At 50.1% G+C, this 55,000-nt stretch carries 67 protein-coding genes, 2 rRNA genes and 2 other annotated features (2 of these 71 cut by a window edge); all 69 genes read left to right on the forward strand.

The features are described 5' to 3' along the window. Window positions 1-2,578, forward strand: a 23S ribosomal RNA gene (locus tag KB235_RS02160); it begins 335 nt to the left of the window's first position. A 54-nt stretch (window positions 2,579-2,632) separates the two neighbouring features. Beyond that, window positions 2,633-2,748: ribosomal RNA gene (gene rrf / locus KB235_RS02165) — 5S ribosomal RNA — on the forward strand. A 136-nt stretch (window positions 2,749-2,884) separates the two neighbouring features. Continuing rightward, window positions 2,885-3,352 carry a CtsR family transcriptional regulator gene (locus tag KB235_RS02170; protein WP_034806331.1) on the forward strand — a complete coding sequence of 156 codons (468 nt, stop codon included), beginning with the start codon at window positions 2,885-2,887 and terminating at the stop codon, window positions 3,350-3,352. A gap of 15 nt (window positions 3,353-3,367) precedes the next feature. After that, window positions 3,368-3,802, forward strand: coding sequence for a UvrB/UvrC motif-containing protein (locus KB235_RS02175; RefSeq protein ID WP_034806332.1), 435 nt, complete (start codon window positions 3,368-3,370; stop codon window positions 3,800-3,802). Then, window positions 3,802-4,845 carry a protein arginine kinase gene (locus KB235_RS02180; RefSeq protein ID WP_211780260.1) on the forward strand — a complete coding sequence of 348 codons (1,044 nt, stop codon included), beginning with the start codon at window positions 3,802-3,804 and terminating at the stop codon, window positions 4,843-4,845. Before KB235_RS02175 ends, KB235_RS02180 begins: the two co-directional genes overlap by 1 nt. Window positions 4,846-4,870: 25 nt before the next feature. Then, window positions 4,871-7,306 (forward strand): ATP-dependent Clp protease ATP-binding subunit, encoded by a 2,436-nt coding sequence (locus KB235_RS02185; RefSeq protein ID WP_211780261.1) that lies wholly within the window; start codon window positions 4,871-4,873, stop codon window positions 7,304-7,306. A 54-nt stretch (window positions 7,307-7,360) separates the two neighbouring features. Next, on the forward strand, window positions 7,361-8,737 hold the full coding sequence (gene radA, locus KB235_RS02190; RefSeq protein WP_211780262.1) for a DNA repair protein RadA: 1,377 nt from the start codon (window positions 7,361-7,363) through the stop codon (window positions 8,735-8,737). 114 nt (window positions 8,738-8,851) lie between these two features. Beyond that, entirely contained in the window at window positions 8,852-9,916 is a 1,065-nt protein-coding gene (locus KB235_RS02195) for a PIN/TRAM domain-containing protein (protein WP_034806342.1), read from the forward strand. 58 nt (window positions 9,917-9,974) lie between these two features. Further along, complete coding sequence (gene ispD / locus KB235_RS02200; protein WP_034817110.1) at window positions 9,975-10,652, forward strand: 2-C-methyl-D-erythritol 4-phosphate cytidylyltransferase; 678 nt, start codon at window positions 9,975-9,977, stop codon at window positions 10,650-10,652. Beyond that, the gene (ispF, locus tag KB235_RS02205) at window positions 10,649-11,122 is read left to right on the forward strand and encodes a 2-C-methyl-D-erythritol 2,4-cyclodiphosphate synthase (RefSeq protein ID WP_034817112.1); all 474 of its coding nucleotides are present in this window, start codon (window positions 10,649-10,651) and stop codon (window positions 11,120-11,122) included. Before ispD ends, ispF begins: the two co-directional genes overlap by 4 nt. A gap of 48 nt (window positions 11,123-11,170) precedes the next feature. Beyond that, on the forward strand, window positions 11,171-12,625 hold the full coding sequence (gene gltX / locus KB235_RS02210; RefSeq protein WP_211780263.1) for a glutamate--tRNA ligase: 1,455 nt from the start codon (window positions 11,171-11,173) through the stop codon (window positions 12,623-12,625). Then, window positions 12,622-12,825: a binding site (T-box leader), on the forward strand. Its footprint overlaps the gene before it by 4 nt. 49 nt (window positions 12,826-12,874) lie before the next feature. Then, window positions 12,875-13,564, forward strand: a complete 690-nt coding sequence (gene cysE, locus KB235_RS02215) for a serine O-acetyltransferase (protein ID WP_034817116.1) — start codon at window positions 12,875-12,877, stop codon at window positions 13,562-13,564. Beyond that, complete coding sequence (gene cysS, locus KB235_RS02220) at window positions 13,533-14,930, forward strand: cysteine--tRNA ligase (RefSeq protein WP_211780264.1); 1,398 nt, start codon at window positions 13,533-13,535, stop codon at window positions 14,928-14,930. Before cysE ends, cysS begins: the two co-directional genes overlap by 32 nt. Beyond that, the gene (locus KB235_RS02225; RefSeq protein ID WP_034806359.1) at window positions 14,927-15,334 is read left to right on the forward strand and encodes a Mini-ribonuclease 3; all 408 of its coding nucleotides are present in this window, start codon (window positions 14,927-14,929) and stop codon (window positions 15,332-15,334) included. The genes cysS and KB235_RS02225 overlap by 4 nt, the downstream gene beginning before the upstream one ends. A 103-nt stretch (window positions 15,335-15,437) precedes the next feature. After that, complete coding sequence (gene rlmB, locus KB235_RS02230; RefSeq protein ID WP_034806379.1) at window positions 15,438-16,187, forward strand: 23S rRNA (guanosine(2251)-2'-O)-methyltransferase RlmB; 750 nt, start codon at window positions 15,438-15,440, stop codon at window positions 16,185-16,187. Then, window positions 16,184-16,711 carry an NYN domain-containing protein gene (locus KB235_RS02235; protein ID WP_211780265.1) on the forward strand — a complete coding sequence of 176 codons (528 nt, stop codon included), beginning with the start codon at window positions 16,184-16,186 and terminating at the stop codon, window positions 16,709-16,711. Before rlmB ends, KB235_RS02235 begins: the two co-directional genes overlap by 4 nt. A gap of 222 nt (window positions 16,712-16,933) precedes the next feature. Then, entirely contained in the window at window positions 16,934-17,575 is a 642-nt protein-coding gene (gene sigH / locus KB235_RS02240; protein ID WP_034806365.1) for an RNA polymerase sporulation sigma factor SigH, read from the forward strand. A gap of 129 nt (window positions 17,576-17,704) precedes the next feature. Continuing rightward, window positions 17,705-17,851 carry a 50S ribosomal protein L33 gene (rpmG, locus tag KB235_RS02245; RefSeq protein WP_081825824.1) on the forward strand — a complete coding sequence of 49 codons (147 nt, stop codon included), beginning with the start codon at window positions 17,705-17,707 and terminating at the stop codon, window positions 17,849-17,851. A 34-nt stretch (window positions 17,852-17,885) separates the two neighbouring features. Continuing rightward, the gene (secE, locus tag KB235_RS02250) at window positions 17,886-18,056 is read left to right on the forward strand and encodes a preprotein translocase subunit SecE (protein WP_012727692.1); all 171 of its coding nucleotides are present in this window, start codon (window positions 17,886-17,888) and stop codon (window positions 18,054-18,056) included. 17 nt (window positions 18,057-18,073) lie between these two features. Beyond that, on the forward strand, window positions 18,074-18,625 hold the full coding sequence (nusG, locus tag KB235_RS02255; RefSeq protein ID WP_024372172.1) for a transcription termination/antitermination protein NusG: 552 nt from the start codon (window positions 18,074-18,076) through the stop codon (window positions 18,623-18,625). Window positions 18,626-18,772: 147 nt separating this feature from the next. Then, on the forward strand, window positions 18,773-19,198 hold the full coding sequence (rplK, locus tag KB235_RS02260) for a 50S ribosomal protein L11 (RefSeq protein WP_021066593.1): 426 nt from the start codon (window positions 18,773-18,775) through the stop codon (window positions 19,196-19,198). Window positions 19,199-19,296: 98 nt separating this feature from the next. Next, entirely contained in the window at window positions 19,297-19,983 is a 687-nt protein-coding gene (rplA, locus tag KB235_RS02265; RefSeq protein ID WP_034817123.1) for a 50S ribosomal protein L1, read from the forward strand. Between the two features lie 59 nt (window positions 19,984-20,042). Beyond that, window positions 20,043-20,196, forward strand: a sequence feature (ribosomal protein L10 leader region). 44 nt (window positions 20,197-20,240) lie between these two features. After that, entirely contained in the window at window positions 20,241-20,747 is a 507-nt protein-coding gene (rplJ, locus tag KB235_RS02270; protein WP_211780266.1) for a 50S ribosomal protein L10, read from the forward strand. A gap of 56 nt (window positions 20,748-20,803) precedes the next feature. Next, a complete protein-coding gene (gene rplL, locus KB235_RS02275; RefSeq protein WP_024372175.1) occupies window positions 20,804-21,169 on the forward strand; it encodes a 50S ribosomal protein L7/L12 in 366 nt (121 codons plus the stop codon). 85 nt (window positions 21,170-21,254) lie between these two features. Next, entirely contained in the window at window positions 21,255-21,851 is a 597-nt protein-coding gene (locus KB235_RS02280) for a class I SAM-dependent methyltransferase (protein WP_211780267.1), read from the forward strand. A 193-nt stretch (window positions 21,852-22,044) separates the two neighbouring features. Then, a complete protein-coding gene (rpoB, locus tag KB235_RS02285) occupies window positions 22,045-25,593 on the forward strand; it encodes a DNA-directed RNA polymerase subunit beta (protein ID WP_211780890.1) in 3,549 nt (1,182 codons plus the stop codon). Between the two features lie 22 nt (window positions 25,594-25,615). Then, window positions 25,616-29,215, forward strand: a complete 3,600-nt coding sequence (rpoC, locus tag KB235_RS02290) for a DNA-directed RNA polymerase subunit beta' (protein WP_211780268.1) — start codon at window positions 25,616-25,618, stop codon at window positions 29,213-29,215. 288 nt (window positions 29,216-29,503) lie between these two features. Next, on the forward strand, window positions 29,504-29,926 hold the full coding sequence (gene rpsL, locus KB235_RS02295) for a 30S ribosomal protein S12 (RefSeq protein ID WP_012727683.1): 423 nt from the start codon (window positions 29,504-29,506) through the stop codon (window positions 29,924-29,926). A 52-nt stretch (window positions 29,927-29,978) separates the two neighbouring features. After that, window positions 29,979-30,446, forward strand: coding sequence for a 30S ribosomal protein S7 (rpsG, locus tag KB235_RS02300; RefSeq protein WP_021066600.1), 468 nt, complete (start codon window positions 29,979-29,981; stop codon window positions 30,444-30,446). A 116-nt stretch (window positions 30,447-30,562) separates the two neighbouring features. Continuing rightward, window positions 30,563-32,641 carry an elongation factor G gene (fusA, locus tag KB235_RS02305; protein WP_211780269.1) on the forward strand — a complete coding sequence of 693 codons (2,079 nt, stop codon included), beginning with the start codon at window positions 30,563-30,565 and terminating at the stop codon, window positions 32,639-32,641. A 113-nt stretch (window positions 32,642-32,754) separates the two neighbouring features. Then, entirely contained in the window at window positions 32,755-33,942 is a 1,188-nt protein-coding gene (gene tuf / locus KB235_RS02310; RefSeq protein WP_034817130.1) for an elongation factor Tu, read from the forward strand. 96 nt (window positions 33,943-34,038) lie between these two features. Next, window positions 34,039-34,548 (forward strand): hypothetical protein, encoded by a 510-nt coding sequence (locus KB235_RS02315; protein WP_211780270.1) that lies wholly within the window; start codon window positions 34,039-34,041, stop codon window positions 34,546-34,548. Between the two features lie 378 nt (window positions 34,549-34,926). Next, entirely contained in the window at window positions 34,927-35,235 is a 309-nt protein-coding gene (gene rpsJ / locus KB235_RS02320; protein WP_016508894.1) for a 30S ribosomal protein S10, read from the forward strand. A gap of 61 nt (window positions 35,236-35,296) precedes the next feature. Then, on the forward strand, window positions 35,297-35,923 hold the full coding sequence (gene rplC / locus KB235_RS02325) for a 50S ribosomal protein L3 (protein ID WP_211780271.1): 627 nt from the start codon (window positions 35,297-35,299) through the stop codon (window positions 35,921-35,923). Window positions 35,924-35,951: 28 nt separating this feature from the next. Next, window positions 35,952-36,575 (forward strand): 50S ribosomal protein L4, encoded by a 624-nt coding sequence (gene rplD / locus KB235_RS02330; RefSeq protein WP_034804023.1) that lies wholly within the window; start codon window positions 35,952-35,954, stop codon window positions 36,573-36,575. Continuing rightward, a complete protein-coding gene (gene rplW / locus KB235_RS02335; protein WP_021066607.1) occupies window positions 36,575-36,856 on the forward strand; it encodes a 50S ribosomal protein L23 in 282 nt (93 codons plus the stop codon). The genes rplD and rplW overlap by 1 nt, the downstream gene beginning before the upstream one ends. A gap of 34 nt (window positions 36,857-36,890) precedes the next feature. Next, on the forward strand, window positions 36,891-37,721 hold the full coding sequence (gene rplB / locus KB235_RS02340; protein ID WP_034817133.1) for a 50S ribosomal protein L2: 831 nt from the start codon (window positions 36,891-36,893) through the stop codon (window positions 37,719-37,721). A 66-nt stretch (window positions 37,722-37,787) separates the two neighbouring features. After that, on the forward strand, window positions 37,788-38,063 hold the full coding sequence (gene rpsS, locus KB235_RS02345; protein WP_012727673.1) for a 30S ribosomal protein S19: 276 nt from the start codon (window positions 37,788-37,790) through the stop codon (window positions 38,061-38,063). Window positions 38,064-38,083: 20 nt separating this feature from the next. Further along, window positions 38,084-38,416 carry a 50S ribosomal protein L22 gene (rplV, locus tag KB235_RS02350; RefSeq protein WP_024372186.1) on the forward strand — a complete coding sequence of 111 codons (333 nt, stop codon included), beginning with the start codon at window positions 38,084-38,086 and terminating at the stop codon, window positions 38,414-38,416. 13 nt (window positions 38,417-38,429) lie between these two features. Further along, window positions 38,430-39,089 (forward strand): 30S ribosomal protein S3, encoded by a 660-nt coding sequence (gene rpsC, locus KB235_RS02355; protein WP_211780272.1) that lies wholly within the window; start codon window positions 38,430-38,432, stop codon window positions 39,087-39,089. A gap of 32 nt (window positions 39,090-39,121) precedes the next feature. Then, window positions 39,122-39,559, forward strand: coding sequence for a 50S ribosomal protein L16 (gene rplP, locus KB235_RS02360; protein ID WP_012727670.1), 438 nt, complete (start codon window positions 39,122-39,124; stop codon window positions 39,557-39,559). Continuing rightward, a complete protein-coding gene (gene rpmC / locus KB235_RS02365) occupies window positions 39,546-39,749 on the forward strand; it encodes a 50S ribosomal protein L29 (RefSeq protein WP_012727669.1) in 204 nt (67 codons plus the stop codon). The genes rplP and rpmC overlap by 14 nt, the downstream gene beginning before the upstream one ends. A 33-nt stretch (window positions 39,750-39,782) precedes the next feature. Continuing rightward, window positions 39,783-40,043, forward strand: coding sequence for a 30S ribosomal protein S17 (gene rpsQ, locus KB235_RS02370; RefSeq protein ID WP_211780273.1), 261 nt, complete (start codon window positions 39,783-39,785; stop codon window positions 40,041-40,043). Window positions 40,044-40,086: 43 nt separating this feature from the next. Continuing rightward, a complete protein-coding gene (rplN, locus tag KB235_RS02375; RefSeq protein WP_012727667.1) occupies window positions 40,087-40,455 on the forward strand; it encodes a 50S ribosomal protein L14 in 369 nt (122 codons plus the stop codon). Between the two features lie 36 nt (window positions 40,456-40,491). Further along, window positions 40,492-40,800: a 50S ribosomal protein L24 gene (gene rplX / locus KB235_RS02380; protein ID WP_021066612.1), complete on the forward strand. Its 309-nt coding sequence runs from the start codon at window positions 40,492-40,494 to the stop codon at window positions 40,798-40,800. A 32-nt stretch (window positions 40,801-40,832) separates the two neighbouring features. Continuing rightward, entirely contained in the window at window positions 40,833-41,372 is a 540-nt protein-coding gene (gene rplE / locus KB235_RS02385; RefSeq protein WP_024372189.1) for a 50S ribosomal protein L5, read from the forward strand. Between the two features lie 20 nt (window positions 41,373-41,392). Beyond that, on the forward strand, window positions 41,393-41,662 hold the full coding sequence (gene rpsN, locus KB235_RS02390; RefSeq protein ID WP_034804036.1) for a 30S ribosomal protein S14: 270 nt from the start codon (window positions 41,393-41,395) through the stop codon (window positions 41,660-41,662). Window positions 41,663-41,692: 30 nt separating this feature from the next. Continuing rightward, window positions 41,693-42,091: a 30S ribosomal protein S8 gene (rpsH, locus tag KB235_RS02395; RefSeq protein WP_034804038.1), complete on the forward strand. Its 399-nt coding sequence runs from the start codon at window positions 41,693-41,695 to the stop codon at window positions 42,089-42,091. 33 nt (window positions 42,092-42,124) lie between these two features. Beyond that, window positions 42,125-42,664: a 50S ribosomal protein L6 gene (rplF, locus tag KB235_RS02400; RefSeq protein ID WP_024372191.1), complete on the forward strand. Its 540-nt coding sequence runs from the start codon at window positions 42,125-42,127 to the stop codon at window positions 42,662-42,664. 34 nt (window positions 42,665-42,698) lie between these two features. Further along, window positions 42,699-43,061: a 50S ribosomal protein L18 gene (rplR, locus tag KB235_RS02405; RefSeq protein ID WP_034804040.1), complete on the forward strand. Its 363-nt coding sequence runs from the start codon at window positions 42,699-42,701 to the stop codon at window positions 43,059-43,061. Window positions 43,062-43,081: 20 nt separating this feature from the next. Continuing rightward, a complete protein-coding gene (rpsE, locus tag KB235_RS02410; RefSeq protein ID WP_034817136.1) occupies window positions 43,082-43,582 on the forward strand; it encodes a 30S ribosomal protein S5 in 501 nt (166 codons plus the stop codon). A gap of 15 nt (window positions 43,583-43,597) precedes the next feature. Then, complete coding sequence (gene rpmD, locus KB235_RS02415; protein ID WP_024372193.1) at window positions 43,598-43,783, forward strand: 50S ribosomal protein L30; 186 nt, start codon at window positions 43,598-43,600, stop codon at window positions 43,781-43,783. A 33-nt stretch (window positions 43,784-43,816) separates the two neighbouring features. Further along, entirely contained in the window at window positions 43,817-44,257 is a 441-nt protein-coding gene (rplO, locus tag KB235_RS02420; protein ID WP_021066618.1) for a 50S ribosomal protein L15, read from the forward strand. Next, window positions 44,257-45,546, forward strand: coding sequence for a preprotein translocase subunit SecY (gene secY, locus KB235_RS02425; RefSeq protein WP_211780274.1), 1,290 nt, complete (start codon window positions 44,257-44,259; stop codon window positions 45,544-45,546). Before rplO ends, secY begins: the two co-directional genes overlap by 1 nt. A gap of 78 nt (window positions 45,547-45,624) precedes the next feature. Continuing rightward, on the forward strand, window positions 45,625-46,275 hold the full coding sequence (locus KB235_RS02430; RefSeq protein WP_034804049.1) for an adenylate kinase: 651 nt from the start codon (window positions 45,625-45,627) through the stop codon (window positions 46,273-46,275). After that, window positions 46,272-47,030, forward strand: coding sequence for a type I methionyl aminopeptidase (gene map / locus KB235_RS02435; RefSeq protein ID WP_034804052.1), 759 nt, complete (start codon window positions 46,272-46,274; stop codon window positions 47,028-47,030). The genes KB235_RS02430 and map overlap by 4 nt, the downstream gene beginning before the upstream one ends. Before the next feature lie 105 nt (window positions 47,031-47,135). Then, window positions 47,136-47,354, forward strand: coding sequence for a translation initiation factor IF-1 (gene infA, locus KB235_RS02440; RefSeq protein ID WP_021066622.1), 219 nt, complete (start codon window positions 47,136-47,138; stop codon window positions 47,352-47,354). Between the two features lie 30 nt (window positions 47,355-47,384). Further along, the gene (rpmJ, locus tag KB235_RS02445; protein ID WP_003156543.1) at window positions 47,385-47,498 is read left to right on the forward strand and encodes a 50S ribosomal protein L36; all 114 of its coding nucleotides are present in this window, start codon (window positions 47,385-47,387) and stop codon (window positions 47,496-47,498) included. Window positions 47,499-47,517: 19 nt separating this feature from the next. Then, entirely contained in the window at window positions 47,518-47,883 is a 366-nt protein-coding gene (gene rpsM, locus KB235_RS02450) for a 30S ribosomal protein S13 (RefSeq protein ID WP_024372197.1), read from the forward strand. A 16-nt stretch (window positions 47,884-47,899) separates the two neighbouring features. Then, window positions 47,900-48,295, forward strand: coding sequence for a 30S ribosomal protein S11 (rpsK, locus tag KB235_RS02455; RefSeq protein ID WP_034804056.1), 396 nt, complete (start codon window positions 47,900-47,902; stop codon window positions 48,293-48,295). Between the two features lie 92 nt (window positions 48,296-48,387). Then, complete coding sequence (locus KB235_RS02460; protein WP_021066625.1) at window positions 48,388-49,332, forward strand: DNA-directed RNA polymerase subunit alpha; 945 nt, start codon at window positions 48,388-48,390, stop codon at window positions 49,330-49,332. A gap of 24 nt (window positions 49,333-49,356) precedes the next feature. Continuing rightward, window positions 49,357-49,710, forward strand: a complete 354-nt coding sequence (gene rplQ, locus KB235_RS02465) for a 50S ribosomal protein L17 (RefSeq protein ID WP_012727650.1) — start codon at window positions 49,357-49,359, stop codon at window positions 49,708-49,710. 68 nt (window positions 49,711-49,778) lie between these two features. Further along, entirely contained in the window at window positions 49,779-50,615 is an 837-nt protein-coding gene (locus KB235_RS02470; protein WP_034804059.1) for an energy-coupling factor transporter ATPase, read from the forward strand. Next, on the forward strand, window positions 50,591-51,466 hold the full coding sequence (locus KB235_RS02475; protein WP_211780275.1) for an energy-coupling factor transporter ATPase: 876 nt from the start codon (window positions 50,591-50,593) through the stop codon (window positions 51,464-51,466). The genes KB235_RS02470 and KB235_RS02475 overlap by 25 nt, the downstream gene beginning before the upstream one ends. Further along, a complete protein-coding gene (locus tag KB235_RS02480; RefSeq protein ID WP_211780276.1) occupies window positions 51,467-52,258 on the forward strand; it encodes an energy-coupling factor transporter transmembrane component T family protein in 792 nt (263 codons plus the stop codon). Beyond that, window positions 52,255-52,995 carry a tRNA pseudouridine(38-40) synthase TruA gene (truA, locus tag KB235_RS02485; RefSeq protein ID WP_211780277.1) on the forward strand — a complete coding sequence of 247 codons (741 nt, stop codon included), beginning with the start codon at window positions 52,255-52,257 and terminating at the stop codon, window positions 52,993-52,995. The genes KB235_RS02480 and truA overlap by 4 nt, the downstream gene beginning before the upstream one ends. 154 nt (window positions 52,996-53,149) lie before the next feature. Beyond that, a complete protein-coding gene (gene rplM, locus KB235_RS02490) occupies window positions 53,150-53,587 on the forward strand; it encodes a 50S ribosomal protein L13 (RefSeq protein ID WP_024372202.1) in 438 nt (145 codons plus the stop codon). A gap of 25 nt (window positions 53,588-53,612) precedes the next feature. After that, entirely contained in the window at window positions 53,613-54,005 is a 393-nt protein-coding gene (gene rpsI / locus KB235_RS02495; RefSeq protein ID WP_034807525.1) for a 30S ribosomal protein S9, read from the forward strand. Window positions 54,006-54,144: 139 nt separating this feature from the next. Further along, a protein-coding gene (locus KB235_RS02500; RefSeq protein ID WP_034807523.1) for an Mrp/NBP35 family ATP-binding protein crosses the window boundary here: on the forward strand, window positions 54,145-55,000 show its 5' portion. 176 nt of this gene lie beyond the right edge of the window; the window shows 856 of its 1,032 coding nt (coding positions 1-856); it begins with the start codon at window positions 54,145-54,147; its stop codon lies off the right edge, out of view.

Genomic DNA, 55,000 nt, shown 5'->3' on the forward strand with positions numbered 1-55,000 from the left:
AGGTGAACGACCTGGAAAGGTCGGCCAGAGAAGGTGACGGCCCTGTAGCCGAAATCTTATCCCCTCCAGAGTGGATCCTGAGTACGGCGGGACACGTGAAACCCCGTCGGAATCCGGGAGGACCATCTCCCAAGGCTAAATACTTCCTAGTGACCGATAGTGAACCAGTACCGTGAGGGAAAGGTGAAAAGCACCCCGGAAGGGGAGTGAAACAGATCCTGAAACCGTATGCCTACAAGTAGTCAGAGCCCGTTAACGGGTGATGGCGTGCCTTTTGTAGAATGAACCGGCGAGTTACGATGGCGGGCGAGGTTAAGCCGAAAAGGCGGAGCCGCAGCGAAAGCGAGTCTGAACAGGGCGCATCAGTCCGTCGTCGTAGACCCGAAACCAGGTGATCTACCCATGTCCAGGATGAAGGTCAGGTAACACTGACTGGAGGTCCGAACCCACGCACGTTGAAAAGTGCGGGGATGAGGTGTGGGTAGCGGTGAAATGCCAATCGAACCTGGAGATAGCTGGTTCTCTCCGAAATAGCTTTAGGGCTAGCCTCGAGGTGAAGAGTTCTGGAGGTAGAGCACTGATTGGACTAGGGGCCCCCACAGGGTTACCGAATTCAGTCAAACTCCGAATGCCAGTGACTTGTACTCGGGAGTCAGACTGCGAGTGATAAGATCCGTAGTCGAGAGGGAAACAGCCCAGACCATCAGCTAAGGTCCCCAAGTGTATGTTAAGTGGAAAAGGATGTGGCGTTGCACAGACAACTAGGATGTTGGCTTAGAAGCAGCCACCATTCAAAGAGTGCGTAATAGCTCACTAGTCGAGTGACGCCGCGCCGAAAATGTAACGGGGCTAAACATACCACCGAAGCTATGGATCCCGTAAGGGATGGTAGGAGAGCGTTCCAAGCAGCAGTGAAGCGGTATCGTGAGGAGCCGTGGAGCGCTTGGAAGTGAGAATGCCGGTGTGAGTAGCGAAAAGAGGGGTGAGAATCCCCTCCGTCGAAAGCCCAAGGTTTCCTGAGGAAGGCTCGTCCGCTCAGGGTTAGTCTGGACCTAAGCCGAGGCCGAAAGGCGTAGGCGATGGACAACAGGTTGATATTCCTGTACCGCCGTACCACCGTTCGAACGATGGGGGGACGCAGAAGGATAAGGTAACCGTGCGACTGGAAGTGCACGGACAAGCAGCGAGGCCGTCGGGTTGGCAAATCCGCCCGGCACACAAGGTCGAGCTGTGACGTGGAGCCCGTAGGGCGAAGTACCGGATTTCACGCTGCCAAGAAAAGCCTCTAGTGAGGAGGTCGGCGCCAGTACCGTAAACCGACACAGGTAGGCGAGATGAGAATTCTAAGACGCGCGGGATAACTCTCGTTAAGGAACTCGGCAAAATGGTCCCGTAACTTCGGGAGAAGGGACGCTTATGGCAACATAAGCCGCAGTGAATAGGCCCAAACGACTGTTTAGCAAAAACACAGGTCTCTGCTAAATCGCAAGATGAAGTATAGGGGCTGACGCCTGCCCGGTGCTGGAAGGTTAAGGGGATGTGTCATCGCAAGAGAAGCACTGAACCGAAGCCCCAGTAAACGGCGGCCGTAACTATAACGGTCCTAAGGTAGCGAAATTCCTTGTCGGGTAAGTTCCGACCCGCACGAAAGGCGTAACGATTTGGGCACTGTCTCAACGAGAGACCCGGTGAAATCATAGTACCTGTGAAGATGCAGGTTACCCGCGACAGGACGGAAAGACCCCATGGAGCTTTACTACAGCCTGATATTGAGGCTTTGTACGCGATGTACAGGATAGGTGGGAGTTTGTGAAGCCGGAGCGCCAGCTTCGGTGGAGACACCCTTGGGATACCACCCTTTGCGTATAGAGTCTCTAACTCGCAGCCGTGATCCGGCTGGAGGACCGTGTCAGGTGGGTAGTTTGACTGGGGCGGTCGCCTCCTAAACAGTAACGGAGGCGCCCAAAGGTTCCCTCAGAATGGTTGGAAATCATTCGAAGAGTGCAAAGGCAGAAGGGAGCTTGACTGCGAGACCTACAAGTCGAGCAGGGACGAAAGTCGGGCTTAGTGATCCGGTGGTTCCGCATGGAAGGGCCATCGCTCAACGGATAAAAGCTACCCTGGGGATAACAGGCTGATCTCCCCCAAGAGTCCACATCGACGGGGAGGTTTGGCACCTCGATGTCGGCTCATCGCATCCTGGGGCTGGAGTAGGTCCCAAGGGTTGGGCTGTTCGCCCATTAAAGCGGTACGCGAGCTGGGTTCAGAACGTCGTGAGACAGTTCGGTCCCTATCCGTCGTGGGCGCAGGAAATTTGAGGAGAGCTGTCCTTAGTACGAGAGGACCGGGATGGACGCACCGCTGGTGTACCAGTTGTTCCGCCAGGAGCATCGCTGGGTAGCTACGTGCGGACGGGATAAGTGCTGAAAGCATCTAAGCATGAAGCCCCCTCCGAGATGAGATTTCCCTTTGAGCAATCAAGAAAGACCCCTCAGAGACGATGAGGTAGATAGGTCATGGGTGGAAGCGTGGTGACACGTGGAGCTGAATGATACTAATCGGTCGAGGCTTTGATCTAGTCTATGGTTTGTATTGATGAACTTCAGTTTTCAGGGAACAAGCCTTGAAATTGTCTGGTGGCGATAGCGAAGCGGCCACACCCGTTCCCATGCCGAACACGGAAGTTAAGCGCTTCAGCGCCGAAAGTAGTTGGGGGTCTCCCCCTGTGAGGATAGGACGTTGCCAGGCAACATGAGACGATCAAGCATCTGCTTGGTCGTCTTTTTTGTGCGACGATGCGCTGCATCGTCGCTTTTCGTTTGCCTTTTTTTGAATCAATGATAAAATATAGTCAAAAGTCAAAGATGGTCAGAGGGTGGTGGAGATGAGAAACATATCTGATGTAATCGAACAGTATTTGAAGCAAGTACTCAAAGAAAGTCAGGCCAATGCAATTGAAATTAAACGACAAGATATTGCGAAACGTTTCGAGTGTGTCCCGTCTCAAATCAACTATGTCATCAACACACGATTTACCGTCGAAAAAGGCTATCTTGTTGAAAGCAAACGAGGGGGAGGCGGATATATTCGCATTCGCCGCGTCATCTTACATGAGAAGCAAGATTTATTAGCTAGTCTCATCGACTTCTTGCATGATCAACCTAATTTGAATGAACAAGTCGTCGAAAACATATTAATTCGTCTATTTGAAGAAGGATTGTTAAGTGAACGGGAAGTTCGACTTCTTTTTCACGTATTGTCTGATGAATCACTCGGTCTCCACGCAACCGATCGTCACTTGATTCGCCGACAACAATTATTAGCGCTTATGAAATTGTTAAGTTATCGCTGACGGAGGCGGGATAACATGCTATGCGAACGATGTAAACGGCGACCTGCCGTCAATGAAATGGTCATTAATGAGAACGGGGTATCTGTCACACGTAAACTGTGTCGGAATTGCGCGTTTGAAGTCATGACAGGTTACGTCCCGGTCGTGAAGCGGTGTCCGACGTGTCAAATGACGCAACATGCGTTACAACAAACGAGAAAAGCCGGCTGTACAATGTGTTACACCGTGTTTCGAGATGATTTATTAAAAATAACGCGTCAATATCAACAAGGGCATGATCATCACGTCGGTTCAATTCCGAACTTGTTACGTACGCCTGACGAACGAATTGAAGAACGACTCGTCAAGCTGGCAGGGGAGTTGGAGCAAGCTGTCGAACAAGAAGATTATGAACGTGCAGCCCGTATCAAAAAAGAAATGATTCAATTGAAAGGACAAGGTGAGGCGTGATGGAGACATTCCTCGAACAACCGCTCGGTCCGAAAATGCGTGAACGAGCGAAACTTGACGACCTTGTCATCTCAACGCGAATCCGACTGGCTCGCAATTTGAAGGACACGGTCTTCTCCCCAATACTTTCAGAAGAAGGACAACGATATTTATGTGAACGTGTCGAATCTTCTCTTGGTGGTTTGCAAGGATTTAAGTATATTCATATGGGTTCCTATGATTACGTGACCCGCCAAGCGCTTGTCGAGAAGCATCTAATCAGTCCAACCATTGCTACAAAAGATGAAAGTGCCGTCTTTTTAAGTGAAGATGAGACGATTAGTGTGTTAATCAACGAGGAAGATCATTTACGAATTCAAACGTTACTTCCAGGGTTTCAGGTGGCAGAGGCGTTCGAACTCGCTAAACGCGTCGATGCTTTGTGTGAAGAATCACTTCCTTACGCCTTCGATGAAACATTAGGGTACTTGACGACGTGCCCGAGCAACATCGGGACAGGTCTTCGCGCCTCGGTCATGCTTCACTTACCAGGCTTGGTATTGACAGGTCGAATTACTCCTATACTAAAAGAACTTCGCAAACTAGGTTACACAATTCGTGGCCGGTACGGGGAAGGTAGTGACGCAGCGGGACGTTTATTCCAGTTGTCGAATCAACGTACACTTGGGAGCCATGAATCCCAACTCTTATCGGACTTTATGGAAATAACGGAACAACTCATTCAGGCCGAACGCCAAGCACGTGAGGATTTGCTCAAAAACAAGGAAGACGAGTTAGAAGATCAGTTTTATCGCTCTTATGGGGTGTTGCGTTATGCGAAGTTACTGTCTTCGACAGAAGCAATTGAGCGTCTGTCTGACTTACATTTAGCGAGCGATCTTGGCCTATTGTCAGATTGGAGCCCGCCACAGTTTCATGAACTGATTGTAAGGTTGCAATCAGGTTTCCTACAAAAACATTTCGGGAAAACATTATCTACGAAAGAACGAGATCGGGAACGAGCGACGCTCGTTCGTCGCATGCTAGATCACGGTTTAGTTTGATTTAACTCTCAAGGAGGTTTTGTCCATGATGTTTGGTCGATTCACAGAACGAGCTCAGCGCGTATTAGCTTTGGCACAAGAAGAAGCGGTACGGCTTGGCCATCACAATATTGGTACGGAACACATTTTACTCGGATTGATTCGAGAAGGGGAAGGCATCGCTGCAAAAGCGCTCTTCGCCCTCGGCATGACGTCTGAAAAGATTCAACAAGAAGTGGAAGCGCTCATTGGACGTGGTTCAGAGAACGGGTCAACGATTCATTACACGCCGCGTGCGAAAAAAGTGATTGAACTTTCGATGGACGAGGCCCGTAAACTCGGTCACTCATACGTTGGGACAGAGCACATCTTGCTCGGCTTGATTCGAGAAGGCGAGGGTGTGGCGGCGCGCGTCATGAACAACCTCGGCATCAGTTTGACAAAAGCACGTCAACAAGTGCTTCAATTGCTCGGTAACACAGAATCGTCAGCTAACGCCTCACAACCTGGAACGAGCGCTGCGACACCGACACTCGACGGATTAGCTCGCGACTTGACGCAGCAAGCTCGTGAGTCACGTCTTGATCCGGTGATCGGGCGCGCTGGTGAGATTCAACGGGTCATCGAAGTCTTATCACGCCGGACGAAAAACAACCCGGTTCTCATCGGTGAGCCAGGTGTCGGGAAGACGGCTGTCGTCGAAGGATTAGCTCAACAAATCATCAATAATGAAGTGCCAGAGACGCTTCGTAACAAACGAGTGATGGTCCTTGATATGGGAACACTCGTCGCGGGTACAAAATATCGCGGTGAATTTGAAGACCGCTTGAAAAAAGTCATGGACGAGATTCGTCAAGCCGGGAACGTCATCCTCTTCATTGACGAATTGCATACGTTAATCGGCGCTGGTGGGGCGGAAGGGGCAATCGATGCCTCGAACATCTTGAAACCATCACTCGCCCGTGGTGAGCTTCAATGTATCGGTGCGACGACGTTAGATGAGTATCGGAAGTATATCGAAAAAGATGCCGCGCTCGAGCGTCGCTTCCAACCGATTCAAGTGAATGAACCGACGACCGAAGAAGCAGAGCAAATCCTACTCGGTTTGCGCGATCGCTATGAAGCGCATCACCGCGTGACCATCACGGATGAAGCGGTCCATGAAGCTGTTGTCCTTTCAGACCGCTATATTTCAGACCGTTTCCTTCCAGATAAAGCGATTGACCTCGTCGATGAGGCCGCGTCAAAAGTCCGCCTCCGTTCGTTCACGGCGCCACCGAACTTAAAAGAACTCGAAGCGCGCCTTGAAACGATTCGGAAAGAAAAAGATTCGGCCGTTCAGAGCCAAGAGTTCGAGAAAGCAGCCTCGCTTCGAGATACGGAACAAAAAGTTCGAGAAGAACTCGAACAGTTGAAGTCCGAATGGCAGAACAAACAAGGCAATGAGAAACTTGAAGTGACGAAAGAAGATATCGCCCAAGTCGTCGCCAACTGGACCGGCGTTCCGGTCACAAAAATCGCAGAGGAAGAGACAGATCGTCTCTTAAAACTCGAGTCGATTTTGCATAACCGTGTCATCGGTCAAGATGAAGCCGTCAAATCGATTTCGCGGGCAATCCGCCGGGCCCGTGCCGGGTTGAAAGACCCGAAACGTCCAATCGGATCGTTCGTCTTCCTTGGGCCGACCGGTGTCGGTAAGACCGAACTTGCCCGTGCCGTTGCCGAAGCGCTCTTCGGCGATGAGGACGCGATTATCCGCATCGACATGTCCGAGTACATGGAGAAACATGCGACGAGCCGACTCGTCGGTTCGCCTCCAGGGTATGTTGGGTATGAAGAAGGTGGACAATTGACAGAAAAAGTTCGCCGGAAGCCATACTCGGTCATCTTGCTTGATGAGATTGAGAAAGCGCACCCGGAAGTGTTCAACATCTTGCTCCAAGTGCTCGACGACGGCCGCTTGACAGACTCGAAAGGCCGCACGGTCGACTTCCGCAACACCGTCATCATCATGACATCAAACGTCGGGGCCGCCGCGCTCAAACGGAACAAATATGTCGGATTCACGGTTGAAGACGATGTGAAACGTGAATATACAGAGATGAAGGACAAAGTCATGGAAGAGCTCAAAAAAGCGTTCCGTCCTGAGTTCTTGAACCGAATCGATGAGATCACGGTATTCCACTCGCTTCAAAAAGAGCATATCCAACAAATCGTCAAGCTCATGGCCGAGACACTCACGAAACGTCTTGGCGAACAAGGCATCGACTTCACGTTGACGGAGTCGGCGCTTGAGAAGATCGCTGAAGTTGGATACGACCCAGAGTACGGGGCTCGACCGCTCCGCCGGGCGCTCCAACGCGAGGTGGAGGACCGACTCTCAGAAGCGATGCTCAGTGGAGACATCACCAAAGGTAGTAAAGTCGCGCTCGACGTGCAGGACGGAGAGTTTATCGTCCGAAGCGAAGGCGTCGTTCAATAATGCGAAGCTCCCTCTCTCGTGTGAGGGGGCTTTTTTAAACAGAAAGGATTCGGTATGGCTAAATTAAAAACGAAATACGTATGTCAATCGTGTGGCTATGAGTCCGCCAAATGGATGGGACGTTGCCCGGGATGTAATGAATGGAACACGCTCGTCGAAGAGTTCGTCGAAGAGAAGAAAGCGAAGCGCGGGGCCGCGTTCGTTCACAGTTCCTCACGCCAGTTGAAACCGGAACGTCTCGCGGACGTCGTCTCGCAGGAAGAGACGCGAGTCCATACGAACAGTCAAGAGTTTGACCGCGTCCTCGGTGGGGGGATTGTCCCTGGATCGCTCGTCCTTGTCGGGGGTGACCCGGGTATCGGCAAGTCGACGATTTTACTTCAAGTCAGTGCGCATCTTGCCCATAGCGGACGGAAAGTACTCTACATTTCAGGTGAGGAATCGCTCAAGCAGACGAAGCTTCGTGCGGAGCGACTCGGCCTGCCGACACAGGATTTATATGTGCTCGCCGAGACCGATATGTTGATGATTGAACGGGTCATCGATGAAGAGAAGCCGGGATTTGTCATCATCGATTCGATTCAAACGGTATATATGGATGAGATTCAATCGGCGCCGGGCAGTGTCGCTCAAGTGCGGGAATGTACCGCAGCGCTTATGAAAATCGCCAAAACGCGAGGCGTGGCCGTCTTTATCGTCGGACACGTCACGAAGCAAGGTTCGATCGCCGGACCACGCTTGCTCGAGCATATGGTCGATGCGGTGTTGTATTTCGAGGGCGAGCGCCATCATACGTTCCGGATTTTACGGGCGGTCAAGAACCGTTTCGGCTCGACGAATGAGATTGGCATCTTTGAGATGAAAGAGAGCGGGCTCGAGGAAGTGCTCAACCCGTCCGAGATTTTCTTAGAAGAACGGACGGCCGGTGTATCCGGCTCGACGGTCGTCGCTTCAATGGAAGGGACGCGAACGGTGCTCGTCGAGCTTCAAGCGCTCATTTCGCCGACGTCATTCGGGAATCCGAGACGCATGGCGACGGGAATCGACCAAAACCGCGTCGCGCTGCTCATGGCCGTGCTCGAGAAACGTTCCGGTCTCTTGCTCCAGACGCAAGATGCGTATTTGAAGGCGGCTGGTGGCGTGAAGCTTGACGAGCCGGCCATCGATTTGGCAATCTGTGTCTCCATCGCCTCAAGTTTCCGCGACCGTCCGACACGCCCGACCGACGTCTGTATCGGGGAAGTCGGATTGACCGGTGAAGTACGCCGGGTGTCACGAATCGAACAACGCGTCGCCGAGGCGGCTAAGCTCGGCTTCACGCGTGCGCTCATTCCGAAAAACAACCTTGGCGGCTGGACGGCACCAGCCGGAATCGACGTCGTCGGGGTCAGTACTGTCGATGAGGCGCTACAACTCACCATTCCGTTCTGACGGGCGCCTCCGACAGGTTTTTAACGCTTTGTAACGAACGCTTTCAAACGAACCGTGTTACAATAAAAGTGCTGTTTTCATGAAATTTAAATTCAAACGAAGGAGGTGGAATGAGTGAAGATTGCAGTGCGAATCGGATTTATTTTAATCGGTCTCGTCGTCGGATGGTTCGGGATTATCGAGTTGATGATTTTACTAAGTGACCTCGGTGTGAACGTGCCGGCATGGTTGACGATTCCATACGTAGCTAGTTTGATTGGTGGACTTATCTTCTTCATTCTCAGTTTATTCTTGACCGACATGGTCGTTAAATTCATCCGTTTTGTCGAAGAACGGCTCGTCCGATTGCCGGTCGGGGATATTTTGTTCGGCTCGATTGGATTGATTATCGGGTTGTTAATCGCCTTTTTGATTAGCGTCTCGCTCGAAGTGACGAACATTTTCTTGCTCAGTAAAATCGTCCCGATTTTCGTGACCGCTTTGTTCGGATACTTCGGATTTGCCGTCGGGTACCGAAAGCGCAACGAGTGGATCAAACTGTTCGTGAAAAGTGAACGCGAAAAGCAGCCGGCTGAGCCGGTACGCCGTTCGAACGATAAGATTTTGGATACGAGTGTCATCATCGACGGTCGTATCGCCGACATCGCGAAGACAGGCTTTATTGAAGGAACGCTCATCGTTCCCCAGTTCGTCATCGGCGAACTCCAATATATCGCGGACTCTTCAGATACGTTGAAACGGAATCGCGGTCGACGCGGACTCGATATCTTAAAAGAGCTTCAAGACAACGACCGCATCGAAGTCGAGATTTATGATGGAGACTTTGAAGATGTAGCGGAAGTCGATATCAAGCTGATTAAACTCGCTGAAGTGAAGAACGGGATCGTCGTGACGAACGACTACAACTTGAACAAAGTATGTGAAGTTCGAAACGTCCCGGTGTTAAACATTAACGATTTAGCTAACTCGGTGAAACAGATTGTCATTCCAGGTGAAGAGATGGTCGTTACGGTCATCAAAGAAGGAAAAGAACAAAATCAAGGAGTCGCCTACCTCGAAGACGGGACGATGGTCGTTGTCGAAGGGGGACGTAAGCTCATTTCGAAGACGTTACCGGTCGTCGTGACGAGTGTGCTCCAGACCTCGGCAGGTCGAATGATTTTTGCTCGTCCTGAATAACTGTGAAAAAGAGACGCGCTTCGCGCTCTCTTTTTTCACGAAGTGAGGGGAATTAGTGATGCGATATGCAGTCGTCATCCCAGCGGCCGGTCAAGGCAAGCGTATGGGGGCGAACGAGAATAAATTGATGTTACAGCTCCAAGGAAAGCCGATTATCGTGTGGACGGTCGAGGCGTTCGCCCGTGACACATGGTGTGACGCCATCATCTTGGCGATTCGTCCGGAGGAAGAGCCGTGGTTTCGCTCGATGCTTAACCATATTCCGACCCCCATCACGTATGTGACCGGCGGGAAAGAACGGCAAGAAAGTGTCCGTGCCGGCCTGCATGCCGTGACGCGAGACGGTGTCGTCTTGATTCATGACGGAGCGCGTCCGTTCATTCGAGTCGAACAATTGCGGCAAGTGGCTCAAGCAGGACAAACGGGCGGTGCGATTTTAGCTGTTCCCGTGAAAGACACGGTGAAGCAAGTGGATGCTGGACAAATTACCCGCACGGTTCCGCGTGAGACGCTTTGGCTCGCCCAGACCCCGCAGGCGTTTCCGATTGAGCGGATTCGGCGCATTCACGACGAAGCGGCGGCGCAAACGTTTACGGGTACCGACGATGCGAGTCTGTTCGAATGGGCAGGTCATGAGGTCGCGGTCATCCCGGGTGACTATCACAACATAAAAATCACGACACCCGAAGATTTATTGTTCGGGGAAGCGATTTTGACGAAGGAGGATTATCGATGAGAATAGGACAAGGATTTGATGTGCATGCATTTGCGGAAGGTCGCCCGCTCATTTTAGGGGGAATCGAGATTCCGCACGACCGTGGTCTACTCGGTCATTCCGATGCGGACGTGTTGCTCCACACGATTGCCGATGCGGCCCTCGGTGCGATCGCAGCGGGAGATATCGGCAAGCATTTTCCGGACACGGACCCAGCTTTTAAAGATGCCGATTCGAAAGTGTTGCTTCAACACGTCTGGCAACTCGTGAAAGCAGAAGGGTACGTCCTTGGAAACGTCGATGCGACGGTCATGGCACAGCGGCCAAAACTTCGTCCATATATCGATGACATGCGAGCGGTCATTGCTGAGTTGCTTGAGGCTGACATCAGCCAAGTGAACGTAAAGGCGACGACGACGGAACAGCTCGGCTTCACGGGACGAGAAGAAGGAATTGCTGCCCAGGCGGTCATCCTGCTCAACCGTGCTTGACAAAAGTGGTATACTATTTGGGCAGAAGAGAAGAAAGGTGGAAATAGTATGAGTGAAGTGCGTGTACGCTATGCGCCAAGTCCGACGGGTCACCTTCATATCGGGAACGCCCGGACCGCGCTATTCAATTATTTATATGCTCGCCACGCCGGCGGGAAGATGATCCTCCGAATCGAGGATACCGATCAAAAACGGAACGTTGAGAACGGTGTCGAAAGTCAGATGAAGTATCTTGAATGGCTTGGAATCGATTGGGACGAAGGTCCAGGCCGCGGTGGTGACTACGGCCCTTACTTCCAAATGGAGCGACTCGACCTCTACAACAAACATGTGAACGAGTTGATGGAGAAAGGACTCGCCTATAAGTGCTATATGACGTCGGAAGAACTCGAGGCAGAGCGCGAAGCACAAATCGCGCGCGGCGAAGCGCCGCGTTATTCGGGTGCCCATCGCAACTTGAGCGCTGAGGAGCGGGCCGCATTCGAAGCGGAAGGTCGCAAGCCGTCGATTCGCATCCGTGTGCCTGAGGGCGTCACGTACAAATGGCATGATGTCGTCAAAGGTGACGTCTCGTTTGAAGCGAAAGACTTCGGTGATTGGGTCATCGTCAAACAAGACGGGATTCCGACGTACAACTTTGCGGTCGTCATCGATGACTACTTGATGAAGATCAGTCACGTGTTACGGGGCGACGACCACATCGCCAACACACCGAAACAGATGATGGTCTATGACGCGCTCGGATGGGAGTACCCGACGTTCGGGCATATGACGCTCATTTTCAATGAGAACCATAAGAAACTCTCGAAGCGTGATGAGTCAATCATTCAGTTCATCGAGCAATATGCCGATCTCGGATACATCCCGGAAGCGCTCTTCAACTTCATCTCGCTTCTCGGCTGGTCGCCGGTCGGTGAAGAAGAGATCTTCACGAAACAACAGTTCATCGACATGTTCGACGCGGGTCGACTCTCGAAGAGCCCGGCCGTGTTTGATCAACAGAAGCTCGCGTGGATCAACAGTGTCTACATGAAACAGGCTTCGCTTGACGAAGTGGTGGCACTCAGTTTACCATTCTTACAAGAAGCGGGCCGTTTACCAGAAGCGCTCTCGATGGAAGAAGCGGATTGGGCGACAGCGCTCATCGCGCTCTATAAAGAACAGATGACGCACGGCGCTGAGATCGTCGCGTTGACGGACTTGTTCTTTAAAGACGAAGTCGAGTATGACGAAGAGGCGAACGCGGTGCTTGCCGGTGAGGCGGTACCGAGCGTCTTGGCTGAATTCAAGGCGCAACTCGAACAGATCGAAGATTTCACACCGGAAGCGATTAAAGCCGCGACGAAAGCGACACAAAAAGCGACCGGTCAAAAAGGAAAGAACTTGTTCATGCCGATCCGTGTCGCGACGACAGGGCAGACGCACGGACCAGAGCTTCCAAATGCAATCGCATTGATTGGAAAAGAGCGTGTCTTGGCACGTCTCTCAACTTTATTAGCTTAAAGGCAATGATGAGGAAAGTAAGCGGATTGACACTTAACAGAGACTAGAACCATGGCTGGAAGTTCTAGAAGCGTCCCCCGTCGAAGTGCACCTCGGAGCCGTTCCGGCGATACGTAGTCGGGACCGCGACTCGGCGTTAACGAGACTTGAGAGGGGAAGTTTCCCAAACAGAGTGGAACCGCGCTTACGGCGTCTCTGTGCCTTGGCACAGGGGCGTCTTTGTTTTTGATATGGAAAAGGAGAACAATTATGGGATTTTGGAAAAGTGTACGGGCCGATATTCAAAACGTGCTCGAGCTTGACCCGGCCGCGCGGTCGAAAGCGGAGGTCGTTTTAACGTATCCGGGACTGCATGCGCTCTGGGCGCACCGTATCGCACACGGCCTATGGAAACGGAACGTGAAGCTCGTCGCGAAATTGATTGCGCAGACGAGCCGTTGGTTGACTGGGGTAGAAATTCACCCGGGCGCCGTCATCGGCGAACGTCTGTTTATCGACCATGGTTTTGGCATCGTCATTGGCGAGACGGCCATCATCGGTAACGATGTCACGATTTATCAAGGCGTGACGCTCGGCGGAACGGGAAAAGAGAAAGGAAAGCGTCACCCGACGATCGGGAATGACGTGTTGATTTCGGCAGGTGCGAAAGTGCTCGGCAATATCACGATTGGCGATTGCGTCAAAATCGGAGCGAGTTCCGTCGTCTTAAAAGACGTGCCGTCGGACTCGACGGTCGTCGGAATTCCGGGTCGTGTCGTCATCCGAAACGGTGAGCGGGTCAAACAACACGACCTCGATCATCGCTTCCCGGACCCAGACCGAGAATGCCAAGAGCGACTCGAGAACGCGGTCGAACAATTAGAGAAAAAGTTAGCTTCTTTAGAGAAACGGATGGAGGAGAAGACACATGATTCAGTTTTACAACAGCCTCACGAATAAAAAGGAACCGTTCGTCCCAATCGTACCAGGGAAAGTGTCGATGTACGTGTGCGGGCCGACCGTCTATAACTATATCCACGTCGGGAACGCCCGACCAGCGATCGCATTCGACACGGTCCGTCGCTATTTGACGTATCGCGGCTATGATGTGAAGTACGTTTTGAACTTCACGGACGTCGACGATAAAATCATCCGGGCCGCGAACGAGCTCGGTGAAGACGTCTCGACGCTGACGAACCGCTACATCGAAGCGTATTTGGCCGATACGGGGGCGCTCAACGTCCAACCGGCCGATGTGCATCCGCGCGTCACTGACACGATGGAAGACATCATCGAGTTTATCCGGAACTTAGAGACGGAAGGGTATGCGTACGCGTCCGAAGGTGACGTCTATTTCCGCACCCGTAAATTTGACGAGTACGGCAAGCTCAGTCAGCAGTCGATTGAAGACTTGCGGGCCGGCTCGCGCGTCGACGTCGGCGAGAAGAAAGAAGATCCGCTCGACTTCGTCTTATGGAAAGCGGCGAAATCGGGAGAACCGGCTTGGGAGAGTCCATGGGGACAAGGGCGTCCGGGCTGGCACATCGAGTGCTCGGCGATGGCGAAAAAGCATCTCGGCAAGACGATTGATATCCATGCGGGCGGTCACGATTTGAAGTTCCCGCACCATGAGAACGAAATCGCCCAGTCCGAGGCGTGCAACCATACGAAGTTCGCCAACTATTGGCTCCACAACGGCTTCATCAATATCGAGAACGAGAAGATGTCCAAATCGCTCGGGAATTTCTTGCTCGTCCATGAGGCGCTCAAAGAAGTCGATGCGATGGTGCTCCGCTTCTTCATGCTGTCGGTCCACTATCGTCATCCGATCAACTACAGCCGCGAATTGATTGAGCAAGCAGCGAACGGCTGGGACCGCATCAAAGAGGCGTACCATAACGTCGAGCACCGGTTGTCAGTCACGGTCGGCTTAGAAGAGCCGAGTGAGGCGATGGAGCGTAAGCTTGCTGGCATCAAGTCGACATTTATTGAGGCGATGGATGATGACATCAATACGGCCAACGCCGTCACCGTGCTGTTCGACTTGGCGAGAGAAGCGAACATCTATGCGAAAGCGAACCACGTATCGAAAGAGACGCTTGAGCACGTCATCGACTTGTTCGACGAGTTGACCGGTGTCCTTGGTTTGACGTTGTCAGAAGAGAAGGAACTGTTAGATGCCGAGATTGATCAATTGATTCAAGAGCGCGACGCGGCCCGTGCCGAACGAAACTTCGCGCGTGCCGACGAGATTCGTGACCTACTGAAACAACAACAGATTCAACTTGAAGATACGGCGCAAGGCGTCCGGTGGAAGCGTCTATGAGTGTGAACCCGGCCCAACTGAACGCACTCGCGCTCGCATATATGGGCGACGTCGTCTATGAGATGGCGGTGCGGAAACGATTGCTCGAGCGGGGCTTGACGCGACCGAACGATTTACACCGTGGGGCCATCCGTTACGTCAATGCATCGTCGCAAGCAGGCGTCGTCACCCACTGGCTCGAGACGAACGTGCTCTCGGAAGAAGAACAGGCGGTCGTGCGGCGTGGGCGAAACGCCAAGTCCGGTTCGATTCCGAAGCGGACGGACGTCCATACGTATCGTTACTCGACCGCGTTCGAGGCACTGATTGGTTACATCTACCTTACAGAAAGAAGGGATCGTCTTGAAGAACTCATCGAACAAGCGTTCATTTGGCTCGAAACCGAGCAACCCGAAACGACATGAAGGAGGCAAGTCGCGCGATAAACGTTCATTCGATCGTCCACGTAGTGACGACCGCCCGAAACGACAAAAGTTAGAACGACCGGATTATCAAGAAGTCGACGTGATGGAAGAAGGGATCGACTTCCTATACGGGCGTAACCCGGTCATGGAAGCGCTCCGGAGCGGGCGCGACATGAACAAAGTCTTCATCATGGAAGGCCAACAAAAAGGGCCACTCGCCCAAATCATTGCGATGGCGAACGAAGCGTCGGTACAAGTGTCATTCGTCCCGAAAACGAAACTCGAGAAAATGGCCGGCAGTGAACACCACCAAGGTGTCGTCGCGGCCGTCGCGGCATACGAGTATAAGTCGATTGAAGACATGTTCGCGCTAGCCGAGTCGAAAGGGGAGACACCGCTCTTCATCTTGCTCGATGAGCTTGAAGACCCGCACAACCTTGGCTCGATTTTACGGACGGCGGACGCTGTCGGCGCCCACGGGATTATCATCCCGAAACGTCGTTCGGTCGGGTTGACGCAAACGGTCGCGAAAGCATCAACGGGCGCAATCGAGTACATCCCGGTCGCGCGCGTCACGAATTTGACGCGAACGCTCGAAGAGTTGAAAGAGAAAGGGTTGTGGGTCGTCGGCACGGATGCGAGCGAGAGCCAAGACTATCGCCGCCTCGATGGCAACATGCCGCTCGTCGTCGTCATCGGTAGTGAAGGCAAGGGGATGAGCCGACTCGTACGGGAGACGTGTGACTTCCTCGTCCATATGCCGATGGTTGGTCATGTGACGTCGCTCAACGCCTCGGTCGCAGCTGCGCTTCTCTTGTATGAAGTGCATCGCACCCGCCATCCGCTGTCATGAGTGTGAAAAAGCGGGAACTTCTACTCGTTGACGGCTATAACATTATCGGAGCGTGGCCACATCTTCGGAAGTTACGCGAAATCGACTTCGACAAAGCGAGAAACGACCTCATTGAAGCGATGGCCGAGTATCAAGCCGTCACCGGTCGGGAAGTGACAATCGTCTTCGACGCCCATATGCGCTATGGTCGCGAGTCGAAAGCGACACAGAGCCGGGTCACGGTCGTTTATACGAAAGAGAACGAGACGGCAGATGAATGGATTGAGCGTCGGGCGCATGAACTCGTCGATAACCGTCTCGTCACCCTGTTCGTGGCGACGAACGACTTCACGGAGCAATGGGTCATCTTCGGTCAAGGGGCGCTCCGCGTTCCGGCGACCGAACTGTTGAAGGACTGGAAGCACGCCCAGCTGTTAATCGAACAAGAGCGATCGGCGCTCAAACAAGACCGGTCGAACCGAAAAACGATCGACCTCTCGCCGGAAGTGCGAGCCCGATTGGAAGAAATGCGTCGTCGCAAATGAGGCGGTGACGCACGTCACGGACGAGTTCATGAAATGGACTCGTCTTTGTTTTTAGTTTGACATTTTTTTGAAAGGAAATGTTGTATACTAATAGATGTATGCGTTACACGAATTGTAATTGACGGAATTTTTAGAATTTTGTTTGACGGTCGTTTTACCTGCTGTCTATAATGAGGTCACAAACTTACATAGTTCATCATCAATTGCCGGGGGGTATGAAACATGAACGGATGGCCATATGAACAGTTTGAAAACATGTCGGACGAAGAGCTCGTCTTGCTCGCGCGCAACGAAGGGGATAGCGATGCGTTAGAATTTCTGATTGAGCGCTATCGTTATTTCGTGCGAGCGAAAGCACGGTCGTACTTCTTGATTGGAGCCGATCACGAGGACATCGTCCAAGAAGGGATGATCGGGCTTTATAAAGGGGTTCGGGATTACCGCGACGAGCGGCTCGCCTCATTCAAAAGCTTTGCCGAGATGTGTATCACGCGTCAAATGATTACGGCGATTAAGACGGCCACGCGCCAAAAACACATCCCGCTCAACTCGTACGTGTCACTCGATAAGCCGATCTTTGACGATGAGTCAGACCGCACGTTGCTTGACGTCATCTTGCCCCCGCACCCGACCGACCCACAAGAACTGCTTGTCACGCGGGAAGACCAGTTGTTCATGGAAGAAAAGATGGATGAGCTGCTTAGCGACTTGGAACGAAAAGTGCTTCGGCTTTATTTGGATGGCCGCTCGTACCAAGAGATCTCGGACGACCTCGATCGTCACGTCAAATCGATTGATAACGCCTTGCAGCGTGTGAAGAAGAAGTTTGAACGTCACGTCGATGTGAAGACTTTGACGAGTTAACCGATATTGACCCCACGCCTCCTATGTGATACTTTTAAGGCAGCGCCTTGTCCGTAGACGCCATTTTACAGGAGGCGTTTTTTTTTCGCTCTTTTTTAGTAGGAGAGCCGTCGAAAGGGGCGCTTATGAATGGCAAAGAAAGTAAGTCTCGCCTGTGCAACTTGCGGATCACGCGTTTACTCGACGACGAAACGTGATGACGTGGCGACACGCCTTGAACTGAACAAGTTCTGCCGTCGTTGCAATGCGCATACGGTGCACCGAGAATCAAAGTAACGTCAATTGGCATTCAATGTAGGAGGAAGCTACCATGAACTTTTTGCGTGATGTATGGAAAGAGCTAAAGAAAACGAGTTGGCCGACTCGTAAAGAGCTCACGAAATATACCATCACAGTCATCGCGACCGTCGTCGTGATTGGCTTGTTCGTGTTTGGCGTGGATACTGGTGTCAGCTATCTCGTCAACTTATTGATTAACTAAGGAAAGAGGTGAAAGCCGTGGAGAAACAATGGTTTGTTGTCCAGACGTATTCTGGCTTTGAGAACAACGTCAAAGAAAACCTAGAGCGTCGAATCGGTTCGATGAACATGGAAGATAAAATTTTCCGCGTCCTCGTTCCGACTGAAACAACGCAAGAAGAAGTCACGCTTAAAAGTGGCGAGAAGAAGATTAAAGAACGTGAAGTGAAAAACTTCCCGGGCTACGTGTTCGTCGAGATGATCATGACGGACGATTCATGGTACGTCGTTCGGAACACACCGAACGTGACAGGCTTCCTCGGTTCGACGGGTGGCGGCGCCAAGCCGATCCCGCTTCAACCGGACGAAGTGACGAACGTGCTTTCACAGATGGGCCTCATCGAGAAGAAAGACCGTTACAACTACGAGCTCGGCGATCTCGTCCGTGTCAAAGAAGGCGCGTTCGAGAACTTTGAAGGGACGATTGATGAAATCGAAGCTGACAAAGAGAAGCTCAAAGTCGTCGTCGACATGTTCGGCCGCGAAACGAAAATCGAGCTTGATTTCGAACAAGTTCAGAAAATTAACTAAACCCACTTGCCATCTTCGGAAACGGATGGTACAATCGGAAATGTTTGATGTTGTGCTTTATTTCGGTACAAACTCGACCTAATAGATTGAGTGGGAGGGCGCACAACGTCCAAGAAACCACATTTTAGACTTAAGGAGGTGTGTCTCGTGGCGAAAAAAGTTACTAAACTCGTTAAACTTCAAATCCCAGCTGGTAAAGCTAACCCAGCACCACCAGTAGGACCAGCACTTGGTCAAGCAGGTGTTAACATCATGGGGTTCTGTAAAGAGTTCAACGCTCGTACACAAGACCAAGCCGGATTGATTATTCCTGTAGTCATTACGGTATACGAAGATCGTTCGTTTACATTCATTACGAAAACTCCACCAGCTGCAGTTCTTTTGAAGAAAGCTGCTGGTATCGAGAGCGGTTCTGGTGAACCGAACCGTAAGAAAGTAGCAACGGTTAAGCGTGATAAAGTTCGCGAAATCGCTGAACTTAAAATGCCTGACCTTAACGCGTCGTCTGTAGAAACAGCGATGCTTATGGTTGAAGGTACTGCGCGCAGTATGGGTATTGTAATCGAAGACTAATTGATTAGTCTCTGGGATTGACGGTGAATATTGTACTCACCCTCAATCCCTTCATTATGTGGGAGGAAATTCCGCTAACCACAAGGAGGAAAAGAATCATGGGTAAAAAACACCAAGAAGCAGCGAAGCTTGTTGATCGCACGAAGTCTTACGACCTCGCTGAAGCGGTCGAACTCGTTCAAAAAACTGCTACTGCTAAGTTCGATGAAACAATCGAAGTGGCTGTACGTCTCGGCGTAGATCCAAAGAAAGCAGACCAACAAATCCGCGGTGCCGTTGTACTTCCACACGGTACTGGTAAAACACAAAAAGTTCTCGTCTTCGCAAAAGGCGAAAAAGCTAAAGAAGCTGAAGCAGCTGGCGCTGACTATGTCGGTGACTCTGAGTTCATCACGAAAATCCAACAAGGATGGTTCGACTTCGATGTAATCGTTGCGACACCTGACATGATGGGCGAAGTTGGTAAACTCGGTCGCGTTCTCGGACCAAAAGGCCTCATGCCTAACCCGAAAACAGGCACAGTTACGTTTGATGTCGAGAAAGCAATCGCTGACATCAAAGCTGGTAAAGTAGAGTACCGTGTTGATAAAGCCGGTAACATCCACGTACCAGTTGGTAAGAAATCGTTTGAAGCAACAAAACTCTCTGAGAACATCGAGACAATCATCGAGACACTCATGAAAGTGAAGCCTGCTACTGCAAAAGGAACTTACCTCAAAAACATCGCGCTTTCGTCAACAATGGGTCCTGGAATCCGTGTTGCGACTGCCGACTTCATCAAGTAATCTACTTGAAATAAACTGTTGACAACGTGTGATACCGCTGTTAAAGTAAGACACGTTCAACCGAATATGTTGGATTACCGCAGACAGAAGGTGGACATCGGTCCGTAAACCCTTCCGAGGTGTCTTTGCTCGAACTTGAGCCTGTTGTCACAGGTTTACTTTCAAACAATTACGCCCTCGTATGTCTTCATACGAGGGATTTCTTTTGAAGAGCAGCCTCTCGTCCGGTACAAGAAATGACTAGGAGGTGCAAACACATGGCAAGCGAAAAAATCGTAGCTCAGAAATCGGCACTCGTCGATGAAATCTCTGAGAAAATGCAAGCGAGCGTTGGAACAATCGTTGTTGACTACCGTGGACTTACAGTTGAAGAAGTGACTACACTCCGTAAATCACTCCGTGACGCTGGAATCGAGTTCAAAGTATACAAAAACGGACTTCTTCGCCGCGCGGCTACTCAGTCTGGTTTTGACGGTCTTGACGAAGTCTTCACAGGTCCTACAGCAGTCGCGTTCTCGAACGAAGACGTTGTCGCTCCAGCGAAGATCTTGAACGACTTCTCGAAAGAGCACAAAGCGCTCGAACTCAAAGGCGGAATCATCGAAGGCAAAGTAACTTCACTTGAAGAAGTGAAAGCTCTTGCAGAACTTCCATCACGCGAAGGTCTTCTCTCGATGCTTCTCAGCGTACTTCAAGCTCCAATCCGTGGACTCGCAGTCGCAACAAACGCAATCGCAGAACAAAAAGAAGAGCAATCTGCTTAATTTTTGTCGCGTAGCGTAACCAAACATTTTCACAACATCAAAGGAGGAAAACCATAATGGCTTTCAACAAAGAGCAATTCATCGAAGACCTCAAATCAATGACGGTTCTCGAACTTAACGAACTCGTAAAAACAATCGAAGAAGAATTCGGCGTATCAGCAGCAGCTCCAGTAGCAGTTGCAGGTGCAGGCGCAGCAGCAGCTGAAGAGCAAACTGAATTCGACGTAATCCTCACAAACGCTGGCGCTGGTAAAATCAACGTCATCAAAGCGGTACGTGAACTTACTGGCCTCGGTCTTAAAGAAGCGAAAGCACTCGTTGACGGAACTCCAGCTCCAGTCAAAGAAGGCGTTTCGAAAGAAGACGCAGACGCAGTTAAAGCTAAGCTTGAAGAAGCTGGCGCAACTGTCGAAGTTAAGTAATCTAACTTTTACTTCACAACCTATAGAAGCTCGCCGTGGCGAGCTTCTTTTATTTCCTTGAAGATTGGGTTAGGAGGTTCAACGCATGGGAGATCATTACTATACGAACGATCCGAGTTCGAAAAGTGACCCTGAGACGTGGTCGTATGAGTTGCGAGGGAAGACGTATCGCTTCACCTCGGACCGCGGCGTGTTCTCGAAAGGATCGGTCGATTTTGGGTCACGTCTCTTAATCGAGTCATTTGAAGTGCCTGTCGTTTCGGGCCGTATTTTAGATGTCGGCTGTGGTTACGGTCCAATGGGGATCTCGCTTGCCGACGCCTCTGGGCGTGAAGCACTCCTCGTTGACGTGAACGAGCGGGCGCTTGCTTTGTCTGAACAAAACGCCACCCAAAACGGAGTGACGATTGAGACGCGACTCAGTCACGCTTACGATGCGGTCGGAGAGGAACGGTTCGCCGCAATTGTGACCAATCCTCCGATTCGCGCCGGTAAACAAGTCGTGCATACGATCCTTCGGGACGCGTATGACCATCTTGTGAGTGGTGGTGCACTCTATGTCGTCATTCAAAAGAAACAAGGAGCACCTTCTGCGAAGAAGTTGCTTGAAGACGTGTTTGGTCACGTCGAGACGCTTGCGAAAGAAAAAGGCTATTTCATTTTCCGTGCAATTCGGTCTTGACAAACGGCGAAGTCTTGTTGACTCGCTATAACGTATATGCTAACATTATAAAATGCCATTGGAATGGAATTCGCTTGAAACTGCCGCGTTTGCCGCTTTTTAGACGCGGAAAACGAGCGACATTCAATGACAATGTTCGATTATTACGCCCGAAAAATTCGCTAAAGAATTGGGGGTCTGCGAGGTGAATCAGTTGACTGGTCAACTTGTTCAGTACGGTCGTCACCGTCAGAGAAGAAGCTTTGCCCGTATCAGTGAGGTATTAGAGCTTCCGAATTTGATTGAAATTCAAACTGCTTCGTATGAGTGGTTCTTGCGTGAAGGATTGAAAGAGATGTTTACGGACATTTCGCCAATCTCTGACTTCACAGGAAACCTCGTACTCGAGTTCATCGATTACTCGCTCAGCGAGCCGAAGTACTCGATCGATGAGTCGAAGGAGCGAGACGTTACTTACTCTGCGCCACTTCGCGTAAAAGTACGTCTGCAAAACAAAGAAACAGGTGAATTGAAAGAGCAAGAAGTGTTCATGGGTGATTTCCCGCTCATGACAGAATCAGGAACGTTTATCATTAACGGCGCCGAGCGCGTCATCGTTTCTCAGCTTGTTCGTTCACCGAGCGTTTACTACAACTCGAAACTCGATAAAAATGGTAAGCGTGGTTTCGGTGCGACAGTCATCCCGAACCGTGGTGCATGGCTCGAACTCGAAACAGATGCCAAAGATATCGTGTATGTCCGTATCGACCGTACCCGTAAAATCCCGGTAACGGTGTTGTTGCGTGCGCTCGGATTCGGCACGGACCAAGAAATTATCGACCTTTTAGGCGACGACGAATATCTTCGTAACACCCTTGAAAAAGATAACACCGAGTCGACAGAGAAAGCGTTGATTGAGATTTATGAGCGTCTCCGCCCTGGTGAGCCACCAACGGTTGAGAACGCGAAATCACTTCTCGTCTCACGTTTCTTCGACCCGAAACGCTATGACCTCGCAAACGTTGGTCGCTATAAGATGAACAAAAAGCTTCATCTAAAGAATCGCTTGTTCGGACAGAAGTTGGCGGAAACGCTCGTTGACCCGGAAACAGGCGAAGTGATCGCGGAAGCTGGCACGGTACTTGACCGTCGTAACTTAGATCGTGTTCTTCCACACTTGGAGAACGGTCTTGGCTACATGGACGCAGAGCCGACTGGCGGCGTCGCGGAAGGTGAACCGTTCGGTCTTCAGTCGATTAAAGTCATCTCACCGGATGACCCAGACGGAGAGCGTATTTTGAACATTATCGGTAACGGCAATATCGACCGTAGCGTGAAACATATCACACCGGCCGATATCATCGCATCGATCAACTACTTCTTCAACTTACTTCACGAAGTCGGAACAACAGATGACATCGACCACTTAGGAAACCGTCGTCTTCGTTCAGTCGGAGAGCTTCTCCAAAACCAATTCCGCATCGGTCTTTCGCGGATGGAACGTGTCGTAAAAGAACGGATGTCGATTCAAGACCAAAACGCGATCACACCTCAGGCGCTCATCAACATCCGCCCGGTGATTGCATCACTGAAAGAGTTCTTCGGTAGCTCGCAGTTGTCACAGTTCATGGACCAAACGAACCCGCTCGCAGAATTGACGCACAAGCGTCGTCTGTCTGCACTTGGACCGGGTGGTTTGACGCGTGAGCGTGCCGGCTTCGAAGTTCGAGACGTTCACTATTCGCACTACGGTCGGATGTGTCCAATCGAAACACCAGAAGGACCAAACATCGGACTCATCAACTCACTTTCGTCTTATGCGAAAGTAAACGAGTACGGGTTCATCGAAGCGCCGTACCGTCGTGTTGACCCGGAAACTGGTCTCGTCACAGACGAGATTCAATATATGACGGCGGACGAAGAAGATCTCTACGTCGTCGCCCAGGCGAACATGCCGCTCACGGAAGACGGTCACTTTGCCGACGCACAAGTCCTTTGCCGCTTCCGCGGACAAAACTTGTCAGTTGAGCCGAGCCGAGTCGATTACATGGACGTTTCACCGAAACAGGTTGTTTCTGCCGCAACGGCATGTATCCCGTTCCTTGAGAACGATGACTCGAACCGTGCCCTCATGGGAGCGAACATGCAACGTCAAGCTGTACCACTTCTCCAACCAGATTCACCGATTATCGGGACTGGAATGGAGTACGTGTCAGCGAAAGACTCTGGAGCCGCGATTATCGCCAAGTTCCCAGGTGTCGTCGAGCGTGTCACAGCACGTGAAATCTTGGTCCGTCGCACGTCTGACGTGAACGGGTCTGAAGTTTCAGGTGACCTCGACCGCTACAAACTTCAAAAATATGTCCGCTCGAACCAAGGGACATGCTACAACCAGAAGCCAATCATCGCTGCTGGCGACCGTGTCGAAAAAGGAGAAATCCTTGCTGACGGTCCGTCGATGGATATGGGTGAGCTCGCGCTCGGCCGTAACGTCGTCGTCGCCTTCATGACATGGGACGGTTACAACTATGAGGATGCGATCATCATGAGTGAGCGTCTCGTGAAAGATGATGTGTACACGTCGATTCATATCGAAGAGTACGAATCAGAGTCACGCGATACGAAACTCGGACCTGAGGAAATCACACGTGATATTCCAAACGTCGGTGATGACGCACTTCGCAATTTGGACGATCGTGGGATCATCCGCATCGGTGCGGAAGTCAAGGATGGCGACATCCTCGTCGGTAAAGTAACGCCTAAAGGTGTGACGGAATTGACGGCGGAAGAGCGTCTCTTGCATGCGATCTTCGGTGAGAAGGCACGTGAAGTCCGTGATACGTCACTCCGTGTACCAAACGGTGGCGACGGCATCATCTTGGACGTCAAAGTGTTCGATCGTGAAAACGGTGACGAACTCTCACCAGGCGTGAACCAAATGGTTCGTGTCTACATCGTTCAAAAGCGTAAGATTCACGAAGGGGATAAAATGGCGGGACGTCACGGTAACAAAGGTGTTATCTCGCGCATTCTCCCAGAAGAAGATATGCCATACATGCCAGACGGCACACCAATTGACATCATGCTTAACCCACTTGGTGTTCCATCACGTATGAACATCGGTCAGGTACTCGAACTCCACCTTGGGATGGCGGCGAAGAAGCTCGGCATCAAAGTGGCGACACCTGTATTCGATGGTGCGCGTGAGGAAGACGTATGGGCAACGATTGAAGAAGCTGGAATGGACAAGGATGCCAAGACTCGTCTCTACGACGGTCGTACTGGTGAACCGTTCGATAACCGCGTCTCGGTCGGTGTCATGTACATGATCAAACTCGCGCACATGGTTGATGATAAACTTCACGCTCGTTCGACTGGACCATACTCACTCGTCACGCAACAACCGCTCGGTGGTAAAGCACAGTTCGGTGGACAGCGCTTCGGTGAGATGGAAGTTTGGGCACTTGAAGCGTACGGCGCAGCCTACACGCTCCAAGAAATCTTGACAATCAAGTCGGATGACACGGTCGGTCGTGTGAAAGCATACGAAGCGATCGTGAAAGGCGAGAGCGTTCCGAAAGCGGGCGTTCCTGAATCGTTCCGCGTCTTGATTAAAGAGCTTCAAGCACTCGGTATGGAAGTCAAGATGATGTCTGCGGACGATGAAGAAGTCGAAATGAAAGATGAAGATGACGACAACATCCCGAACGCAACATCGGCGTTAGAACAAGTCGTTCAACCGACTGTTACGGAAGAGGAATAAGGCGAAAAGGGAGGTCGGCCCCTTGGTAGATGTTAATCGATTTGAATATATGAAAATCGGCTTGGCTTCACCGGAGAAGATCCGTTCGTGGTCTTACGGGGAAGTCAAAAAGCCGGAAACAATCAACTATCGTACACTTAAACCAGAGAAGGACGGATTGTTCTGTGAACGAATCTTCGGTCCGACGAAAGACTGGGAATGTTACTGCGGGAAGTACAAACGAATCCGTTATAAAGGAGTCATTTGTGACCGCTGTGGCGTTGAAGTGACGAAAGCGAAAGTGCGTCGCGAGCGTATGGGCCATATCGAGCTCGCGGCACCGGTTTCGCACATCTGGTACTTCAAAGGAATTCCAAGCCGGATGGGCCTTGTGCTCGACATGTCACCACGTGCGCTCGAAGAAGTGATTTACTTCGCGTCGTACGTCGTGACCGAGCCAGGTGACACGCCGCTCGAGAAGAAGCAACTCCTCTCGGAAAAAGAATTCCGTCTCTACCGCGAGAAATACGGTAGCGACTTCAAAGCAGACATGGGTGCGGAAGCGATTCGGACACTCCTTCAAGACGTTCAACTCGAGAAGGAAGTCGGAGAACTCCGCGAAGAATTGAAGACGGTTCAAGGACAGCGTCGTACACGTGCGATCAAACGCCTTGAAGTACTCGATGCATTCTTCACATCAGGGAACAATCCAGACTGGATGATCCTTGAAGTACTCCCTGTCATCCCACCAGAGCTTCGCCCGATGGTGCAGCTCGACGGTGGACGCTTCGCGACATCGGACTTGAACGATTTATATCGTCGCGTCATCAACCGCAACAACCGTCTCAAGCGTTTGCTCGATCTCGGCGCGCCGAACATCATCGTGCAAAACGAGAAGCGTATGCTTCAAGAAGCGGTTGACGCTTTGATTGACAACGGTCGTCGTGGACGTCCGGTCACAGGTCCTGGTAACCGTCCGCTCAAATCACTTTCACACATGTTGAAAGGGAAACAAGGTCGTTTCCGTCAAAACCTTCTCGGTAAACGGGTCGACTACTCAGGACGTTCGGTTATCGTCGTTGGACCAAACTTGAAGATGTACCAGTGTGGTCTCCCGAAAGAGATGGCACTCGAACTCTTCAAACCGTTCGTGATGAAAGAACTCGTCGGTCGCGGCATCGCGTCGAACATCAAGAACGCCAAACGCAAGATTGAGAAGATGCAACCTGAAATCTGGGGCGTCCTTGAAGAAGTCATCCGTGAGCATCCGGTTCTCTTGAACCGTGCCCCGACACTTCACCGTCTCGGAATCCAGGCGTTTGAACCGATTCTCGTAGAAGGTCGCGCGATTCGCCTTCACCCGCTCGTATGTACGGCTTACAACGCCGACTTCGATGGTGACCAAATGGCGGTTCACGTTCCACTTTCTGCAGAAGCGCAAGCGGAAGCTCGTCTTCTCATGCTCGCAGCACAAAACATTTTGAACCCGAAAGATGGAAAACCAGTCGTTACACCATCGCAGGATATGGTCCTCGGTAACTACTACATCTCGCTTGAGCGCGACGATGCCATCGGTCAAGGGAAAGTCATGTCGAACGTCAACGAAGCACTCATCGCGTACCAAAACGGTTACGTCCACTTGCACTCGCGTGTGGCGGTTCCGGCGCGGACACTCAACAACCCGACGTTCACAGACGAACAAAATGAGAAACTATTGATCACGACGGTCGGGAAGATGATCTTCAACGAAATCTTGCCGAACACGTTCCCATACTTGAACGAGCCGACGATGGAAAACTTGCAAGAAGCAACACCTGATAAGTACTTCATCGACAAAGGAGCGAACGTTGCGGAAGAAATCGCCGCACGTCCACTCGTCGAACCGTTCAAAAAAGGATTCCTTGGAAAAGTCATCGCGGAAGTGTTCCAGAAGTTTGAAACGACTGAGACAAGCCGCATGCTTGACCGGATGAAAGACCTCGGCTTCAAGCACTCGACAAAAGCGGGTGTGACGGTCGGGATCTCGGACATCATCGTTCTTCCGGATAAACAAGAAATCCTCGATGAAGCACAGAAACAAGTCGACCAAATCATGAAATCGTTCCGCCGTGGTCTCATCACTGAAGATGAGCGCTATGAGCGTGTCGTCCGGTCGTGGAACGAAGCGAAAGATGAGATTCAGTCACGCTTGATGAAATCCCTCAACCGCTTGAACCCGATCTTCATGATGTCTGATTCTGGTGCCCGTGGTAACGCGTCCAACTTCACGCAGCTCGCAGGGATGCGTGGTTTGATGGCCGCTCCATCTGGCCGCATCATCGAACTTCCGATCAAATCGTCGTTCCGTGAGGGACTGACGGTTCAAGAGTACTTCATCTCGACGCACGGTGCGCGTAAAGGTCTTGCCGATACAGCCCTTAAGACGGCTGACTCAGGTTACTTGACGCGTCGTCTCGTCGACGTTGCCCAAGATGTCATCATCCGTGAAGAAGATTGTGGAACGGACCGCGGAATCCGCGTCGCCGCTCTCCGCGAAGGCACGGAAGAAATCGAAAGCTTGTATGACCGCCTCGTCGGCCGTACATCGTTCGAGACAGTGGCACATCCGGAAACGGGAGAAGTCATGGTCGAGAAGAACCAACTCATCACCGAAGAGCTTGCCCGTGAAATCGTCGATGCTGGCGTTGAGCGCGTTGAAATCCGTACTGCCTTCACATGTAACACGTCACACGGCGTATGTAAGAAGTGTTACGGACGCAACTTGGCGACCGGTTCGAACGTCGAAGTCGGGGAAGCTGTCGGAATCATCGCCGCGCAATCAATCGGTGAGCCAGGAACGCAACTTACGATGCGTACCTTCCACACAGGTGGTGTAGCCGGAGATGATATCACACAAGGTCTTCCGCGTATCCAAGAGGTATTCGAGGCCCGTAACCCGAAAGGTCAAGCGGTCATCTCGGAAATCCCGGGTACGGTCATCGACTTCACCGAGTCGCGCGACAAGCGTGAACTCACAGTCGAAGGGCTCAGCGAAACACGTTCGTACACGATTCCGTTCGGAGCACGTCTCCGTGTCCAAATCGGCGATACGGTCGACGCTGGGGAAGTCTTCACGGAAGGTTCGATCGATCCGAAAGAATTGCTCACCGTCCGTGGTGTATCGGGTGTTCAGAACTATCTTCTCCAAGAAGTTCAAAAAGTATACCGGATGCAAGGGGTAGAAATCGGCGATAAGCACGTCGAGGTCATGGTTCGCCAAATGCTTCGTCGCGTCAAAGTCATCGAATCAGGTGACACGCCGCTTCTCCCAGGTTCACTCGTCGATATCAGCGTCTTCAAAGAGGCATGTAAAGATGCTCTCCGCGACGGCAAGAGCCCGGCGACGGCCAAACCGGTCCTTCTCGGAATCACGAAAGCGTCGCTCGAGACAGATTCGTTCCTCTCGGCCGCTTCGTTCCAAGAAACGACTCGCGTGTTGACAGACGCTGCCATCAAAGGCAAGCGTGACTATCTCCTCGGTCTCAAAGAGAACGTCATCATCGGTAAGCTCGTTCCTGCTGGTACAGGGATGCCGGTTTACCGCGATGTCGAGCTCAAAGAGGACAAGGCAGAAGTCGCTCTCGAAGACACGACAGTGGAATAAAAACGTCTTGACAGCATTCATTGGCGGTGCTACTATGATTTAGTGCCGCCAATCGGTTGTTGTCGTAGACAACGGTGTCCAGCAGTCGGCAAGCTACTTGGACGTCACCCGATCTTTCTTCAGAAGGATTTGGCTGCTATCTTTGCCACTTTCAAGGTATAACTCACGTTTTTGCGAGGTCATGGAATGCCTACGCCTCGTAAAAGCGTTTCGTTATGACCTTAAATGAACCACCCGGGTCGGTGGGTCTAGAAAATAGCACAATTCAGGAAGGGAGGATCTTCAAAGATGCCTACTATCAACCAGTTAGTCCGTAAAGGACGTAAATCGAAAGTCGTTAAATCTGACTCTCCAGCACTTAACAAAGGTTACAACAGTTTCATCAAGTCACAAACAAACGTGAGCTCGCCACAAAAACGTGGTGTTTGTACACGTGTTGGTACAATGACTCCGAAGAAACCGAACTCGGCGTTACGTAAGTATGCTCGTGTTCGCTTGACGAACCAAATCGAAGTGACTGCGTACATCCCAGGTATTGGCCACAACCTTCAAGAGCACAGCGTTGTTCTTATCCGTGGAGGACGTGTAAAAGACTTACCAGGGGTACGTTACCACATCGTTCGTGGTGCGCTTGACACTGCAGGTGTTGACGGACGTATGCAAGGCCGTTCTAAATACGGTACGAAACGTCCGAAAGCTGCGAAGAAGTAATTCTCGCTTACTAAAACTACAACTACTGAAATTTTGAAAGGAGGGTACTCGGATGCGTAAAAACCGTGCAGAACGTCGTGACGTTATCGCAGATCCGATCTACAACTCGAAATTGGTAACTCGCCTCATTAACCGTGTCATGTTAGACGGTAAAAAAGGTACAGCTCAAACTATCATTTACAACGCATTTGGCCTCATCGCTGAACGCTCAGGCAAAGAGCCTATGGAAGTGTTCGAAGAAGCAATGAACAACATCATGCCTGTACTTGAAGTTAAAGCTCGCCGTGTTGGTGGAGCAAACTACCAAGTTCCTGTTGAAGTTCGTCCAGAGCGCCGTACGACACTTGGTCTTCGTTACCTCGTGAACTACGCTCGTCTCCGCAACGAGAAGACGATGGAGCAACGTATCGCGAACGAAATCATGGATGCAGCCAATAACACTGGTGCTTCAGTTAAGAAACGCGAAGACATGCATAAGATGGCAGAAGCGAACAAAGCGTTTGCTCACTATCGTTGGTAATTTAAACGTAAAGTCCACTCCACGTCACCAAGCGGTGGCTTAATGGAGTGGCTTTCGGGTATAATCATATCGTGTGCCAGCACACGAAAAACACATGCGGAAGGAGAATACCCAGTATGGCAAGAGAATTCTCCCTAAAGAATACTCGTAACATCGGGATCATGGCTCACATCGATGCCGGTAAAACGACAACGACTGAACGTATTCTTTATTACACAGGTCGTATCCACAAAATTGGTGAAACTCATGAAGGAGCTTCACAAATGGACTGGATGGAGCAGGAGCAAGAGCGTGGAATCACGATCACTTCTGCAGCGACAACTGCACAGTGGAATGGCCACCGTGTAAACATCATCGATACACCTGGACACGTAGACTTCACAGTTGAAGTTGAGCGTTCACTTCGTGTACTTGATGGCGCAGTAGCAGTACTTGATGCACAATCAGGTGTTGAACCACAAACAGAAACTGTATGGCGTCAAGCGACGACTTACGGTGTTCCACGTGTCGTATTCGTCAACAAGATGGATAAGATCGGTGCGGACTTCTTGTACTCGGTGAAAACACTTCACGAGCGTCTTCAAGCCAATGCACACCCAATCCAACTTCCAATCGGTGCGGAAGACGAATTCAAAGGAATCGTTGACCTCGTCGAAATGAAGACGTACATGTACTCGAACGACCTCGGTACAGACATCGAAGTAATCGAAGGCTTCCCAGCTGACATGGCTGACCAAGCTGAAGAACTTCGCGGTCAATTGATCGAAGCGGTCGCGGACTACAACGAAGAGTTGATGATGAAATACCTCGAAGGCGAAGAGATCTCAATCGAAGAACTCAAAGCTGGTATTCGTAAAGCAACACTCAGCGTAGAATTCTACCCTGTACTCGTTGGTTCGGCCTTCAAAAACAAAGGTGTTCAATTGATGTTGGACGCAGTTGTTGATTACCTCCCATCACCAGTTGATGTTGAGTCAATCAAAGGGGTTAACCTCGATACAGAAGAAGAAATCACGCGTGAACCTTCGGATGAAGCGCCGTTCTCGGCACTCGCATTCAAAGTCATGACTGACCCTTACGTCGGTAAATTGACATTCTTCCGTGTGTACTCTGGTACAGCACAAGCTGGTTCGTATGTGAAGAACTCGACTAAAGGGAAGCGTGAGCGTCTCGGTCGTATCCTTCAAATGCACGCGAACAGCCGTGAAGAAATTCCAATGGTATACGCTGGTGACATCGCCGCAGCTGTTGGTCTTAAAGATACAACGACTGGTGATACGCTTTGCTCAGAGAAAGACAACGTCGTTCTCGAGTCAATGACATTCCCAGAACCGGTTATCTCGGTCGCAATCGAGCCTAAATCGAAAGCTGACCAAGACAAGATGGGTCAAGCCCTCGCGAAACTCGCAGAAGAGGATCCAACATTCCGCACTGAAACAAACCAAGAGACAGGTCAAACGATCATCTCTGGTATGGGTGAGCTTCACCTTGATATCCTCGTTGACCGTATGCGTCGCGAATTCAAAGTAGAAGCAAACGTTGGTGCACCACAAGTTGCTTACCGTGAAACAATCCGTGGCGCTGCGAAGATCGATTCGAAATTCGTACGTCAGTCGGGTGGACGCGGTCAGTACGGTCACGTTGTCGTAGAATTCGAGCCGAACGAAGAAGGCGCTGGATTCGCATTCGAGAACAAGATCGTCGGTGGTGTTGTCCCACGTGAATACGTCCCAGCTGTTCAAAACGGGATTGAAGAAGCTCTCGAAAACGGTATCCTCGCTGGCTACCCAGTAGTTGACGTTAAAGCTGCCCTCGTCTTCGGATCGTACCACGATGTCGACTCGAACGAGATGGCGTTTAAAGTTGCTGCTTCGATGGCGGTTAAACAACTTAAGGATCAAGCGAAAGCTGTAATCCTTGAGCCAATGATGCGTGTTGAAGTTGTTATCCCAGAAGAATACTTGGGAGACATCATGGGTGACGTCACGTCACGCCGTGGACGCGTAGAAGGTATGGAAGCACGCGGTAACGCACAAGTCGTTAAGGCGATGGTTCCACTTTCGGAAATGTTCGGATATGCAACGTCACTTCGTTCACGTACGCAAGGACGTGGAACGTACTCGATGCACTTCGACCACTACGAAGAAGTACCGAAGTCAATTGCTGAAGAAATCATCAAAAAAGCGAACGGCTAATAACGGTTGTAACGCTGAATTGATTGTTGTAAGCTAAGGAGGACGTATGTTAAAAGTAGCCTACGTCTTCCTAGTTAAATAAAAACTTATTGTTTATAGAGGAGGAATCTAGAATGGGTAAAGAAAAATTCGACCGTTCTAAACCGCACGTTAACGTTGGGACAATCGGCCACGTCGACCACGGTAAAACAACTTTGACTGCAGCGATCTCAGCTGTACTTTCAAAAGCACAAGGTAAGGCTGCTACGAAGTTCGACCAAATCGATGGTGCTCCAGAAGAGCGCGAGCGCGGTATCACAATCGCAACAGCTCACATCGAGTACGAAACTGAGAAACGCCACTATGCACACGTTGACTGCCCAGGTCACGCTGACTATGTTAAAAACATGATCACTGGTGCTGCACAAATGGACGGCGCGATCCTCGTTGTTTCTGCAACAGATGGCCCAATGCCACAAACACGTGAGCACATCCTTCTTTCACGTCAAGTAGGTGTTCCTTTCATCGTCGTATTCATGAACAAAGTTGACATGGTTGACGACGAAGAACTCCTCGAGCTCGTTGAAATGGAAATCCGTGAACTTCTTTCTGAGTACGACTTCCCAGGCGACGACCTTCCAGTAATCAAAGGTTCAGCACTTGGCGCGCTTAACGGCGAAGCTCAGTGGGAAGAAAAAATCATGGAACTCATGAACGCTGTTGATGAGTACATCCCTGAGCCAGTTCGTGACACGGACAAAGACTTCATGATGCCAGTTGAGGACGTATTCTCAATCACTGGTCGCGGTACTGTAGCGACTGGTCGTGTTGAGCGTGGTGTTCTCCGCGTCAACGACGAAGTTGAAATCGTTGGTCTTACAGAAGAAACGAAGAAAACTGTATGTACTGGTGTAGAGATGTTCCGTAAGCTTCTCGACTACGCTGAAGCTGGCGACAACATCGGTGCACTTCTCCGTGGTGTATCACGCGACGACATCGAGCGTGGACAAGTACTTGCTAAGCCAGGTTCAATCACGCCACACTCGAAGTTCAAAGCTTCAATCTACGTTCTTTCTAAAGAAGAGGGTGGCCGTCACACGCCATTCTTCGCGAACTACCGTCCGCAGTTCTACTTCCGTACAACTGACGTAACAGGTATCGTTCACCTTCCAGAAGGTACTGAAATGGTAATGCCAGGAGACAACATCGAGTTGACGATCGAATTGATTTCTACAATCGCGATCGAAGACGGAACACGTTTCTCAATCCGTGAGGGTGGCCGTACTGTAGGTGCTGGTTCTGTAACACAAATCATCGAGTAATCGATGTTCAAAGCGGTCCGCATTTGCGGATCGCTTTTTTTTGTTTAGGTGGCGTCATGGTAAGATAGCACATATGGAATCAAAGGAGCGATGATGATGAAAGAGAAACTAGAGACGCTGTGCCGATTGAACGGAATCGAATGCCGCATCGGGGGTTCGACGTTACTGAAACATCATGGACTCATCGACGTGGCAAATGATTTCGATATTTTTGTAGAACCCGATCAATTTGAGCGACTTGATAACGTGCTCAGTCGAGTTGGGGAAAAGCGTGATTCAAAACCGCATGCCGATTATTTAACAACGTACTTTGGTGAGTATGAAGTTGAAGGGGTGGAGGTCGATGTGATGGCGTCGTTTCGGATGAAGTGCACGGACGGCATCTATACGCATCCATACGTCGAGCCCGTGAACGGCTGGATGCATCTCGAGGAGTGGGCCGTGCTTTACACGGTCATGGAGCGAACGGATAAAGTCGACCGTATCAAGGCGTATTTCCACGATCATGCATTCGATAAGGCGATTGTTCGAACGTGCCTCTTGCGGGCCCCGGATTCGATCGTCGAGCAGGTGATGACGCGGTTTCAAGATGAAATGAAACGCTAGGTCGAGTTGACACAGGAGTTCGTTTCGAAAATAGTTCAACAAAAGAAAGAAAATAGCTTGCAAATGGCTCGGAATCTTGTTACATTAGTGAACGTTGAATAACTCATCAGACATCCGGCGCGTTCAAAAAAATCAAATCTTGCAATTCATTTGCGGATTCGATATAATGATTAAGTGTTTGTGCGAGTGGTGAGAGACTTTACAGCAGAAAACGGGTCCAATCGTTGATTTGCAATGATCGGATGCCTCTGCTGACACAAGCACGCTGCGATGAAGCGGGAGGTTATGACACGCCAGGCAGCTTTGCCATGGCCGGTGTGGAAATTTCCGCGGAGAACTGTCTATTTTTAAAATAGGCGACAAAGGAGGGAAACTTACATGGCAAATGAAAAAATCCGTATTCGTTTAAAAGCATACGACCATCGCGTTCTCGATCAATCAGCTGAGAAAATCGTTGAAACTGCGAAGCGTTCAGGTGCAAAGGTTTCGGGACCAATCCCGCTTCCAACTGACAAATCGATCTACACGATCCTTCGTGCGGTTCACAAGTACAAAGATGCTCGTGAGCAGTTCGAGATGCGTACACACAAACGCTTGATCGACATCGTCAACCCAACACCAAAAACGGTTGATGCGCTTATGCGCCTCGAATTACCATCAGGTGTTGACATCGAAATCAAACTTTAATTCTTCATATAGTAGATACTAGCCAGAAGAGACAATAATTATTAAACAGGAGGTGTATCTCATGGCTAAAGGAATCTTAGGAACAAAACTCGGTATGACTCAAATCTTCAACGAAGCAGGCGAAGTCGTACCAGTAACAGTAGTTGCTGTCGAAGGAAACGTTGTGCTTCAACTTAAAACAGTTGAAACGGACGGTTACGAAGCAGTCCAACTCGGTTTCAGCGACGTGAAAGAATCACGTCAAAACAAACCGGCAAAAGGTCACGCTGCGAAAGCAAACGCGACACCTAAGCGCTTCATCAAAGAGATTCGTACTTCAGTAGAAGGATACGAAATCGGTCAAGAGATCAAGGCGGACATTTTCGCTGCAGGTGAATTAGTAGACGTTACAGGTACTTCAAAAGGTAAAGGATTCCAAGGTGCGATCAAGCGTCACGGACAATCACGTGGACCAATGGCTCACGGTTCGCGCTACCACCGTCGTCCTGGTTCGATGGGTCCTGTAGCTCCTAACCGCGTATTCAAAGGGAAGCTTCTTCCTGGTCAAATGGGCGGCGAGCGTAAAACGATTCAAAACCTTGAAGTTGTTAAAGTTGACGTGGAACGCGGCCTTGTACTCGTTAAAGGCGCAATCCCAGGCGCTCGCAAGTCGAACGTCATCATCAAATCAGCGGTAAAAGGTAACTAATTAACTGCACGGAAAGGAGGAATTACGAATGCCTAAAGTAGCTTTGCTTAACCAAACAGGTTCACAAGTTGGCGAAATCGAATTGGCAGAAGCCATCTTCGGTATCGAGCCAAACGATTCAGTACTTTATGACGCGATCGTCATGCAACAAGCATCACGCCGTCAAGGTACTCACGATACGAAAGGTCGCTCGGAAGTACGCGGTGGCGGCCGTAAACCATGGAAACAAAAGGGAACTGGTCGTGCGCGCCAAGGTTCGATCCGCTCACCACAATGGGTTGGTGGTGGAACAGTCTTCGGTCCAACTCCACGTTCATACTCTTACAAGCTTCCTAAGAAAGTTCGTCGTCTTGCACTTCTCTCGGCTTTGTCAACTAAAGTACAAAACAACGAAATGATCGTCCTCGAAGGCCTTGCTTTCGATGCACCAAAAACAAAAGATATGGCTGCTGTACTTAACAGCCTTTCAGTAGAACGTAAGGCTCTCGTAGTCACAGCGGACTACAATGAGACTATCGCTCTCGCAGCTCGTAACATCCCAGGAGTGACTGTGATCGAAGCAGCAGGCGTGAACGTTCTTGACCTCGTTGCTAACGACAAAGTCATCTTCACTAAAGATGCGGTTGCGAAGGTAGAGGAGGTGCTTGCATAATGGCTCAAGCATACGATATCATCAAACGCCCGATCATCACTGAGCGTTCAGTTAGCCTCATGGAAGCTAACAAATACGTTTTCGAGATCGACGTTAAAGCGACTAAATCGCAAGTGAAACACGCTATCGAAACAATCTTCAACGTGAAAGTTGCTTCGGTAAACACAATGAACATGAAACCGAAAGCGAAACGTGTCGGTCGTCACTCTGGTTACACATCGCGTCGTAAGAAAGCGATCGTAACTCTTGCTGAAGGCAACACAATCGACTTCCTCGGTTAATTGATTACTTTACAAGAAAAGGAGGGAATCCTCGATGGCAATTAAAAAGTTTAAGCCGACCACTAACGGTCGCCGTAACATGACATCTCTCGACTTTGCAGAGATCACTACGAATCGCCCTGAAAAATCGTTAACTGAAAAGCTTTCGAAAAAAGGCGGACGTAACAACCAAGGTCGTTTGACTGTACGTCACCAAGGTGGCGGACACAAACGTAAATACCGTATCATCGATTTCAAACGTAACAAAGATGGCATCGTCGGACGCGTAGCAACGATCGAGTACGATCCAAACCGTTCAGCGAACATCGCCCTCATCAACTATGCAGATGGTGAGAAACGTTACATCCTCGCTCCTAAAGGGATCAAAGTAGGCATGGAAATCATGGCTGGCCCAGAAGCGGACATCAAAGTAGGGAACGCGTTGCCACTCGCAAACATCCCTGTCGGTACTACTATCCACAACATCGAGCTTAAGCCTGGTAAAGGCGGTCAGCTTGTTCGTGCGGCTGGTGCATCGGCACAAATCCAAGGACGTGACGGCAAGTACGTCATCGTTCGTCTTCAATCAGGTGAATCACGCTTGTTCCTCGGCACTTGCCGCGCGACAGTCGGTTCAGTTGGTAACGAAGAACACGAACTCGTTAACATCGGTAAAGCAGGACGTTCACGTTGGTTAGGCAAGCGCCCAACAGTACGTGGTTCTGTCATGAACCCGGTTGATCACCCACACGGTGGTGGTGAAGGTCGTGCGCCAATCGGTCGTTCGGGCCCACTTACTCCTTGGGGTAAACCAGCTCTTGGTCTTAAAACTCGTAAGAAAAACAAATCGAGCGACATGTACATTCTTCGTCGTCGCAAGAAATAATCACTACATGATTCTCGGGCGGTTCGAAAGGGCCGTTCCCGAATCATTCCAAAGGGAGGTTCTATCATGGGTCGCAGCTTGAAAAAAGGTCCATTCGCAGATCACCACTTGCTCGCTAAAGTTGACAAACTCAACGAATCTGGTGAGAAGCAGGTTATTAAAACTTGGTCACGTCGCTCGACGATCTTCCCAGAATTCATGGGTCACACGTTCGGTGTACACGATGGTCGCAAACACGTACCAGTATTCGTGACAGAAGACATGGTTGGTCACAAACTTGGTGAGTTCGCTCCAACACGCACGTACAAAGGTCACGGATCAGACAAGAAAACGAAACGGTAATTTGAGGGGAGGTCAAATCCATGCAAGCTAAAGCATCAGCTAATATGGTCCGTCTTGCTCCTCGCAAAGCACGTCTCGTTGTAGACTTAATTCGCGGGAAACAAGTCGGCGAAGCGCTCTCTGTCCTTGCTCACACGAACAAGGCAGCGTCGCCAGTCGTTGAAAAAGTATTGAAGTCAGCGATTGCAAACGCAGAGCACAACTACGATATGAACATTGAGAACCTTGTCGTTACAGAAGCATTTGTTAACGAAGGTCCAACACTCAAACGCTTCCGCCCACGTGCGATGGGTCGCGCAAGCCGTATTAACAAACGCACAAGCCACATCCACATCGTGGTAACTGAAAAATAAGGAGGGATATGTAGTGGGTCAAAAGGTAAATCCGCACGGTCTTCGCGTTGGTATTATCAAAGACTGGGATTCGCGTTGGTACGCTGAGAAAGACTACGCAGATCTCCTTCATGAAGACTTCGTTATTCGTGAATATATCGAAAACAAAATGAAGGATGCTAGTGTTTCTAAAGTAGAAATCGAGCGCGCTGCAAACCGCGTAAACATTTCGCTTCACACTGCGAAACCAGGTATGGTTATCGGTAAAGGTGGTTCGGAAATCGAGTCACTCCGTAAAAACATCACGAAACTTGCAGAAGGCAAACGTGTTCACATCAACGTTGTTGAAGTGAAAAACGCGGACGCTGTTGCAAAACTCGTTGCTGAAAACATCGCTCGTCAATTGGAAGGTCGCGTATCTTTCCGTCGTGCAATGAAGCAATCAATTCAACGTTCGATGCGCACTGGCATCAAAGGGATCAAAACAGAAGTTTCTGGTCGTCTTGGTGGCGCTGATATCGCTCGTTCAGAGAAGTACTCGGAAGGAACAGTTCCACTTCACACACTCCGTGCCGATATCGACTACGGAACAGCTGAAGCAGACACAACTTACGGTAAAATCGGAGTTAAAGTCTGGTTATACCATGGTGAAGTTCTTCCAACAAAAAACAACACAGCGAAAAACGCTGAATAATAAACACTCTTTCAGGAAGGAGGCAACACACTATGTTGTTACCTAAACGCGTGAAATATCGTCGTGTACACCGTGGTAAAATGCGCGGGAATGCAAAACGCGGCACAACAGTACATTTCGGTGAATTCGGTCTCCAAGCTCTCGAAGCGAGCTGGATTACAAACCGTCAAATCGAATCAGCACGTATCGCAATGACACGTTATATGAAACGTGGCGGTAAAGTGTGGATCAAGATCTTCCCACACAAGCCATACACGAAAAAGCCTCTCGAAGTCCGAATGGGTTCGGGTAAAGGTGCTCCAGAAGGCTGGGTAGCTGTAGTTAAGCCTGGCAAAGTAATGTTCGAAATCGCAGGTGTATCTGAGGAAGTGGCACGTGAGGCACTTCGTCTTGCATCGCACAAACTTCCAGTTAAATGTAAGTTCGTGAAACGTGAAGAAAATGGTGGTGATACGAATGAAAGCAACTGATCTCCGTCAATCAACAACTGAAGAGCTCAACGGTAAAGTCGGCGAGTGGAAAGAAGAACTCTTTAACCTTCGTTTCCAATTAGCTACAGGTCAGCTTGAGAATCCTGCTCGTATCCGTGAAGTACGCAAGTCGATTGCGCGTGCTAAAACGATTCTTCGTGAACGCGAACTCGGCATCAACAACGGCTAATCTAATCGGATTCTTGAAGAGGAGGTAACACTCATGGAACGCAATCAGCGTAAAGTGCTCACTGGACGCGTCGTGTCTGACAAAATGGACAAAACGATCGTCGTTGCAGTTGAAACAAAAGTACGTCATAAGCTTTATGGCAAACGTGTAAACTACACGAAGAAATTTAAAGCACATGATGAAAACAATGTCGCTAAAGTTGGCGATATCGTACGCATCGCGGAAACACGTCCACTTTCGAAAGACAAACGTTTCCGTCTCGTATCAGTAATTGAAGAATCAGTAATCATCTAATAACAGTTCGGATCTATAAACATCCGGAGGGAGGTACACTCGCATGATTCAACAAGAATCTCGCTTGAAAGTAGCAGACAACTCTGGCGCGCGTGAACTGTTGACAATTAAAGTCCTCGGTGGTTCAGGTCGTAAGACTGCAAACATCGGTGATATCATCGTCGCGACGGTAAAACAAGCAACACCAGGTGGCGTTGTTAAAAAAGGTGACGTTGTCAGAGCAGTTGTCGTTCGTACAAAACGCGGCGCTCGTCGTAAAGATGGTTCGTACATCCGTTTCGATGAGAACGCAGCAGTCATCATCAAAGATGACAAGAGCCCACGCGGCACACGGATCTTCGGGCCAGTTGCACGTGAACTTCGTGAAAAAGAATTCATGAAGATCGTTTCGTTGGCACCGGAAGTACTTTAATTTCCAATTTCAATCCTATAAGGAGGTGCGCAAACGATGCATGTTAAAAAAGGCGATACAGTCCAGGTAATGTCTGGTAAAGATAAAGGCAAGCAAGGGGTTATCCTCAAAGCGATGCCAAGCAAGAACCGCGTAGTCGTAGAAGGTATCAACGTGATTAAAAAACACTCGAAACCATCACAAGCGAATCCACAAGGCGGTATCCTTGAAATCGAAGCACCAATTCACGTCTCGAACGTCATGCCACTCGACCCGAAAACGGGCAAACCAACTCGTGTTGGTTTCAAAGTAGTCGATGGTAAAAAAGTTCGTGTCGCGAAATCGGGCGAAGTACTCGATAAATAAGAAGAACGTGACGAAAGGAGGTCCATTCGACTATGAACCGTTTGCAAGAGAAGTATAAAAGCGACATCGTGAAAGCGATGATGGATAAATTCAACTATGACTCAGTCATGCAAGTACCGAAGGTCGACAAGATCGTCATCAACATGGGTGTAGGTGACGCTGTTTCGAACTCGAAAGCACTTGATATGGCAGTGGAAGAATTATCAATTCTTTCTGGTCAAAAACCACTCGTAACGAAGGCTAAGAAATCAATCGCTGGTTTCAAACTTCGTGAAGGCATGCCAATCGGAGCGAAAGTAACACTTCGCGGCGAGCGCATGTACGATTTCCTCGACAAATTGGTAACTGTTTCACTTCCACGTGTACGTGACTTCCGCGGTGTATCGAAGAAAGCATTCGACGGACGCGGTAACTACACGCTTGGCGTGAAAGAGCAACTTATTTTCCCTGAGATCGATTACGATAAAGTATCTAAAGTACGCGGTATGGACATCGTTGTTGTTACAACAGCGAACACAGACGAAGAAGCTCGTGAATTGCTCACACTTCTCGGAATGCCATTCCAAAAATAATCTAAAGGGAGGTCGACAACATGGCTAAAAAGTCAATGGTGAATCGCGAAATCAAACGCGAGAAACTCGTTGCCCAGTACGCTGAAAAACGTGCGAAGCTTAAAGCTGAAGGCGATTATATCGGACTCAGCAAATTGCCACGTAACTCGTCACCTGTTCGCTTGCACAACCGTTGCAGCATCACAGGTCGTCCACATGGTTACATGGGTAAATTCGGGATCAGCCGTATCAAGTTCCGTGATCTTGCATACAAAGGTCAAATCCCTGGTGTTAAAAAAGCAAGCTGGTAATCCACTAAAGTGTGAAAGGAGGTACATCGCATGGTAATGACAGACCCAATTGCAGATATGCTTACACGTATCCGTAACGCTAACATGGTTCGCCATGAAAAATTGGAGCTTCCAGCTTCGAACATCAAACGTGAGGTTGCAGAGATCCTCAAGCGTGAAGGTTTCATTCGCGATGTTGAATATATCGAGGACGCTAAACAAGGTACACTTCGTCTTTTCCTAAAATATGGAGCAAGCAACGAACGTGTTATCACTGGTCTCAAACGTATTTCGAAACCAGGTCTTCGCGTATATGCAAAAGCAGATGAAGTACCAAAAGTACTCGGAGGACTCGGTATCGCAGTTCTTTCGACATCAAAAGGTCTTATGACTGATAAAGAAGCTCGCCAACAACAAGTCGGCGGCGAAGTGATCGCCTACATCTGGTAAGTCACTTTTCTAACAAGAACGGAGGTGTAATCAATGTCACGTATTGGTAAAAAACCAGTTACGATTCCAGCTGGCGTTACTGTCACGGTTGCAGAAGACAACACGGTCACAGTAAAAGGTGCTAAAGGTGAACTTTCGCTTTCAGCTAACCCAGCATTGGAAATCAAAGTTGAAGAGAACGAATTGACTGTCGTTCGTCCGGATGACTCGAAAGAGAACCGTACGATCCACGGTACGACACGTGCCCTTATCGCCAACATGGTGGAAGGTGTGTCTAACGGATTCCAGAAAACACTTGAGATCTCAGGGGTTGGTTACCGTGCTGCTAAGCAAGGGAACAAACTCGTCCTCAGCCTCGGTTACTCGCACCCAATCGAGTACGTTGCTGAAGAAGGTATCGAGATCGAAGTACCTTCAAACACGCAAATCATCGTAAAAGGGATTAACAAAGAGCGCGTCGGTCACGTTGCTGCTCAAATCCGCTCGTACCGTGCTCCAGAACCTTACAAAGGTAAAGGTGTTCGTTACTCTGATGAACGTATTCGCCGTAAAGAAGGTAAGACTGGTAAGTAATTCGTCACGAAATGAACGGAAAGGAGTGGCATAAATGATCACAAAAGCAGATAAAAATGCAGTTCGTAAAAAGCGTCATGCTCGTGTACGTCGTACGATCTCGGGGACAGCAGTTCGTCCACGTTTGAACGTCTTCCGCTCAAGCAAACACATTTACGTACAACTCATCGATGACGCGTCACAAACAACGCTTGTGTCAGCATCTTCGAAAGATAAAGCTCTCGATCTTACAAACGGTGGTAACGTTGAAGCAGCGAAAGCTGTCGGTAAACTTGCTGCTGAACGTGCACTCGAGAAAGGTATCGACACAGTTGTGTTCGACCGTGGTGGATACCTCTATCATGGCCGCGTCAAAGCTGTTGCTGAAGCAGCTCGTGAAGCAGGTCTTAAATTCTAATAAAAAGGAGGGGACACTCGATGCGCCAGTTAGACGTTAACATGGAACAACTCGAAGAACGCGTTGTTACCGTAAACCGCGTCGCGAAAGTCGTGAAAGGTGGCCGTCGCTTCCGTTTCGCCGCTCTCGTCGTCGTAGGTGACAAAAATGGTCACGTCGGTTTCGGTACAGGTAAGGCACAAGAGGTGCCAGAAGCGATCCGCAAGGCTATTGAAGCCGCTAAGAAAAACATGGTTCAAGTACCAATGGTCGGTACAACGATTCCACACGAAATCACAGGAGTATTCGGAGCAGGTCGTGTATTCATGAAACCAGCTTCTGAAGGTACTGGGGTTATCGCAGGTGGTCCGGTTCGTGCCGTACTCGAACTTGCAGGTGTAGGTGACATCCTTTCGAAATCGTTAGGTTCGAACACACCAATCAACATCGTCCGCGCGACGGTACAAGGCTTGACAGAGCTTAAAAAAGCAGAGGAAGTTGCTAAACTACGCGGTAAAAGCGTAGAAGAACTTCTTAAATAAGGGAGGGAACTAGACATGGCGAAACTCGCAATCACCCTCACACGCAGCATTATTGGCCGTCCTGAGGATCAGCGTGTAACAGTACGTACACTTGGTCTTCGCAAAATGCATCAGACAGTCGTTGTCCCTGACAACGTCGCGATGCGCGGTATGGTCAAAAAAGTGTCGCACCTTGTGACTGTAAAAGAAATCAACGAATAATCAAAAGATCTTATTAAATAAGGAGGTGCCACTATGAAACTCCATGAATTGAAGCCAACTCCAGGTTCACGTCACGAACGCAACCGTGTCGGTCGCGGTATGGCGACTGGTAACGGTAAAACTTCTGGCCGTGGACACAAAGGTCAAAAAGCTCGTTCGGGCGGTGGCGTTCGTCCAGGATTTGAAGGTGGGCAAAACCCACTCTACCGTCGTCTTCCAAAACGCGGTTTCAACAACCCGACTCGTAAAGAGTACGCAGTTGTATCCCTAGACACGCTTAACCGTTTCGAGGCAGGTACTGAAGTAACTCCAGAACTCTTAATCGAGACTGGTGTTGTCAGCTCTGCTAAAGACGGGATCAAAGTACTTGCTAACGGCAAGCTTGAAACGAAATTGACTGTAAAAGCCAACAAATTCTCGGGTGCAGCGAAAGAAGCGATCGAAGCAGCTGGCGGTTCAGTTGAGGTGATCTGATGTTTCAGACGATCTCCAATATGTGGCGCGTGAAAGATATTCGACAGCGTATTCTCTTCACACTCGCAATCATCATCATTTTCCGCATCGGGGCCCATATCCCGGTGCCGATGGTGAATACGGATGTGTTGCGTTTTGACTCAGGTGGTCTTCTCGACTTCCTGAACTTGTTTGGAGGAAATGCTTTACAGAACTTCTCCCTGTTCGCAATGGGGATCATGCCGTACATTACGGCATCGATCGTCGTGCAACTCTTACAAATGGACGTCGTTCCGAAGTTTGCCGAATGGGCGAAACAAGGAGAGGCGGGCCGTAAGAAGTTAGCGACGGTCACGCGCTATGGGACGATCATCTTAGGATTCATTCAAGCGACATCGTTGTCGTTTGGATTCAACCGCCTCTACCCAGGTCTCGTCAATGAGACGTGGGGAACGGCTACCTACTTTGTGATCGCGATTGTACTCACTGCAGGTACAGCGTTCTTGATGTTCTTAGGTGAGATGACAACGGAGAGAGGTGTTGGAAATGGTATTTCCATCATCATCTTCGCTGGTATCGTCGCTGGGTTCCCAAGAATCTTCACGCAGATTTATGAGACGAAGCTCCAAAATGCTGGAGACGCGTTATTCATTAACATTGTTTACTTGGTTGTATTGGCACTCGTTATTTTGGCTGTGACGGTTGGGATCATTTATGTTCAACAAGCGGCACGCAAAATCCCGATTCAATATGCGAAGCGCACGGCGAACCGCACCCCTGTGGGCGGTCAGTCAACGCACTTGCCAATCAAGCTAAACGCGGCTGGTGTTATCCCGGTTATCTTCGCGATTTCCTTCATGGTGACACCGCCAACTGTTGCAAGCTTCATTGCTTCTCCTGAAACGACGCAGAAGTTGCAGACCTACTTCGATACGACAGCTCCGATTGGAATGTCCATCTATGTAGCGCTCATCATCGCGTTCGCTTACTTCTATACATTCGTTCAGGTTAACCCGGAACAGATGGCAGAAAACTTGCAGAAGCAAGGTGGTTATATCCCTGGGATTCGTCCTGGGGCGCAAACAGAACAGTACATCACGAAGTTGCTTTATCGATTGACGTTCTTCGGGGCGATCTTCTTATCGGTCGTCGCGATCATGCCGACAATCTTCATTAAGCTTGCCGGTCTCCCAACTTCGGTGCAAATCGGAGGAACGAGCTTGTTGATCGTCATCGGGGTAGCCCTCGAGACGATGAAACAAATCGAAAGCCAACTCGTAAAACGACACTACAAAGGCTTTATCCGTTAAAGCGGAAGGAAGGGTAAACCCTTCCTTCCTGTCGTGTTACGACTAGTTCGTGAAAAACAAAACTGGAGGCTAACTGAGATGAATCTAGTACTCATGGGCTTACCGGGTGCAGGGAAAGGGACTCAAGCGGCGAAAATCGTCGAAGAGTACCAAATCCCACACATTTCGACAGGCGACATGTTTCGTGCGGCAATCAAAGGCGGAACGCCACTCGGCAAAGAAGCAAAATCGTTCATGGATAAAGGCGAACTCGTACCGGATGAGGTTACAATCGGAATCGTACGTGAGCGCTTAAGTCAAGATGACACGAAGAACGGCTTCCTACTCGATGGATTCCCGCGTACTGTTGCTCAAGCAGAGGCACTCGAAAGTTTGCTTAAAGATTTGGGAAAACAGATTGACCATGTCGTGAACATCGATGTGGATGCGGAAATTCTCGTCCCGCGTTTGACAGGTCGTTGGATCTGCCCGACGTGTGGTGCGACATATCACGTCATCTTCAACCCACCAAAAGTGGAAGGGATTTGTGATGTGGATGGGTCGGCTCTCATGCAACGTGAAGACGATAAAGAGGAAACGGTTCGCCGTCGCCTTGACGTCAACGTCGAGCAATCGAAACCACTCATTGACTTTTACGCTGAAAAAGGGTATCTTCGTACATTGGATGGAGATCGTCCAATCGATGTCGTTTACGCCGATGTCAAAGCGTTACTCGGTGATACTGAATGATCATCACGAAGACGCCTCGTGAAATTGCGATTATGCGTGAGGCTGGGCAAATTGTTGCTCGAACGCACCAGGTGCTTAAACAGCACATCAAACCAGGAATTACAACGCTTGAGCTCGACCGGATTGCGGAAGATTATATTCGCAGCCAAGGTGCAACACCTTCGTTCAAAGGTTACAACGGGTTTACCGGTAGCGTTTGTGCGTCGGTGAATGAAGAGCTTGTTCATGGCATTCCGGGGGAACGGGTATTGAACGACGGAGATATCATCTCCATCGACATCGGTGCCCATTACAACGGATACCATGGAGACTCTGCCTGGACTTATCCAGTCGGAACAATCTCGGACGAGACGCAGCGGTTACTTGACGTAACCGAAGAAAGTCTGTATAAAGGATTGGAGCACGCCAAGGCTGGACAGCGATTAACGGATATCTCGCATGCGATTCAAGCGTATGTCGAGGCACACGATTTTTCTGTCGTCCGCGAATACGTCGGTCATGGTGTCGGTCAAAATTTGCATGAAGAACCGCAAATCCCACACTATGGTCCACCGGGGAAAGGGCCACGCCTGAAGACTGGAATGACGTTAGCTATCGAACCGATGGTGAACGCTGGTCAACGCTATGTTCGAACACTGGCTGACAACTGGACAGTTGTGACAGTGGACGGTAGCATGTGCGCCCACTTTGAGCACACCATCGCCATCACAGACGATGGATACGAGATTTTAACGAAACTCGATTCCGGTGAATGAGGCTCTATTGCTTCGTGCTGATCCGTTACGGATCCTTCTCTCACAGTACAATGCGATAGATCGTCTGTGCTCCTAAATATCTTCATATAGAAAGGGGAATAAATGATGGCGAAACAAGATGTCATTGAAGTGGAAGGCACTGTTGTCGAACCACTTCCAAACGCAATGTTTAAAGTGGAGTTAGAAAACGGCCACACGGTGCTCGCGCACGTCTCAGGGAAAATTCGGATGCACTACATTCGAATCCTTCCAGGTGACCGCGTAACTGTCGAGTTGTCTCCGTACGACTTGACTCGCGGGCGGATTACGTACCGTTACAAGTAACTCCGATTTTTCCAGGAGGAGGGTATAATCATGAAAGTAAGACCGTCGGTAAAACCGATCTGCGAAAAATGTAAAGTTATTCGTCGTAAGGGTAAAGTAATGGTAATTTGCGAAAACCCGAAACACAAACAAAAACAAGGTTAATCTAAGAGGAGGTGCACACATGGCACGTATTGCTGGTGTAGATATTCCACGCGAAAAACGTATCGTTATTTCGCTCACATACATCTTTGGTATTGGTAAAACAAGAGCACAAGAAATTTTGAAGGCTGCAAACGTATCTGAAGATTCACGCACACGTGATTTGACAGAGGACGAAATCAACCGCATCCGTGAAGCAATTGACGGAATCAAAGTTGAAGGTGACCTTCGTCGTGAAGTTTCACTCAACATTAAGCGTTTGATCGAAATCGGCGCATATCGCGGTGTTCGTCACCGTCGTAGTCTCCCTGTTCGCGGTCAAAACACGAAGAACAACTCGCGTACTCGTAAAGGCCCACGCCGTACAGTAGCGAACAAGAAGAAGTAAAGGAGGGAATTGAACAATGGCGAAACGTAAGCAAAACGTACGTTCTAAACGTAAAGTTAAAAAACATGTTGAATCTGGTGTGGTCCACATCCGTTCTACATTCAACAACACAATCATCACAATCACTGATACGCAAGGTAACGCGATCTCATGGGCTACTTCTGGTAACCTTGGATTTAAAGGATCACGTAAATCGACTCCGTTCGCAGCACAATTGGCTGCTGAAACTGCAGCGAAAGTTGCAATGGACAACGGTATGCGTACAGTAGAAGTTAACGTTAAAGGTCCTGGTGCTGGACGTGAAGCGGCTATCCGTGCCCTCCAAGCTACTGGTCTTGAAGTAACTGCAATCCGTGACGTAACACCAGTTCCGCACAACGGTTGCCGCCCTCCGAAACGTCGCCGCGTATAATCGCTTGAGCGTGTGATGGGCATTCCTAGCACGGACAGCATATACAATGCAGTGCAAACTGCATGGCAGGATACACTCAAGGAGGGGTTCAGATGATCGAGATTGAAAAACCAAAGATCGAAACGGTCGAAATCAGCGAGGATGCTACGTTTGGTAAATTCGTAGTCGAACCGCTTGAACGTGGATATGGCACGACTCTTGGTAACTCACTACGTCGAATTTTATTGTCATCGCTTCCTGGTGCAGCGGTAACGGCAGTTCAAATCGATGGCGTGCTTCACGAGTTCTCTACGATTGACGGTGTCGTCGAAGACGTCACACAAATCGTATTAAACCTGAAGAAGTTAGCGCTCAAAGTGTACTCGGACGAAGAGAAGACGCTTGAGATTAACGTTTCAAGTGCCGGTGCTGTCACTGCGGCAGACATTACCCATGATAGCGACGTTGAAATCTTGAATCCTGAGCTCCACATCGCGACTCTCGCTGACAACGCGACGCTTCGCATGCGTTTGACTGCTCGCCGTGGTCGTGGTTACGTCCAGGCAGAAGACAACAAACGTGATGATATGCCGATTGGTGTCATTCCAATCGATTCGATCTACACACCGATTCAACGTGTAAACTACGAAGTAGATAAAACACGTGTCGGTCAAGACGCTAGCTTCGATAAGCTTCTATTAGACGTGTGGACAGATGGTTCAATCCGTCCGGAAGAAGCGGTATCGCTCGGGGCGAAAATTTTGACAGAACACTTGAACATCTTTGTTGGCTTGACGGACGAAGCTCTCAATGCAGAAATCATGGTCGAGAAAGAAGAAGACCAAAAAGAAAAAGTACTCGAAATGACGATTGAAGAACTCGATCTTTCAGTTCGTTCGTACAACTGCTTGAAGCGCGCCGGCATCAACACTGTTCAAGAACTCGCAAACAAATCAGAGGAAGAGATGATGAAAGTCCGTAACCTCGGACGTAAATCACTCGAAGAAGTTCAACTCAAGTTGGACGAGCTCGGTTTGGGCTTGCGTAAAGAAGACTAAGTTCAACCGAAGGAGGGAAATGTAATGGCTTATTCGAAACTTGGCCGTACAAGCTCACAACGTAAGGCACTTTTGCGTGATCTTGCAACTGACCTTATTATCAACGAGCGCATTCAAACAACTGAACAAAAAGCGAAAGAACTTCGCCCAGTCGTTGAAAAATTGATCACTCTTGGGAAACGTGGCGATCTTCATGCCCGTCGTCAAGTTGCTTCATTCGTTCGCAAAGAGAACGCTGGAGAAAAAGACGCAATCCAAAAATTGTTCGAAGACGTGGCACCACGCTACGCTGAACGTCAAGGTGGATACACGCGCATCATGAAAGTCGGCCCACGCCGCGGTGACGGTGCAGAAGTTGTAATCATCGAACTCGTCTAATTCATTAGGCAGTCAACAGGGCATGCGGTGACGTATTGCCCTGTTTCCACATCGAAAGGAGTCGGCCCATGGAACCTCAAATTATGGTACGCGATATCGTGTTTCGTTACCCGGGACAAACCGAGCCTGCCCTTAACGGGTTGTCGCTCGATGTATACAAAGGGGAATGGCTCGCCATCGTCGGCCATAACGGTTCTGGCAAGTCGACTTTAACGAAATTGTGGAACGGGCTTTTGCTTCCCCAAGAAGGAGAGGTCCGGGTAGAGTCACTCGATCCGACGGACGCCACAGACGTGTGGGACGTCCGGAAACGGGTCGGTGTCGTCTTCCAAAATCCTGACAACCAGTTTGTCGGGGCGACCGTGCGCGATGATGTGGCATTCTCTCTCGAAAACATGGGACTTCCACGTCAAGAAATGGTTCGTCGAATTGATGACAGTCTAGCGCGCGTTGGATTATCGGAACTAGCGGACCGTGAACCGCATCAGTTATCCGGTGGACAAAAGCAGCGTGTTGCGATTGCTTCGGCTCTCGCAATGCGCCCGCATGTCCTCGTGCTCGATGAAGCGACCTCGATGCTCGACCCGATTGGGCGCAAAGAGGTGTTACAAACGGTACGACAGCTCGTCTCGGAAGGGATGACCGTTGTCGCCATTACCCACGAGCTCGACGAAGTGTTGTTTGCTGACCGTATCATTGCCCTGTCAAAAGGCGAAATTGCCATGACAGGCACTCCTGAAGACGTGTTTCAACGTCCGGACGCATTACGTGCCATTCAACTGGATGTGCCGTTCATTGTCAGGATGCAACTCGAACTGAAGGAACGCGGCATTCCACTCGATCGTCTGATGCTACAACATTCGGAGTTGGTGAATCATCTATGCCGATTAGCATTGAAGAAGTGACCTATTTGTACCAATTGAATACTCCGTTTGAACGAACCGCGCTGCGCGATGTGAATGTATCCATTCCGTCGGGAGCGCTTGTTGCGTTTCTTGGCCATACCGGCTCAGGGAAGTCGACACTCGTCCAACATTTGAACGGATTGTTGCGCCCGACGAAAGGGCGTGTCGTCGTCGATGACATCGAAGTCCGGGCCATCACGAAACGTCGTGACAAAAAAGAAAGCTTACTACCGCTTCGGCGCCGCGTTGGGCTCGTCTTCCAATATCCCGAACATCAGCTGTTCGAAGAGACGGTCGAACGCGACGTCATGTTTGGTCCGCGCAACTTCGGCGCGACCGAGGCCGAAGCGAAAGAACGGGCCCATACCGCCTTACGTCTCGTCGGGCTAGACGAGTCGCTGTGGACCCGTTCACCATTTGACTTGTCTGGGGGTCAGATGCGTCGTGTGGCGATTGCAGGCGTGCTTGCAAGCCGTCCAGACGTCCTCGTCGTCGATGAGCCGACAGCAGGACTCGATCCGCTCGGGCGCCGCGACATGCTCAGTTTGTTCAAACGCTTAAAACATGAACTGGATTTGACACTCATCCTCGTGTCGCACGACATGGACGATGTCTTGACGTATGCCGAGCGTGTCGTCGTGATGGAACGCGGCGCTGTCGCCTTCGACGGGGATCCGTTCGACTTATTCCGTGATGAAGCGCTCGTCACGTCGTTACAACTCGACGTTCCGAACGTGCTCCGGATGGCCCAAGCGTTCGAGTCGACGTTCGGACCGATTCCTCCTGCGCTTCGCACCGAGACGGAACTCGCTGACTGGATTGCGATGAACCTTCGGAAGGAGGGGGACTAATTGATTATCGGACAATATATCCCGGGGCACTCGTGGCTTCATTCGCTCGACGCCCGAGCGAAGACGTTATTCGTCCTACTCTTTATCCCGATCGTCTTCTTGGCGGATAATTTATGGACGAACATGTTTTTGCTGGCGTTCACGTTATTCGCCGTCAAACTGTCCCAACTGTCGTGGCGTTTTCTGTGGAACGGTTTACGGATGATCCTGTTCTTGATTATCTTCACGCTGTTCTTGCAACTGTTCTTCAATCGGGACGGGCAGTTGCTCCTTTCGATCGGGCCGTTTGCGATTTACTCGGAAGGGATTCGGATGGGGATGATCGTCTCGCTCCGTTTTTTCTATCTCGTCATGCTGACGACGCTCGTGACGCTCACGACGACACCGATGGAACTGACCGACTCAATCGAGGCCGGACTCCGTCCGCTCGAACGGTTCAAAGTGCCAGCCCATGAGATTGCCCTCATGTTATCCATCTCGCTTCGTTTCTTGCCGACGCTCGCCGACGAGACCGATCGCATCATGAAAGCCCAGCAAGCACGAGGGGTCGATTTGAAGAGCGGCCCCGTTAAAGATCGGTTAAAGGCGGTCGTCCCACTTATGATTCCGTTATTCGTTTCGGCGTTTAAACGGGCTGAGGACCTCGCTACGGCGATGGAGGCTCGCGGGTACCGTGGGGGGGAAGGACGGACGAGATGGCGTGAGATGACGTGGCATCGCCGTGATACAGGATTACTCGTTGCGTTCGTCGTGTTGACACTCATCTTACTAGGATTGCGAGGGATTGGATGAGACGGATTAAATTGACGCTCGCATATGATGGGACGAACTATGCGGGCTATCAAGTGCAACCGAACGGGAACACGATTCAAGCCGAGGTCGAGGCCGTATTAGCGCGGATGCATGGGCAACGCGTTAAAGTCGTCGCCTCAGGCCGCACCGACGCGCGTGTTCACGCTAAAGGACAAGTGATCCATTTTGACACGCATTTACAAATGCCGGCGGACCGGTTCGTCAAAGCGTTGAACGCGATGCTACCGGACGACATCCATGCTTGTTCGGCGGAAGAGACCGAAACGTCATTTCACGCCCGTTACGGGGCGAAGCGGAAGGAGTATCGGTACGTCATCCGCCAGGACGTGGATCCGTTTCGTCGGCACCATGCCGTGACGGTGACATATCCGCTTGACGTCGAGCGGATGCGACAAGCACTCGCTCATTTGGTCGGGACGCATGACTTCACGTCGTTCTCCGTGACGAAGGCGGAAGTCGAGGATCGTGTCCGGACCATCTATGAGGCAGAGCTCGTCGAAACCGGGGAAGAGATGTACTTCCGGTTCGTCGGGTCGGGGTTCCTATACAATCAAGTCCGCATCATGGTCGGCACCGTGCTTGACGTCGGCCGCGGGAAGTATGAGCCTCGGGACATCGAGCGAATGTTGGCGGAAAAAGACCGTCGGGTTGCTGGAATTACGGCACCGCCGCACGGCCTTTATTTTTGGAATGTGAATTATGAAAAAGTAGATTGACATTCCCCTTATAAAATCGTATTATATTCATTGGCATTTCATTTTCATATTGAGAGATGAACCACAATCTTAGCCCCGTAAACTAGGATTATGATAAAGCATCACCCAAGCAGTAAAAAAATTAAGCGAACAGACATTTTAGGAGGTATTCCACATGCGCACGACATTCATGGCAAAAGCATCTGAAGTAGAACGCAAATGGCTCCTTATCGACGCAGAAGGCAAAACACTTGGTCGTTTGACTAGTGAAGTAGCATCACTTCTTCGCGGTAAGCACAAGCCGACTTTCACACCACACGTTGATTGCGGAGACCACGTCATCATCATCAACGCTGAGAAAATTCACTTAACTGGTAACAAGTTGAATGACAAGATCTACTACCGTCATTCAGGTCATCCAGGCGGTTTGAAATCACAAACTGCAAAAGAGCTTCTTGCAAAACGCCCAGAGCGTATGCTTGAACTCGCGATCAAAGGGATGCTTCCAAAAGGATCACTCGGTCGTCAATCATTCAACAAACTCCACGTTTACGCTGGAGCTGAGCACAAGCACGAAGCACAAAAACCAGAAGTTTACGAACTTCGCGGTTAATCGGGACACAGGGAGGAACTAAACGATGGCAGATGTACGTTACTACGGAACAGGCCGCCGCAAACACTCGGTGGCTCGCGTTCACCTCGTTGCAGGTGACGGTAAAGTTGTTGTAAATGGCCGTGATATCTCAGAATACTTCGGTCATGAGACTTTGATCATGATGGCTAAATCACCACTCGTATTGACTGAAACAGAAGGTAAATACGATGTAATCGTTAACGTTAACGGTGGTGGATACACTGGACAAGCTGGAGCGATTCGCCACGGCGTATCACGTGCGCTTCTTCAAGCGGACCCAGAATTCCGTCCAGGCCTCAAAGAAAAAGGCTTCTTGACTCGTGACGCACGTATGAAAGAGCGTAAAAAATACGGTCTTAAAGCAGCACGTCGCGCACCACAGTTCTCGAAGCGTTAATCTTCGGGCAAGTTGGTCTTTTACTCTCCCCCTTTCTGGGTGGAGAGTTTTTTTGTATGCAATTTACCGATTTCTGTTTCATCAAGAAAACGCTTTTTTTGATATACTGTTAGCGAGACAGAAATTAGGGGGAAATGACATGCTTACAGTCGAACAAGTTCGTGAAGAATTGGCGGGGTTAGTCGATCCGACGATTAACCGTACGCTTGGTGATACAGCTGGTGTGAAAGATGTCCGCATCAAAGAAGATTATGTGAGCGTGAAAGTGGCGCTCGGTCAGACCGGGAGCGGGGAACAGTTACAACTGCAACAAGAGATTGTGACGCTCTTAAAAGGCAAAGGCTTCAAGACGGTCGGCCTTCGCTTCGAAGCGCTCAACGACGAGAGTTTGAAAGAAGCGACGAAACCGGCTATCTTGCGTGAAAACTCAGGAACGACGTTTATCGCCATCGCCTCAGGTAAAGGTGGCGTTGGTAAATCGACCGTATCCGTCAACTTGGCTGTCGCACTCGCGCGTGCCGGTAAAAAAGTCGGATTGATTGATGCGGACATTTACGGTTTCAGTGTGCCGGACATGCTCGGGATTGAAGAACGTCCGGTCGTGCGCGGAGAGAAGATTATCCCGGTCGAGCGGTTCGGTGTCAAAGTCATCTCGATGGGCTTCTTCGTCGAGGACAATGCGCCGGTCATTTGGCGGGGGCCAATGCTCGGGAAGATGCTCAATAACTTCTTCAATGACGTCGAGTGGGGTGATCTCGATTACCTGCTCCTCGATTTGCCGCCAGGAACGGGTGACGTCGCGCTCGACATCCACTCGATGCTCCCAGCTTGTCAGGAGTTGATCGTGACGACGCCTCACGCCACGGCAGCGTTCGTCGCGGCCCGTGCCGGTGCGATGGCGATTAAGACGAACCATAAAGTACTCGGCATCATCGAGAACATGGCTTACTTCGAGAGCAAGGTGACAGGCGAGAAAGAATACGTCTTTGGTTACG

This window comes from Exiguobacterium alkaliphilum, assembly GCF_018138125.1.
GTDB classification, from domain to species: domain Bacteria; phylum Bacillota; class Bacilli; order Exiguobacteriales; family Exiguobacteriaceae; genus Exiguobacterium; species Exiguobacterium alkaliphilum.

What these genes read in the sequence shown, in the direction of transcription:
- rpsM (WP_024372197.1), top strand. Translation starts at nt 47,518, where the DNA reads ATGGCACGTATTGCTGGTGTAGATATTCCACGCGAAAAACGTATCGTT.
- rpsN (WP_034804036.1), top strand. Translation starts at nt 41,393, where the DNA reads ATGGCTAAAAAGTCAATGGTGAATCGCGAAATCAAACGCGAGAAACTC.
- rpsQ (WP_211780273.1), top strand. Translation starts at nt 39,783, where the DNA reads ATGGAACGCAATCAGCGTAAAGTGCTCACTGGACGCGTCGTGTCTGAC.
- fusA (WP_211780269.1), top strand. Translation starts at nt 30,563, where the DNA reads ATGGCAAGAGAATTCTCCCTAAAGAATACTCGTAACATCGGGATCATG.
- rpsS (WP_012727673.1), top strand. Translation starts at nt 37,788, where the DNA reads ATGGGTCGCAGCTTGAAAAAAGGTCCATTCGCAGATCACCACTTGCTC.
- radA (WP_211780262.1), top strand. Translation starts at nt 7,361, where the DNA reads ATGGCTAAATTAAAAACGAAATACGTATGTCAATCGTGTGGCTATGAG.
- ispF (WP_034817112.1), top strand. Translation starts at nt 10,649, where the DNA reads ATGAGAATAGGACAAGGATTTGATGTGCATGCATTTGCGGAAGGTCGC.
- KB235_RS02315 (WP_211780270.1), top strand. Translation starts at nt 34,039, where the DNA reads ATGAAAGAGAAACTAGAGACGCTGTGCCGATTGAACGGAATCGAATGC.
- rpsG (WP_021066600.1), top strand. Translation starts at nt 29,979, where the DNA reads ATGCGTAAAAACCGTGCAGAACGTCGTGACGTTATCGCAGATCCGATC.
- truA (WP_211780277.1), top strand. Translation starts at nt 52,255, where the DNA reads ATGAGACGGATTAAATTGACGCTCGCATATGATGGGACGAACTATGCG.
- KB235_RS02235 (WP_211780265.1), top strand. Translation starts at nt 16,184, where the DNA reads ATGAGTGTGAAAAAGCGGGAACTTCTACTCGTTGACGGCTATAACATT.
- KB235_RS02460 (WP_021066625.1), top strand. Translation starts at nt 48,388, where the DNA reads ATGATCGAGATTGAAAAACCAAAGATCGAAACGGTCGAAATCAGCGAG.
- rpsI (WP_034807525.1), top strand. Translation starts at nt 53,613, where the DNA reads ATGGCAGATGTACGTTACTACGGAACAGGCCGCCGCAAACACTCGGTG.
- ispD (WP_034817110.1), top strand. Translation starts at nt 9,975, where the DNA reads ATGCGATATGCAGTCGTCATCCCAGCGGCCGGTCAAGGCAAGCGTATG.
- cysE (WP_034817116.1), top strand. Translation starts at nt 12,875, where the DNA reads ATGGGATTTTGGAAAAGTGTACGGGCCGATATTCAAAACGTGCTCGAG.
- rpmJ (WP_003156543.1), top strand. Translation starts at nt 47,385, where the DNA reads ATGAAAGTAAGACCGTCGGTAAAACCGATCTGCGAAAAATGTAAAGTT.
- rplM (WP_024372202.1), top strand. Translation starts at nt 53,150, where the DNA reads ATGCGCACGACATTCATGGCAAAAGCATCTGAAGTAGAACGCAAATGG.
- KB235_RS02430 (WP_034804049.1), top strand. Translation starts at nt 45,625, where the DNA reads ATGAATCTAGTACTCATGGGCTTACCGGGTGCAGGGAAAGGGACTCAA.
- rplV (WP_024372186.1), top strand. Translation starts at nt 38,084, where the DNA reads ATGCAAGCTAAAGCATCAGCTAATATGGTCCGTCTTGCTCCTCGCAAA.
- KB235_RS02225 (WP_034806359.1), top strand. Translation starts at nt 14,927, where the DNA reads ATGAGTGTGAACCCGGCCCAACTGAACGCACTCGCGCTCGCATATATG.
- rplX (WP_021066612.1), top strand. Translation starts at nt 40,492, where the DNA reads ATGCATGTTAAAAAAGGCGATACAGTCCAGGTAATGTCTGGTAAAGAT.
- KB235_RS02180 (WP_211780260.1), top strand. Translation starts at nt 3,802, where the DNA reads ATGGAGACATTCCTCGAACAACCGCTCGGTCCGAAAATGCGTGAACGA.
- rplB (WP_034817133.1), top strand. Translation starts at nt 36,891, where the DNA reads ATGGCAATTAAAAAGTTTAAGCCGACCACTAACGGTCGCCGTAACATG.
- rplL (WP_024372175.1), top strand. Translation starts at nt 20,804, where the DNA reads ATGGCTTTCAACAAAGAGCAATTCATCGAAGACCTCAAATCAATGACG.
- rplW (WP_021066607.1), top strand. Translation starts at nt 36,575, where the DNA reads ATGGCTCAAGCATACGATATCATCAAACGCCCGATCATCACTGAGCGT.
- KB235_RS02185 (WP_211780261.1), top strand. Translation starts at nt 4,871, where the DNA reads ATGATGTTTGGTCGATTCACAGAACGAGCTCAGCGCGTATTAGCTTTG.
- cysS (WP_211780264.1), top strand. Translation starts at nt 13,533, where the DNA reads ATGATTCAGTTTTACAACAGCCTCACGAATAAAAAGGAACCGTTCGTC.
- map (WP_034804052.1), top strand. Translation starts at nt 46,272, where the DNA reads ATGATCATCACGAAGACGCCTCGTGAAATTGCGATTATGCGTGAGGCT.
- rpsL (WP_012727683.1), top strand. Translation starts at nt 29,504, where the DNA reads ATGCCTACTATCAACCAGTTAGTCCGTAAAGGACGTAAATCGAAAGTC.
- rplO (WP_021066618.1), top strand. Translation starts at nt 43,817, where the DNA reads ATGAAACTCCATGAATTGAAGCCAACTCCAGGTTCACGTCACGAACGC.
- rpmG (WP_081825824.1), top strand. Translation starts at nt 17,705, where the DNA reads ATGGCAAAGAAAGTAAGTCTCGCCTGTGCAACTTGCGGATCACGCGTT.
- rplN (WP_012727667.1), top strand. Translation starts at nt 40,087, where the DNA reads ATGATTCAACAAGAATCTCGCTTGAAAGTAGCAGACAACTCTGGCGCG.
- rplP (WP_012727670.1), top strand. Translation starts at nt 39,122, where the DNA reads ATGTTGTTACCTAAACGCGTGAAATATCGTCGTGTACACCGTGGTAAA.
- rpsJ (WP_016508894.1), top strand. Translation starts at nt 34,927, where the DNA reads ATGGCAAATGAAAAAATCCGTATTCGTTTAAAAGCATACGACCATCGC.
- rplQ (WP_012727650.1), top strand. Translation starts at nt 49,357, where the DNA reads ATGGCTTATTCGAAACTTGGCCGTACAAGCTCACAACGTAAGGCACTT.
- rpsK (WP_034804056.1), top strand. Translation starts at nt 47,900, where the DNA reads ATGGCGAAACGTAAGCAAAACGTACGTTCTAAACGTAAAGTTAAAAAA.
- rplC (WP_211780271.1), top strand. Translation starts at nt 35,297, where the DNA reads ATGGCTAAAGGAATCTTAGGAACAAAACTCGGTATGACTCAAATCTTC.
- rpmC (WP_012727669.1), top strand. Translation starts at nt 39,546, where the DNA reads ATGAAAGCAACTGATCTCCGTCAATCAACAACTGAAGAGCTCAACGGT.
- rplA (WP_034817123.1), top strand. Translation starts at nt 19,297, where the DNA reads ATGGGTAAAAAACACCAAGAAGCAGCGAAGCTTGTTGATCGCACGAAG.
- secY (WP_211780274.1), top strand. Translation starts at nt 44,257, where the DNA reads ATGTTTCAGACGATCTCCAATATGTGGCGCGTGAAAGATATTCGACAG.
- rplD (WP_034804023.1), top strand. Translation starts at nt 35,952, where the DNA reads ATGCCTAAAGTAGCTTTGCTTAACCAAACAGGTTCACAAGTTGGCGAA.
- rpsE (WP_034817136.1), top strand. Translation starts at nt 43,082, where the DNA reads ATGCGCCAGTTAGACGTTAACATGGAACAACTCGAAGAACGCGTTGTT.
- rplJ (WP_211780266.1), top strand. Translation starts at nt 20,241, where the DNA reads ATGGCAAGCGAAAAAATCGTAGCTCAGAAATCGGCACTCGTCGATGAA.
- KB235_RS02175 (WP_034806332.1), top strand. Translation starts at nt 3,368, where the DNA reads ATGCTATGCGAACGATGTAAACGGCGACCTGCCGTCAATGAAATGGTC.
- secE (WP_012727692.1), top strand. Translation starts at nt 17,886, where the DNA reads ATGAACTTTTTGCGTGATGTATGGAAAGAGCTAAAGAAAACGAGTTGG.
- sigH (WP_034806365.1), top strand. Translation starts at nt 16,934, where the DNA reads ATGAACGGATGGCCATATGAACAGTTTGAAAACATGTCGGACGAAGAG.
- rlmB (WP_034806379.1), top strand. Translation starts at nt 15,438, where the DNA reads ATGGAAGAAGGGATCGACTTCCTATACGGGCGTAACCCGGTCATGGAA.
- rplF (WP_024372191.1), top strand. Translation starts at nt 42,125, where the DNA reads ATGTCACGTATTGGTAAAAAACCAGTTACGATTCCAGCTGGCGTTACT.
- rplR (WP_034804040.1), top strand. Translation starts at nt 42,699, where the DNA reads ATGATCACAAAAGCAGATAAAAATGCAGTTCGTAAAAAGCGTCATGCT.
- KB235_RS02280 (WP_211780267.1), top strand. Translation starts at nt 21,255, where the DNA reads ATGGGAGATCATTACTATACGAACGATCCGAGTTCGAAAAGTGACCCT.
- rplE (WP_024372189.1), top strand. Translation starts at nt 40,833, where the DNA reads ATGAACCGTTTGCAAGAGAAGTATAAAAGCGACATCGTGAAAGCGATG.
- rpsH (WP_034804038.1), top strand. Translation starts at nt 41,693, where the DNA reads ATGGTAATGACAGACCCAATTGCAGATATGCTTACACGTATCCGTAAC.
- tuf (WP_034817130.1), top strand. Translation starts at nt 32,755, where the DNA reads ATGGGTAAAGAAAAATTCGACCGTTCTAAACCGCACGTTAACGTTGGG.
- gltX (WP_211780263.1), top strand. Translation starts at nt 11,171, where the DNA reads ATGAGTGAAGTGCGTGTACGCTATGCGCCAAGTCCGACGGGTCACCTT.
- KB235_RS02470 (WP_034804059.1), top strand. Translation starts at nt 49,779, where the DNA reads ATGGAACCTCAAATTATGGTACGCGATATCGTGTTTCGTTACCCGGGA.
- KB235_RS02170 (WP_034806331.1), top strand. Translation starts at nt 2,885, where the DNA reads ATGAGAAACATATCTGATGTAATCGAACAGTATTTGAAGCAAGTACTC.
- KB235_RS02475 (WP_211780275.1), top strand. Translation starts at nt 50,591, where the DNA reads ATGCCGATTAGCATTGAAGAAGTGACCTATTTGTACCAATTGAATACT.
- infA (WP_021066622.1), top strand. Translation starts at nt 47,136, where the DNA reads ATGGCGAAACAAGATGTCATTGAAGTGGAAGGCACTGTTGTCGAACCA.
- rpmD (WP_024372193.1), top strand. Translation starts at nt 43,598, where the DNA reads ATGGCGAAACTCGCAATCACCCTCACACGCAGCATTATTGGCCGTCCT.